This is a genomic window from Brucella thiophenivorans (genome assembly GCF_002252445.1).
GTDB lineage: Bacteria > Pseudomonadota > Alphaproteobacteria > Rhizobiales > Rhizobiaceae > Brucella > Brucella thiophenivorans.
Genome location: NZ_NNRJ01000051.1, coordinates 518,869 through 576,335, shown reverse-complemented (window position 1 = coordinate 576,335; position 57,467 = coordinate 518,869). Strand labels below are relative to the sequence as shown.

The following is a 57,467-nucleotide window of genomic DNA, read 5'->3' as shown; positions in this document are numbered from 1 at the left end:
ATGTCTGAACAAGTCGATGAAACTCGAATTTGACAACCAAGACGCCCGCCGGATTAGCCTCGTCACCAATACGCTGCGCGAGAAACAGCCCGAACCGCCCGCTCAGATCTCCTATGGCGTAATATTCTGCTGCACCTGCAGCCATTGCACCCTGAAAATAGGGGCGGAAACCATAATTACGACCAACGAAACTTTCAGGCGTATTGGCGTTGGATGAAGCGATCACCGTGCCATCGCGCTTGATCACGTAAATGATCGGCGAGCCGATTTCGTCTGCAAGGAATTCCAGCTTTTTATTTAATCTTAAGGTCGCGTCCGGCAAACCGCCGGACAGCAAATCATGAAGGTCACTATATTCCTTCAGTACGACCGGAAGCAGGCGAAATTTGGCAAGCTCACTATCGATAAGCCGGGTCTGTTGTCGTGCAACAAGCCTTGCATCCTGGCCAAGGCGATCAAGCGCGCTGGCCTCTGTCCATGAACGTGCAGCCGCCCAAATGCCTGCTGTAAGCATGAAAACGAGCGCAACAAGTAGGACTTTGCCGGATTTCGGAGACACTGTCATTTGTGCAGGATTATGCATTAATTTAAAAAATGTCACGCAGATTTTTGCACGAATAGCTGGTGGGGGCTGTGGCAAAATTGTGAATAATATAACCAATTCAAGAGATTAAAATTTTTAGTCTCCTGTGCTGGCGATTAAAAATCCCGTCCGGCATCTTAAGCTCACTTCGAAATGGGAGTTTCGACGGGAGGAGCTAATCCATGCAACCACAAGAATATGATCTTTTTCCTGCTCGGCTTTCAAAAACAACAGCCGGGTTTTGCGTGCAACCGCGCATGACCGAAAATAATCAAAACACCCGGAAGCCTGTGTCCGCCCTGACGCGCTTATAATGGGTGAAACCTCAAAGACTGAGAGATTTGAAGGAGTGACCACATGGTCTCTATAACATCTGAACGGAGTGATGCGCCAAGCACCAATAGCCGTCTTAAATCCATTATCGGTGGATCGACGGGAAATCTGGTCGAGTGGTTCGACTGGTATGTCTATGCGGCTTTCACGCTCTATTTTGCACCGCACTTCTTTCCATCGGAAAGCCAGACTGCGCAGCTTCTAAGCGCTGCTGCGGTTTTTGCTGTTGGCTTCATCATGCGTCCGATCGGTGCATGGATCATGGGGATCTATGCAGATCGCAAGGGTCGCAAGGCTGGTCTTGCATTGTCCGTGACCTTAATGTGCGCGGGTTCACTGATCATTGCGCTGACACCCGGTTATGAAACCATTGGTATTGTCGCGCCCGCGCTATTGGTGCTTGCGCGTCTGATGCAAGGCCTGTCCGTTGGTGGTGAATATGGTGCGAGCGCGACTTATCTTTCGGAAATGGCCGGTAAGAGCCGTCGCGGCTTCTTTTCGTCCTTTCAGTATGTGACGCTTATTTCGGGCCAATTGCTGGCAATTCTGCTGCTGATTGTGCTGCAAAGAACCATGGAAACTTCGGCGCTTGAATCATGGGGCTGGCGTATTCCGTTCTTCATCGGCGCATTGCTTGCAGTCGTGGTTTTCTGGCTGCGTCGCGGTTTGGCTGAAACCGAAAGCTTCAAGAATGCGAAGGCGACGGACGCACCGAAGTCGGGCTTCTGGACGCTTATCAAGTATCATCCGAAAGAAACCGCGCTGGTCATGCTTCTGACCGCCGGTGGTACGCTCGCTTTTTATGCATATTCGATTTATATGCAGAAATTCCTCGTCAATACATCGGGTTTCAGCCGTGAAGTCGCAAGCCAGATCAATGCGATCACGCTGTTCATCTTCATGTGCCTTCAGCCTGTTGCTGGTGCTTTGTCCGACAAGATCGGCCGTAAGCCGCTGATGATCGCGTTTGGCGCGGCAGGCGTGCTGTTCACTTATCCGATCTTCTCCACACTTGAGCAAACGCGTGACCCTTGGGTTGCAGGTCTTCTCGTCATGGGCGCGCTGATTATCGTGACGGGTTACACCTCGATCAACGCAGTGGTTAAGGCCGAGCTTTTCCCTGCACATATCCGTGCGCTTGGCGTGGCTTTGCCCTATGCGCTTGCAAATACACTGTTCGGCGGCACGGCTGAATATGTGGCGCTGAGCTTCAAGAATGGTGGCTGGGAACGAGGCTTCTACTGGTATGTGACGTTTATGATCGGCATCTCGCTGATTGTGTATCTGCGGATGCGTGACACCAGCAAAGACAGCTTGATTACGGAAGACTAAAGCATTGTCTCCCAAAAGTGGGAACCGCCTTCGCGGGGAAATCAGTCCACTGGACTGATTTCTGATCCCGCTACGATGGGATAAAGACATGCGCAAAAAAACCAAAAATGCCGGGCTAAAAGTCCGGCATTTTTATAGGGTTGTCGCAAGCGTTTAAGATGTCGCTTTACGCTTATGTGTCAGCATCGGGGCATATTCTACAACATAGAGCCCGAATGCCAGCATCCATAAGAGCGCCGAACCTGCGAGAAATGTATGAAAGAAATTCGGCATCATTTCTGCAAAAGGACGCACCAGTGCAGAAAGAATAATGCAGAGATAAGCGATCTGTGTTGTAGGCGTTGCAGTTAGTGGTCTTCCTGTATGGCCGCGTGTTGCGCGGGTCATCACAGCAAGCATCATGCTGCCAATAACACCAACTGTCATGACATGAAGCGCTGAAAATGGATTTAGATGCCCAAGTGCTGCACATGCAATGGCGATGTAGCCTGCGGGCACGAAGGCATAGGCAAGATGCAGCACGAGCAGTATCTTTTCATGTGCGACAGACCAGCCACACCAGCGATAGAGCCTTATTGTGTGAAGCACTGCCGTTACGATCGCAAGAACTGCGGTGATCGTTGATTCAGGTGCGATAACCCAGGCAAGGCTTGCGAAGACCGCAACCACAATGCTCAGCCCATCATAGCGGTTGAAGGGAACTGGAAACTGGGTCGATCCCGTTTTGTTAAGCCAGTTGCGTGTGAAGCTTGGGATAATACGTCCGCCGATCAGCATAATCAGCAGCACATAGGCGCTCACGCCGATGCGGTTTGCCATGGCCACGTCGCCGCCCGACAGCGCAAGATAATGAAATGTCAGATTGGCGATTGTGACGATGCCGACCGCAATCAGAACCTTGAGGTTTTTCCACTGACGACCGGCAATGATTTCGCGCGCGCAAATGAAAAGCAGCATAGGCAGAAACAGGCTCTCAATCGCGACAGCCAGATAAAGATTGGTCATATCCGGATTGAGAAAAACGATGCGTCCGATAAGCCACGTGCCGAACAGGATCGCAAGGGGAGTGCCCGAAACCGGCAGTCTGCCGGTCCAGTTGGGCACAGCTGTCAGCAGAAAGCCTGCCAGAATAGCCGAAGAAAAGCCGAAGACCATTTCATGCGCGTGCCAGTTCAGCGCACCATAGGCTCCGCCGACTGATAGACCTAAAGTCAGCGACAAAATCCAGAGCAGCATGGCCAGAACGGCCCAGATGGCTCCGCCCAGAAAAAATGGGCGGAAACCATAACTAAAAATTGCCGGACCGGTCTTTTTGAAACCGCGGGCAATTGCGCCGCGGCGTTCGGAGGGCATCGCTGTGGGGGTGGCCAGCAGGCCTTCCTGTATTTTCATGACATCCTCTTATCTGACCGGTTGCAAGCAACTTTCAGGGATTTTTTACTTCGCGCTGGCAATTGCCTTTTCAAGACGTGCCTGAACGGGCTTTGGCTTTTTGGCCGCAACAATATCATCAAGGTTTGCCGGATTTTCGCCAACGACCAGCAGCGCAACCATGCCCATTGCATAATGCGGGGTGCATTTTACGAAATAAGCACCTTGTTCAGTGACGGTGAGCACGTAGTTTTCGTTGACCTTGCTTTTGAAGGCTTCAACGCCTTCCGGGATCATACCCTTGATCGACTCGACATTATGACCCTTGTCGGTGGGGATGAAAGTGATTGTGTCGCCGGGATTAGCTTTGATATAGCTTGGTTCGAAAACCATAGCGCCTTCAGCGCCCTTGTTGAGCATATGAACTTCAATGTTCTCAGCAAGTACAGGTGCTGCCATCATAAGGCTAAGGCCAGCGGCAGCGAACGAAATTGCAAATTTACGCATTTTTTTGATCTCCATAGCTGGCCCGGGCGGCCTCGCTAACGTGCCCAAGCGCCAGTCATAGAGAGTTTTAGAACGGCTCGAAGCGCATATCTTTGATTGAGATCAAACAGATCGGAATAGTGGAGGATAAAACTCAGTTATCTCGTTCAGCAATGTTCTTGAGGCGTTTCAAATCCCTTACCAGCAGTGATTTTCGCCCACCTTCAACCCAGCCTTTGCCCTGCCATTGGCTGATGATGCGTGAAACAGTATGAAGAGTCGTGCCGGTCAGTTCGGCAATATCCTGTCGGGAAACCGGAAAGTCGATGCGAATGCCGGTCTCTTCTTTGATGCCAGCTTCACGCGCAAGCCGGATGATTGCATGCGCGACGCGCTGCTCGACTTCTTGTGTGGAGATTTCACGGATACGGGAGTGCGCCGCATCCAGACGACTACCGATCATCTGCATGGTTTTAACGGCAAGGGTGGGATGGCGCGCCATGAAATCTGTCATGAGTTCCATTGGCCAGGCAAGCACGCTGCTGTCGACCAGAGCCAATGGGGTGCCGGGGTAATCTTTGCGGCCCAGTGCTAATGCAAAGCCAAAAAGATCGCCGGGATTGACCACGCGCACAATGAGCTGCTGCCCATCGGTTGTGACTTGAGTAACTTTCAGGCGACCATGTACCAGAATATAAAAAAGTTTTGCTTCTTCGCCTTGTTGGAAAACCGAGCGCCCCTGTGGGACCACTCTATGGGTTGATTGATCAAGAAGCTTGTCGAAAGCCTGTGCTTCCATGCCTGCAAAAACCGGCAGGTCACGCACCAGCGCCTTCAAGGATATGTCGGTGGTCATTGCTTACTCCAGTCACCTACGCTGGCACTCTAAGCGAGGCAACAGGGTTGGGGGAACTTGAGAAAGCGCTACCAGACACGACACATGAAAGAAACAGGATTATGCACCCTCTCGCATATTGAAAGCTGCAAAAGGGTGCATTTTACGATTTAATACTTGGCTTTCAGGCCAACAAAGAAGCCGCGTCCATCGCCTGGCAGAAATGCAGCCTGATCGGCGCGCGCCTGATCGACGATAAGCGTCGAGCTTGCATATTTCTCGTTGAACACATTTGTGACTTCTCCAAAGAACTGCAGATTATCACTAATCTTGACCTCGGTGCGCAGATCAACCACTGCATATGGATCTGAATAAAGCGTGTTCATGTTATCGACAGGTGTTTTTGTTGGCACCCATTGCACCGAGCCTTGCAGTGTCCAGCGATCCGTCACCTCGTAGTTCAGCAAGGTATTGATGATTTGTTGTGGCGCACCGGCAAGGCGGTTATCACCACGAAGCTGATCATCATGGAAGCGGAAGTCCTGATAAGTATAGGCAACGCGCCCTGAAATGCGGTCGGTAATCTGCGTTGAGACGCCAAGTTCAATGCCGAAATGCCGCGTATCATCGGCATTGATGGCACCAAGCGAAGCGCCTGTCACGTCGCGCAGGCTCAACAGTTCATTGTTGACCCATGAATAATAACTCGTCAGATCCCATGCAAATTGTCCCATTTCCGATCTCCAGCCAGCCTCGATTGTGGTCGCGGTCTGGGCATCCAGATCAGGTGTGCGGAATGCATCAGAACGGGCGAAAGGTGCGCCGGGATTTGGCCGTCCGGCACTGCTGTTTGGTGTGCCATTGATAGTGGCCAGAAGATCATCATGTGTCGGCGGTTCAAAACTGCGGCTGACGGCTGCAAAGAATGTATTGCTGTCATCGGGCTTATAGGTCAGGCCAAGACTTGGGCTCCAGCCCTGATAGGTGCGGTCATAGCTGGTGCCGCCGGTTGGCACTGCGCCATTGGGTAGTCGCATGGTTGGGATTGCCGGATTATAGGCAATGGTTGGCCGTGTCGAAAGACCATAAAGGTCGTCGTTCTTGCGACTTGCATAGGCATAGGAAATTGCCGGCGAAACGGTGATTGTATCGTTGAGCGGTACATTGAAACCCGCATGCAGCGAAAGTGTGCTGGCATCAAGCTTGTTTTCACCAAATTGTGCGCCCTGCGTGCCTGACTGGTTAAGGTAATAATTGCGGTCTGCCGAGCCAATGGAATATTGTGCGGTGGTTTCAAACAACGGCAGAGGGGCTGCATCGTCAGGGGTATAGGCATAGCGCACTACCCCAGTGAAGTCGCCGCCCTTGGTTTCGCGGATACCTGCGGAAATCGGAAAGCGGAATGTGTCGTCCGTATAGGTGTAGCCCAGCGCAACGTCGATGAGATGCGCGTCGAATTCGGCTGTCGTGCGTGAGCCAATCAGAAGCTGTTTGGCATCTCGCCGCGGTCGGTCACGCAGCACGTTCGGACCGGGATTGATCGCACCATTAGGAGTGACTGTCGGACCCGTGTGAACCTGACGCGGATCGGCTTCAAGCTGGCTTTTGGTCAGCGGCCCGGACACATCAAAACCGAGGTCGGTATAGCCCCAGAACAACCGAGTTTTGATATTATCGGTGACTTCGAAGCCGACATTGCCGCCGACGCTCACGCGTTGGGATTCGTTATATTCACGGAAGCCGTCCCGGCGGGTGTAGTCTGCCTGAAACAACCCATCCATTGTGCCATTTTGAAAACCAGCCTTGGCAGAAACGCCAGCCTGTCCAAACGATCCGCCGCTGACCGTGCCTTCAACACCCTGATATTGCGCGCCAGTTGGTGAGACGAAATTAAGCGCACCGCCCAAGACCGTGGCACCAAGCCGGTTGGCCATATATCCGCGATAAACTTCTATCGTTTCCGCAAGGCTTGGATTGGCAAAACCAACTGCATAAGAGCCGTCTGCACGATTGAGCGGCAGACCGTCTTGCAGCATGAGTATGCCGCGTTCAACCGGGTTTTGCTGCAAGCCTGATCCGCGGATTTGAATGCGTGGCTGGTCGTTGCCGCCGAAGAAATTCTGTACGACGACACCGGGTACAGAGCTTAACGCGCGTGATACCGTCTCGTTTGCAGTGACCAGCCTGTCTTTTTGTTCGACGAGCGCCACGCCGCCCGGCATGGCATCGAAGCGCTTTTTCAGCGCTGCGTTGTCATCTGCGCCAATGATGATTGGATCGAGTACAATTGATGCTCCGGGAGAAGCAGATTGCGCAAGAGCAAAGGAACAGGCGCCGATCAGTACCATTCCGGTCGATGTCAGAAGTTGAAGTACTCGCCCCTTGTGAAAACCACACCGCGATGCTGTGCCCGCTCTGCTTTGCTCAATACGCATGAATATCCCCTGCAATTGCGAGCGTCTTCACTCGCTTGTCCCGTCTGAATAATTGCTGACCAATAAACTTGATTAAAATAATCCTCTTTGATCCAAATCAAAGATCAGCACTAACCACAGTTCTAATGATGGGGCAGTTCTGAGGCCATTGGAGTGCAAAATGACTGAACTGCTGAGTGCTATCCTTGCTGCACCCATGAAGCGCCGCACATTGCTTGCGGGTCTTGCTGCTATTCCGACTGGCTTGCTGGCATCCCGTTTCATGGGTGACATTGCGCAGGCTGCAGCATTGGAAGAACTGGTGCTTTACGGGCCACCCGCTGGGCCTTCGATCATTTTGGCCGAGGCTTTGGCGTCGGGAGATATTGCCGGGCTCGCAGGCAAAACGAGTTTCAAGGTCTGGCGTAGTCCCGATGAGATGCGTGCGGGCCTGACATCCGGCACCATGTCGGCGGTGGTTCTGCCGGTTCAGGTCGCAGCCAATCTCTATAATCGCGGGATGAAGCTCAAGCTGCTCAACACAATGACAGATGGTCTTATTTACATTGTTTCAGGCGATGCAAGTCTCACGACAATCCCGGCGCTTAAAGGTAAGCGGCTGGCCGTGCCATTTCGTAATGATATGCCAGATCTCGTATTAAAGCGGCTGCTTCTGGAATACGGGCTGTCGCCGGAAACCGATATCGCGCTTGAACATACATCTTCGCCGGTCGAGGCAATGCAGATGCTGCTGACAGGCAAGGTTGATGCGGTGCTAGCCCCAGAGCCGGCAATTTCTGCGGCAATCATGCTCGGCAAAGCCGCAGGCAAAAACATCAGCCGCACCATTGATGTGCAAAAAGTCTGGGGTGAAGTGACGGGCAAAGCGCCAATCCTGCCGCAAGCGGGACTGGTGCTGACGCAAAAGCTGATGACCGAAAATCCTGAATTGCCAGACAGTTTGCAGGCTGTTCTTGAAGCGGCATCGCAACGCGTGAATGCGGACCCTGCAAAGGCTGCAAGCATCGCTGCGCAATCGCTGGACTTTCCGGAGCCGGTTCTTGCGGCTTCCATTGCAACATCGCGTCTTGTCGTAACACGCGCAACCAAGGCACGGCCTGCGATTGAAACGATGTTGGAAACCTTAGCTGCAAATGATGCAGCAATTATTGGTGGGAAATTGCCGGATAACGGCTTTTATCTTTAAATGTTGACGATGTGGACTGACAGGATCGGACGCACCGGACGCTTTTTATGGTCCGCGTGGTCTGGTCTTGCCGCACTTATGCTGCTGGCCGCAGTCTGGCAAGTTGGGCACAAAGCCTATGGCGATTTTATCCTGCCATCGCCATTGGCAACGCTCAATGCAGCAATTGTCATATTAGGCGATCATCAGGCGTGGGAACTGACATTTCTCACCAGTCGCCGCGCTTTGAAAGGTTTTGCAGTTGCGGCTCTCGCAGGCGCAAGTCTTGGGCTTGCGGCTGGTTATTTTCCGGCTGTGCTACGGCTTGCACGACCACTCGTAACTGTTCTGCTCGGTGTGCCGCCGATTGCTTGGATCGTGCTTGCAATGATCTGGTTTGGTTCGACGGATGGGACCGTCGCCATGACCATTCTCGTATCCTCGTCGCCGCTTATTTTCGTTTCCGTTGCCGAAGGCATCATGACGCGTGATCGCAAGCTTGACGATATGGCGCGCGCGTTTGGTGCTAGCGCATGGAAACGGCTGACGACACTCAGCCTGCGCCATGTTTCAGCGCATCTTTTTCCAGCACTCGCAGTGTCGCTCGGATCAGCCTTCAAGGTGGCGGTCATGGCAGAACTGCTTGCCAATGTCGGCGGTATTGGTGGTGAGCTCGCACGCAGCCGCGCCAATCTCGATATTGCCGGTTCGCTCGCTTGGGTTTTGATCGCTGTCACAGCACTTATCGTCATCGAATATGGCTTGGTGCATCCGGTTCGTGCCGAATTTGAGCGCTGGCGTGCAGCCGCACAGCCATGGGGCGTAAAACGATGACAGCGCTTGAACTCAAACGCATCGGGCATGCCTATTTCGGGCGCACCGTGCTTGACCATATCGATCTTGATATAAATTCTGCTGAAATTGTTGCGCTGGTCGGGCCGTCCGGTTGTGGCAAAAGTACATTGATCCATATTGCGGCAGGCATTGTTGCTTCCCGTTATGGACGGGTAAACCGCAATTATCATCGTCATGGTATGATTTTTCAGGAGCCACGTTTGCTGCCCTGGGCAACGGCCAATGACAATATCGGCTATCCTTTGCGCATTGCAGGGCAGGGGCGCAAAGCGCGCGATGAGGCTGTAAAACGTGCAGCCATGCGCGTTGCGTTTGATCCTGCTGATCTCGACAAATATCCGTCTGAGCTTTCAGGCGGTATGCAGCAGCGTGTCGCCATTGCCCGCGCACTCGTCATCGAACCTGATTTTCTGTTTTGTGACGAGCCGTTTACAGCCCTCGATGTCGCACTCAAGCGCCGGATGCAGGACATTATAATCGATGCAGGCCGGACGACGCGCTTTGCGGCAATTTTCGTGACCCATGATCTTATGGAAGCGGCACGCATTGCGCATCGTATTGTCGTTCTCAATAGTGATGGCAATGGCATTGCAGGCGAACGGATACTCCCTCAATCGCCGGGCGAGCGCTCGGATGAAGAAGTGTTTGCAATCGTTCAGGCCTTTCTCAAACATGATCCGATTTTCCGTCATATTGACGATGTCGATGAACGGAGGCGGCCATGACGGCTATCGTTAAGCGGCCCGCAGCGGGTGAGCCTTTGTTGCGTGTTTTGACCGATGAAGGCTTTCGGCTATTTTTTCCGCTGGCAGCACTTTATGCGGCGCTCTGGCCGTTGCAATGGGTGCTGGTTTTTGGCCTCGATCTGCCGCTGGTGCGCTCTACGCCGCCAGCCCTCTGGCACGCGCATGAAATGATCTTTGGCGTGTTCGGCGCAGCCTTGATCGGCTTTATCACGACGGCTGTGCCTGAATGGACTGACACCAAACGCTTGCAGGGCAGTCCGCTTCTGATCCTCGCAGCACTGTGGCTGACAGGGCGGCTGGTTGGGTTTTTGGGTGCTGACAGCATCGGGCTTATCGGTGCGATATGCGATCTTGCATGGCTTGGTTTTCTCGTCCTCTATATGGTTCGCATTACGATTGCGCAGCGAACTGATCGTCTCTTTCCCTTTATTGGCTGGGTATTGGCATTGACGCTATGCGAAGCGGTCGTGCGCTATGGATTTCTGGTTGAGAATATCGAGCTTGCCAGCCATATGCTGCGCATAGCAGGGTTGGTCTTTTTGGGGCTTCTCGGTATTGCGCTGGCGCGTATTACGGTTCCGATCACCAATCTGGTTCTCGATCCGACGCGCTCGACAGCGCCATTTCGCCCGCATCCCGGCAGGCTCAATCTGGCATCGGGGCTGGTGGTTGTCGCAATCCTTGTCGATCTGCTGGCCTTCTCGCCCGAAACATGTGGCTATGTGCTGATTGCAGCGGGCGCCGCGTTTATGGATCGCGTTGGCGAAGCCTTCATTGGCAAAGCCGCTTTGCGGGCCGAAATAGTCGCACTTGCTGGCTCATCCGCTCTCGCGGGACTTGGCTTGTTATTGAGTGGTTTGGCAAAGCTTGGTGCACCAATACCGGAACTTGCAGGCGTCCATGTGGCGCTGATGGGCGGGCTGGGGCTTGGCGTATTGGCCATCTTCTGTATTGCAGGTCTGTTGCATACGCATCAGTCGCTTGGCCTGCCGCGCGCGGCAAAGCTTGCGATCTTGCTTCTGGTTCTGGCGGTTGCCTTCAGGGTTTTACCGGATATGGATGTGATCCCAGAATTGCCGGGACCACCTTATGCAATAACAGCCATCTTATGGGCGACTGCGTTTTTGCTGTGGCTGAGATCCTATTGGCCTGCAATTCGCGTGTTGCAGCGCGGCGATAACCAACTGGGTTAGCCGAACACTTCGCGCTGTTCGGATTTGGCTGCGAGCAGGGCTTCGATCATCAATTTTTCTGATAGGATATGACGGCGCAGGCTCTCCAGAAAGCCGCGGATCATATAGCCGACTGTCTCCGGTGCATGCGTGCTTCTGTTTTCTGCAATGGCCGTCAATCTCTGCGCCAGTTTATCCGCAGCCAGCCGATCACAGCGATGCTCGGCTTTCAGACGCTCAATGATGACGCTCGCAAAATGCGAATTGGCCTGCTGGTCAAAATCGGGAAAAAGTACTTTCTCTTCAAGCTCATGCGTTTCGTTGATAAGTTTTGGGATGAGCGCCGCAAGCTTAAGATAATCTTGCGGCGAGCGGCTGATTTCCAGCTCGTCGGCAGTTTCTTCCAGTTGCAGGCATAAATTGAGCAATTCGCCATGATGCGCTTCAAGATGGCTGACATCGGCTGCGTGCATGAGTGAGGGTGCTTGCATGGATTATTGCCCCAAAAAGAGAATAGCTGCGATCACAATTGATACGGCAACCGCTGAAAGCGTTCCTGCGCCTTGCAACGCGCCCATTCGATAAAGAACCAGCGAAAAGACGATGATTGCGGGGGTTGCAATCATAAGTCCGACCTGTGCGTCCGTCATTGAAACATTCCTTGTCATGAAAATTCACCATGCATCTGCATGCGCGATTTTTCTTTGCCAAAACGCAAAGAAGCCAAGCACCGTGAGGTCTAGGCAAGGCTATGTTTGGAACAGAAGATACGGCCTTTGCGGCAATGATTTCAGATGAGGAGCCGGAAGATAATCTTCTGCTTTGGATTCTCGTCTGGAGTGAGCTCGTCACTTTTGCAATTCTGTTGATTGCCTTCATGGTGATGTCGATCATCAATACGGAGGGCGTCGCGCAATTGCGCATGCATCTTAGCCCCGGTCTTGCCGCTGCCAATACTGTTGTGCTGTTGATGAGTGGCTGGCAGGCGGCGATCGCCGTTCGCAGACGCTATGAGGGGACGAAGGTTCGACGCCCGCTTTTATGTGCGGCTTTCTTCGGGCTTGTCTTCGTGGCGGTCAAAATCGTCGAATATTCGCATGAAATACGCTTTGCGGGCGATGAAACGGTCGGCTTGTTCTTTGAGCTTTATTTCCTCATCACAGGCTTTCACCTCATGCATGTCCTGTTCGGATCAATCATTCTGGTGCTGGTTGCATGGCGACCATCTCCTTCAAATGTATTGCTCATCACAACACTCTGGCATGCCATCGATCTTGTCTGGCTGGTGATGTTCCCGGTCCTTTATCTTGCGTGAGGTTATAAAGTGACAAGTCATCATCACAGCTCTCTCAACCGTACCATCATTATTCTGCTCGCTCTCGCATTGAGCGGCGCGCTGATCGCAAGCTTTAGCCGCGGTATGTTTGCGGCAATCGCCGTCGTTCTGATTCTTGCTTTTGCAAAAGGCTGGCTCGTTATTCTTGATTTCATGGAAATGCGCGGCACCAGAGGCGCTTTAAAGCCTGCGCTTCTGGCCTGGCCTGCTGTTCTTCTCACGCTTGCGCTTGCGCGTTCTGTCGCAGTGCGCCTCCTTCTTTAGCCAACTGTTTTAATCTTTGCCAAAACGCAAAGACGTCTTTTCATCGCCCGATAGAACAGTGCTGACCCGTGATGCTGGCGAGGGGATTTGACCAGCCACACAATCGACGGGGGACTTGATGCCGGGGCTCTGCCTTCGGCCAATGAAAGGACGAAGGGATGGCAGAACGCCTAACCAAGACCGGCGCTCGAAACGTCTTCTACGGCGGTTCTATTTTCTTTTTCGCGATCTTCGTGGGACTGACGGCGCACAGCCATTACTACATGAAAACTGTGTCGACAGACGAGTCGACGCTCACGGAAGGGGTTATTCGCGGCAAGCATGTCTGGGAGAAAAACTCCTGCATCAACTGCCATACGCTACTTGGTGAAGGTGCCTACTTCGCGCCTGAACTCGGCAATGTCTGGAAGCGTTATGGCGGTGTGGAAGATCCCGAAGGTGCGCGCGACACGATGAAAGCGTGGATGCAGGCTCAGCCCACAGGGATCGAAGGCCGCCGCCAGATGCCGCAATTCAACCTAAGCGAACAGGAACTCAACGATCTGGCTGATTTCCTGGAATGGACAAGCCGCATCAAGACGCAGAACTGGCCACCCAATGAGGCAGGCTGAGGCGCGGGATGAACGGAGTTTTAAGATATGAAATATGAAAGCCAAAAGGTTGCGATGCTCTATTTCTATGGAGCTCTTACCTTGTTTGTCGCGCAGGTCGCGTTCGGCGTACTTGCTGGCGTCGTCTATGTTCTTCCCAACACGCTCTCCGAGCTTCTGCCGTTCAACATCATCCGCATGATCCACACCAATGCATTGATTGTGTGGTTGCTGATGGGCTTCATGGGATCGACCTATTATTTGTTGCCTGAAGAAACCGAAACCGAACTTTACAGCACCAAGCTTGCTGTCATCCAGTTCTGGATGTTCTTTGTCGCAGCCGGCGTCGCCGTGGTGGGGTATCTGTTCAAGATCCATGAAGGCCGCGAGTTTCTCGAACAGCCATTCATCATCAAAGTCGGCATTCTCGTCGTCTGTCTGATATTTATGTTCAATATTACGATGACTGCATTGAAAGGTCGTAAAACCACAGTCACCAACATTCTTCTATTTGGTCTGTGGGGCCTGTCGCTGTTCTTCCTCTTTGCCTTCTACAATCCGGTCAATCTCGCCATCGACAAACTCTACTGGTGGTATGTGATCCATCTTTGGGTTGAAGGTGTTTGGGAATTGATCATGGCATCGATCCTCGCCTTCCTGATGATCAAGCTCAATGGTATCGACCGCGAAGTGGTTGAAAAGTGGCTCTATGTCATCGTTGGTCTGGCGCTGTTTTCCGGCATTCTCGGTACAGGTCACCACTATTACTGGATTGGTGCGCCGGGTTACTGGCAGTGGATCGGTTCGCTGTTCTCAACGCTGGAAGTGGCTCCGTTCTTCACCATGGTTATCTTTACCTTTGTAATGACATGGAAAGCCGGTCGCAAACATCCAAACAGAGCCGCTTTGCTGTGGTCTATTGGTTGTTCGGTGATGGCATTCTTCGGTGCAGGCGTGTGGGGTTTCATGCATACGCTGTCGTCGGTCAACTATTATACCCACGGCACACAGCTCACCGCAGCGCACGGCCATCTCGCCTTCTTCGGTGCTTATGTCATGCTCAATCTTGCAGTTATGGCCTATGCGATCCCCGAAATTCGCGGACGTGCGCCCTATAATCAGATGCTGTCCATGGTGAGCTTCTGGGCGATGTGTACGGCTATGTCTGTGATGACCTTTGCGCTTACATTTGCAGGCGTGGTGCAGACCCATATGCAACGCGTGCTGGGTGAAAACTTCATGGTCGTGCAGGATCAGTTGTCCCTGTTCTACTGGATGCGTCTTGGCTCTGGCATCGTCGTTGTGATCTCGGCTTTCATGTTCATCTGGGCGGTGCTGGTACCGGGCAAGGAACGCCGTGCAAACGCGAGTGGCTTCGTTCAGCCTGCCGAATAATCAATGCGAAAGCCCTGCCGCAAGGCGGGGCTTTTTTACGCAATTCCGAACGCAAAACCGGTTCCCACTTTTGCTGGAAATGCTCTGACTTTAAAGGAAGACGGCGATGAATAGCATTCTTAAAAATGTCGAATTACTCGATACATCTATCCCCGCTTACAGCCCGTCGGGCAATGAATGCACGCTGTTTGAAATGGCGTGGAAGCGCAAGCTGCCGCTGCTGCTCAAAGGTCCGACCGGCTGCGGCAAAACCCGTTTTGTCAGCCACATGGCGGCAAGGCTTGGCCTGCCACTCTCGACTGTTTCTTGCCATGACGATCTGGCAGCCGCTGATCTGACCGGACGCTATCTGCTCAAAGGCGGCGACACCCATTGGGTAGACGGACCGTTGACCCGCGCCGTGCGCGAAGGTGGCATTTGCTATCTCGACGAGATCGTCGAAGCGCGCAAAGATGTGGCCGTGGTTCTGCATCCGCTGACCGATGATCGTCGCGTCCTGCCGCTTGAACGCACCGGCGAATTGCTTGAAGCGCCTGACCGCTTCATGCTCGTTGTGTCTTACAATCCCGGCTATCAAAATCTGCTCAAATCATTGAAGCCCAGCACCCGTCAGCGCTTTGTGGCCATCGAATTCGACTTCTTGCCGAAAGAACAGGAAATCGCAGTAGTCAGTGCCGAAAGTAGCCTTGATGCGCATAAGGTTGCGCCGCTGGTAGCACTTGCTCATCGCCTGCGGGGTCTTAAAGGCCATGATCTCGAAGAGGGCGTTTCAACACGTCTGCTCGTTTATTGCGCCTCGCTGATCGATGCAGGCATGTCGCAGCGTGAAGCTGCGCGTGCGGCCATGATCGAACCTCTGACTGACGAGCCGGATGTGAAGGCAGCACTTCTTGAAGTTGCCGACGCAATGCTGAAATAGGCGGTCATATCATGCTGGATTTTCTGGAACTTGAGGAAACCGTTGGTCGCGCCTGGCATCGCCTTATCGGCAAGACCGGGTCATGGCCGCAATATCCTGATCAGGCCGTCAATCTCACGGATATTCGTCAGAGATTGGCAATCTGCTTTCGGGGATTTGGCGGCGATGTCGCGGTCCAGATTGCGCCAGCGCGTGCACGAACGTCTGGCCACCGTCTAGGATTGCGTCAGCGCATGGCTTTGGGCGAGGAAAAGCTCGCCCATCCGCTGCGCGATGTAGCAACCTTGATGCTGCCGCCGGAAATTGCACTTTTTCCAGATCGTGCACTCAATTATGATCTTTACGTCTGGCTCACCGGCTACATGGCGGTGATGCCAATCGATCTGGACGGACTGCCGGATGATCCGTTGCGCCGTGATCTCGCATCGCTTGATGTAGCGGCGGAGACTGCGAAAAAGGCCTGCGAATTGTTTCCGGGCTTACTGGATCGCTATGCGCGTCTTTGCGATGCAGTAATTGCTGCGCGGCCAAAGCGTCCGCTCAATCGTCTGGAGCAGCTTGTCGAGGAGCGGATTCTCTCGCTTCTGAGACAAGGCGCACGCCTGCCAGATTTCAGCATTGCTGCAATCTTTCCGCACCGCGCACCGGCGGGTTATCTGCCTGTGTTGCCTGTGCCGCTCTGGCCAAGCCTCATAAAGCGTGAAGAGACCAGTCCACGTGCAGCAGAGGATGAGCCAGTTTGCAACAGCAAGGCGGAAGGTGTGGAAGCAGGCCGTCAGATTGCGCAGCGCGAAAAGCAGGATCAGCGACAGACGGACCGCAGTCCGTTCATTCTCAATCGCTTTGAAAAAATCCTCGCCATGGCCGAAATGGTCAATGTCGATCGGCCGTCGGATGACAGCGATGAACAGAGTGCGAAGTCGGCAGATGAGCTTGACGATCTGACGCTGGGTGAGCGCAAGGGCAGGCCTGCGGCGCGCTTCCGTTTTGACCTTGATCTGCCGCCGGAAGCGGTAGACCAGAGCCTGCTCACGGCCAAGCTTACTTATCCGGAATGGGATTATCGCAAAGCGAGCTACTTGCAGGATCATTGCAGCGTTCTGGTGGCCCCTGTACAGGATCGTGATGAGGCGCTGGAACTTGATGACGAGGCGCGAAGTCTTGTGCGCAAGGTGCGACGTCAGTTTGAAATTCTTCGGCCCGGTCGCGAGATGATGCGTGCGCAGCTTGATGGCAATGATCTCGATCTTGATGCCGTGGTGCGTTCGCGTTGTGATTTTGCAGCGGGCGGGCAGGGCAGTGAGCGGGTGCATCTGATGAGCCGCCCGCAGGCCAATGATCTGGCTGTAACCATTCTGGTGGATGTCTCGCTTTCAACGGACGCATGGGTCGATAACCGCCGCGTACTTGATGTCGAGAAAGAAGCGCTGCTGGTTCTTGCCAATGGTATTGCTGCCTGTGGTGATCGCTGTTCGATCCTGACGTTCACGTCGCGCCGCCGCGCTTGGGTGCGGGTGGAAACGGTGAAGGATTTCGATGAACCTTTCAGCGCAACCGTTGAACACCGGATCGCAGCTCTCAAGCCCGGCTTTTATACCCGCATGGGTGCTGCGATGCGTCATGCCACCGCAGAGCTAAACGAACAGCATAATCGCAAAAAACTGTTGCTGTTGTTGACCGATGGCAAACCGAATGATGTCGATCATTATGAGGGGCGCTTTGCTTTGGAGGATACGCGTCGGGCGGTGAGCGAAGCGCGCGCCAAGGGCGTCAACGTCTTTGCTGTGACGGTTGATCGTGAAGCAAATGCCTATTTACCCGCACTGTTCGGTCATGGCGGCTATTCGCTCATTGGCAAGCTCGCTAAGCTTCCAAGCGCACTTCCAGCGATTTATCGAATTCTTGCTGGCTAGAGCGCATCTCGATCTGATTGGATCAGATATGCGCTCTAACTTCTTGTTTTGACGCGCATCTTTTTCCGAAAACCGTTTCACACTTTTCGGGATGCGCTCTAATCTAAAGGCATTCTGATTTTTCATCTTATTTGAGATGAAACAAATCGGCCCCGCATCATCCAGTTTAGAATTGGTTTATGATGATGCGGGGCTGTCATCATCATCTTTCGATAGCCGACGGCCATGGATTAATCTGATGACAAGCGAACCTGTTTCAACGATCAACATTATCGATGTACGCACCATTCCGCCCGTCTCCCGCCATGCGACGATTTTCGCCATGATCTATGATCTGGAGCCGGGCGAGACTTTGCAAATCGTCAACGATCATGATCCGGTTCCGCTGCGCTATCAGCTTGAAGGCCGCGCTCCGGGTGTTTTTTCCTGGGAATACAAGGAAAATGGCCCTATCTGGCGCGTGGAAATTGGTCGCCCCGCAGCCCATGCCAAAGATCACGAATGCACCTGCGGTAATCACTAACTCTTCTCTGGAGCGGTTCCTGTTTAAATGGAATTGTGAGAACCGCTCTATCTATTTGTTTTAACGCATTATCCTACGCAAAAGCTCACGCACTTTTGTTGGAAATGCTCTACGATGAAGGCCTGCCATGTTCGGTGCCGCGCTTTCCCGATGGACACTCTCCTATTTCGCCGCATCGCTGTTCTTTCTTATTGTGGGAACAGTGTTGATGGCTGGAGGTTTTGGTTACCCGTTCCACGATTTGCGGGCGCCAGAAACGCTCATCGTTGTGCATATCATCGCTATTGGTTGGCTTTCATTATTAATGTGCGGCGCACTGCTGCAATTTGTGCCGGTGCTTGTCGCAAAACCATTGCAATGGGGCGGTCTCGGTCTGCCTGCATTGCTCGTTTTATTGACAGGACTTTGCGGGTTGATCAGCGGTTTTGCGGGAATGGCCGGGATTGTTGATCTACCGCTTTGGTTGTTGCCGCTATCGGCGTTGTTTCTGATGTGTGGATTTACGCTCATCATTGGAATACTTGGCAAGACAATCTGGAACGCCAGACCGATAACACTTCCAGCGCGTTTTGTGGGTGTCGGCCTTATCTGTCTGCTTTTTGTTACAGCACTTGGAAGCCTGTTCACTCTGATGCTTTCGGGAATGCTCGAACAAGTTTTCTTATTGGAAATCGCCTCTTCCGGGTTATCAGCACATGCAATTTTGGGGCTTGGTGGCTGGATGACGTTTACTGCGATGGGTGTTAGCTACCGACTGCTCACTATGTTCATGCTTGCGCCAGAAGCCAAGAAGCAGACTACGCAACTTGTCTGGCTTACCGGCGCTTTTGCACTTGCTCTGGTGACGTTCGCTGCAATTCTCGTGACATCAGAATATGACCGGATTGATATTGCCTTGCTGATTGGTCTTGTTCTCGGTGTTACAAGTATCGGCCTCTATGCTCATGATGTGCATTCTATTTACGGCCAGAGAAAACGCAAAACCATCGAACTCAACAGTGCGGCTTCTATTCCGGCTTTTGCCGCTATGCTGATTTCTTTGCCTGTTGCGATTGCTCTGCCTTGGATTGGTCGAACGGACGGTGTGATTGCCGCACTGGTTTATCTCTTTACATTTGGCTGGTTGACGGGCCTCAGTTTGGCACAGCTCTATAAAATTGTGCCATTTCTGACATGGCTTGAATGCTATGGCCCGTTGATGGGCAAAATTCTGACGCCGCGCGTGCAGGATATTGTCATGGAAGGCCGTGCGAAGCGCTGGTTTTGCGTTTATTATGCAGGCGTTGCCATCGCCATTGTGGCACTGATTACCAGCCAGACATTGGCATTCAGATTGGGTTGCGGATTAAATCTTATTGCAATTCTTGCCTTATCCTCACATTTCATTCGTGCGCGGAGATTAAGCGATGTACCGGAAGCTATGAAGCTTCCAAATGTCGTCACTTTACCGCATCTGATTTATGCTGGCAGACCAGTACCGGGGAGAACAAAATGACATTATCTGTTCACGAATTGATTCCGCACGAGCTTGATGTTCGCCCACTTCTGAAAGCTGGTGTCGAGCCATTTCAAGCAATTATGGGCGCTGTTGAAGGCCTTGCTCCGGGGCAAAGCCTGATTTTGATTGCGCCCTTCAAGCCCGTCCCGCTTTTTGCAGTGATGGAGCGAAAAGGCTTTGCTGCAAAGTCTGAACCTCTGGGAGATGGTGACTGGCAGGTTTTGTTTGCGCCGATCGGCGAAGAAGCACCCGTGGTGCAGATTTCAGACAATGCAGGATCACCCGATGACTGGCCCGAGCCTTCGCAATATCTCGATTGTTCGGACATGGACCCACCACAACCTATGGTCAGCATTCTTGCCGAAGTTGAGAATATGGCAACCGGCGAAGTGCTGTTTGCACTCTTGCATCGCGAACCGCTGTTTCTGTTTCCTGAACTGGAAAAACGCGGACACCAGTGGGTCGGTAATTTCGATGAGACCGGTGATGCTTACCGGATCATGATCCGGGTTGGAACAGCGTGAGGAATGATGATGCAAGCGGAAGAGTTGGACCGTCTGGAAGATGAGGTTCGCGATGCGCTGCGCATGGTGATGGACCCTGAGCTTGGCATCAATCTCGTTGACCTTGGCATGATTTACATGATCGTTGCACATAGCAATGGCGACGTCAGTGTTAAAATGACGACCACCACGCCGGGGTGCCCGGCAGCAGGTTTCCTAACGATTGCAGTCCAATCCTGTGTTGAAAACGTAGTAGGTGTAAGCCATGCAGATGTTGAACTGACCTATGAGCCGGCATGGACACCTGATATGGCAATTCCCGAAGCTCGCGCACGGTTTGCTGTGCCAGATTTCTAAATTTTTATGATAGCCTAGCCATAACGAAGCGGTCCCGAAAGGGGCCGTTTTTTGTTTTCGATTTAAAAACCCGCCAGTAAAGAACAGTTCTAAACTACAAATAATGCCCGATATGCGGTGGTTTTACTGAAAGGGTAAGTGCAGTCCTGCTTATTACTTGTTCTGGCACAAAGAGCCTGTTAAGGAATGGAATTTTTTCTGTAAGTTATTGATTTATAATTATATTTTTTCTGATTTTATATTGGGTCTTTTGTTTGTACGCAATGAACATATCCGGTGTGTCGCCTATAAATAGAGTGACAGAGCGGAAGAACGCTCGGTCCTATCGGAAGGAGAGAATCGATGGTCGACCAGATGCAAATTAGTCGTCGTACAATATTGGCAGGAGCAGCCCTTGCAGGGGCGCTGGCACCTGTTTTGGCGACAGGCTCGGCTTGGGGCAAGGAAACAATTAAAAAGGCTAGTGAAGCGGAAATTGCCGCATTGCCACGCGAGAAGGTGGAACTCGTAAACCCTCCTTTCGTCCATGCTCACAGCCAGGTCGCCGAAGGCGGTCCCAAGGTGATTGAGTTCACCATGGTGATTGAAGAGAAGAAGATGATTCTCGACGATGCGGGTACAGAAGTACACGCGATGACCTTCAATGGAACTGTGCCAGGACCGCTGATGGTCGTACATCAGGATGACTATGTCGAGCTGACGCTCATTAATCCTGACACAAACACAATGGCGCATAATATTGATTTTCACTCGGCCACAGGCGGCTTGGGCGGTGGTGCGCTGACCGTTATTAACCCTGGTGAAAAGACGATCCTGCGCTTCAAGGCGAACAAGCCCGGTGTGTTTGTTTACCACTGCGCACCTCCCGGAATGGTTCCATGGCATGTGGTGTCTGGCATGAATGGCGCGATTATGGTGCTGCCACGGGATGGCTTGCATGATGGCAAGGGTAATCCGCTGCCCTACGATACGGTCTATTATGTCGGCGAGCAGGATTTCTATGTGCCGCGTGACGAAGAGGGCAATTTCAAGAAGTATGACGCTCCCGGCGACTCCTATGAAGATGTCATCAAGGTTATGCGGACGCTTACCCCAAGCCATGTGGTCTTTAACGGCGGTGTTGGTGCGCTGACAGGCGATAAGGCCATGACTGCGAAGGTTGGTGACAGAGTTCTGATTATCCACTCACAGGCCAATCGTGACACACGTCCGCATCTCATCGGTGGACATGGAGATTATGTCTGGGCAACCGGTAAGTTCAACAATCCGCCGGATGTGCAGCAGGAGACATGGTTCATTCCCGGTGGAACAGCAGGCGCTGCTTATTACACATTCGAACAGCCCGGCATTTATGCCTATGTGAACCACAACCTCATCGAAGCTTTTGAGCTGGGTGCTGCTGCTCACTTTAAGGTGACGGGCGAATGGAACGACGATCTGATGAAGTCGGTACTGGCTCCGTCCGGCATGTAAGGCCGTAAGAACGCCCATTGGTTCGGGGGGATCAGACGAGCATTGGAGGCTCGTCCCCCGAACCGCTGATCTTGATTGGCTTGGTGCAAACATCATGAAACAAAGTGCGAAGAAAAAACTGCGCGATCTTGGCGTTGCAATTCCAGCTGTCCTTCTTGCCGTCGCCGCAGGGCTATTTGTGGTCAATGCGGCGGGCCAGATTGGCGTAAAAAACGCAGATTACGAGATTGCTCGCCCACAGATGATCAAGGTCACGCCGCGAAGCATGACCTATCGTGCCGATGGCGACTTTCAGAAAAATAATTACCCAACCGATGCACCCATGACGACGCGCCGCCTCAATCGGTCGTTTGAAATCATGAAATATCAGGTAACCATTGCTGATTATGCCTTGTGTGTGAATGAAGGTGCTTGCCTTTCTGCGGATAGGCAATCTCCGGCAACTGATAGTTCACAATATAGGCATCCTGTGGTTGGTATCAGCTATGATGATGCAAAAGCCTATGCGAAGTGGTTTTCGCAAAAAACCGGCGAGGTCTGGCAATTGCCCACAGATGAACAATGGGCTTTTGCCGCTGGTTCTCGCTTTGCCGACGATGCATTGGGCGGTGACGAGAGTGCTAACCCGGCATTGCGCTGGTTGCGTGATTATGAAAAGCAAAGTGAGCGTAAGCAGGATCGCAACCCCGCTGTTCGTCCGGTCGGCAGCTTTGGTGAAAACGAGTTTGGTGTCGCGGATATTGGTGGCAATATCTGGGAATGGACAACCACCTGCCATCGGCGTGTCAATCTCGACGCCTATGGAAAAATAGCCAGCGAGAATGAAGTCTGCGGCGTGTATGTGGTCAATGGCAAGCACCGTGCAGCAATGAGCTCGTTTATTCGCAATCCGAAATCCGGCGGATGTAGTGTGGGTCTGCCACCCGATAATTTGGGATTTCGCCTTGTCCGGGACGGGCGTTGGTTTGCACCTGCGCTTAAGCGGATAAAAGACTTTTCGGTGTAATCTTATTTGATGAAATGCCTCAACTTTATGCCCCTAAAAACATGCTATTCCTGTTGTAATATGCTAAACAGAGAATGGGGATTCAGAGTAGGGGTGTCGTAATGGCCACGATTGATCGCGGTCTTGTCAGGAAGTTGTCATTATTCGCCAAGATGGGGGATAATGAGCTGGATAAGCTTGTCTCCTATGCAACGTCGCGTCGTATCGCGCAGGGCGAATCCATTTTCGAACAAGGCGATGATGCAGTAACTTTTTATCTGCTTCTCTATGGCCGCCTGAAGGTCAATCAGGTGACATCTGACGGCCAGCAGATAATTGTCCGCATGGTGCATCCGGGTGATTTGTTTGGCTTTGCCAAGGCTTTGCAGCGTAATGATTATCCTGGCACGGCGGTTGCTGTTACAGAAAGCATTGTGCTCGGATGGCCAACCGAATTGTGGGACTATTTTGTCGAGCAAAACCCTGGCCTTGCCATGAATGCTATTCAGACAATCGGCAAGCGGCTTGAAGAAGCGCATACGCGCATTCGTGAAATGTCGACGGAAGAGGTTGAGCGCCGTGTCGCGCACGTTGTCCTGCGACTGGCGCAGAAGGCTGGCAAGAAAGAAGAAAACGGCATTCGTATCGACTTCCCTATTACCCGGCAGGATATTGCTGAAATGACCGGCACGACGCTCCATACGGTGTCACGTATTCTTAGCGGATGGGAAACCAAGGGCTTTGTTTTAGGCGGCCGTCAGAAGCTGACTGTGACCGATAAGCAAGGCATTCGACGGCTTGCGGAAGGTAGTGTTTAAAACACCCCTAGAATTGTCTTTATGAGAGCATAATCCGACCGGAGTGAAACGAGGATTGATAAGATTATGCTTAAAGTAAAAGGATTTAGAGTGCCGCAGCTTCACTAGAAGCTGCGGCGTTTTCATTTCAGCATATCTTTTTATCAACCATGCATGACCGCAGCGGTTTTCTGGCGACTGACCCAGGCTGCACCAATGCCGCCATGCAAAAATCCATTGGACAGCGGAACCGATGGATAGGTGCGCTGCAACTGCATGACAGCCTCTTCCGGCTCGATACGTCCATGTAGCACGTCGTCGTGAATGCGTGCGATTGCAACCATATCGCAATCCTGTGGTGACAGCCTGAAACGGGCTACACCTGCCTGAACCAGTTCTGGAATATCTTCGATCAGTGACTGGCATGTGTGCGAAAGCGTCTGCACGCCGTTCAATGCTAAAAACGGCTGGCTGTCGAGCGTCTTGACCGACAGGCCGTCCGGCTCTTCGCCACAGACAAACTGGCAATTATCCTTGATATGCCCTTTGGAACGCGCATGAGCGCAACGTGCCGAGATCGCCAGCGGAATGCGTCCGAAAGCAAATACCTCAAATGCAATATCCGGTGCACCTTTGATAATTTCGCGAATAGATTCCATTGGAAGTTCGGGAGGCAGACAAATCGATTGCGCACCGCGTGCTGCAAGAACTTTGGCAGTTGCCGAATTATAGACATTGACCAATGGCCCGATAAGATGCGGCTTGCCTTCTAACAGACCCAGTGCCGAAAGATCGTTGGCCTCGACCGGATAGGGCGAGTCTGCTGCTGTTTCGCGCACATGTTTTGCTTCGCGTTCTAGCATGACCAATGCGAGCGAGCCTAGGCTGATCTTTTTGCCAGCATTTTGCAGCCGTTCAACAACTTCTTCCATATAGGGATCAATGAAATGAAAGCGCTTGGAACAGACGATTTCACCGACAGTTACATGTTCAATTGGGGCTTCGTCGGCAATACGGAAATAGAAATCGCGCCATTTTGGTCCGTCCCACAAAAACAGAACTGGCCCCATGCTGAGGTCGGGAATGATACTAGGGGTGGGGCGTAAATCTGACATGATTATCTCCAGCGCTTTTCGTAAGCGCCTGATGTGGTCTGTTGACCTTCGCTTAAAGTTCGAAGCCGCGACAGCAGCGCAGCACGACGCTGCGGCTCTGCTGTCAAAGTCTGACGCAATGTCGAAACAACTTCTGCGACATAGGCCTTGCCGCGCTGGCGACCCTCGATTTTAAGTGCCGAAACGCCTGCGGCGCGCAGTTCATCAATGTGGTTCATCACATCAAGTGACACCGGATCTTCGAAAGCATAGCCTTCTTCGTCGCCAATATTGAAGCGCCCCTTGCAAAGCGTCGGGTAGCCTGCGGCTTCGCCTGCCGGAAAGCGGTTGATCGTGTAGTCGCCAAGTTCCGACACAAGCTCCGAGCCGTCATTGCGATAGCGGACATGGCTCGCAGGCGAACAGACGCCATTCATATTCGGCGATTTTCCGGTGGCATAGGATGAGAGTGAACAGCGGCCCTCGGCCATGACACAAAGACCGCCAAATACGAAAACTTCCATTTCGCAAGCGATCTTTTTGCCAAGTTTCGCAATGTCAGGAATAGTCAGAACACGCGGTAGCACCACGCGTTTTGCTTTGAACGCATCAATGAGAAAACGTACTGCATCGGCATTGGATGCGGATGCCTGCACAGACACATGAAGCCGCTGCTCGGGGTGACGTTCGGCAGTATAGGCCATCAAGCCGAAATCAGCGAGAATGACCGCGTCGGCACCAAGTGCTGCTGCATCATCGACCGCCGAATACCAAATATGTTCGTCGCCAGCGCGCATGAAGGTGTTGATGGCGACGAAAACCTGCGTGCGACGCGCATGGGCGAAGCTTATCGCCTCTTTTAATTCTGCGCGGCTGAAATTAAGGCCGGGAAAATTGCGTGCATTGGTTTCATCGCGAAAGCCGCAATAAACTGCATCGGCACCCGCCTGAACTGCTTCACGCAATGCCGCAGGCGTGCCCGCCGGGCATATCAGTTCCATTTGCGTTCTCCCTCGGCCGGGGTTTCGGCACTCAATGCCTTTTCACGGATATAGCTTGCGATGCTCCGCACGATCGGTGCGAATGGGCCTGCACCCTTGCCAAGATCGGAGGGCAAATCGACATCGCAATCATCAAGCGCATTGCGTAGCGCAAGCATGGCTTCCATATCGCCGGTGACCGTGATGTCACGCGAGAAGAACAGTGCGTCGCCATCAAGCTTGCCCTCAAGCAAAGCGAGCAGCATTACCAGCGGACCATCAATCGCAGCATCTGTTACGACTTGCGCACCCTTGCGAAAGACAGAAATTGCAGGGCGGGAAGGCTCCACAACAAACATGAATGGTAGGTCTGAAGGGCTGAAACCAAAACGCTTATCGACATATTCGCCGAGCCGCTCAAACAGACCGGGATGCTCCCGTATAACCTGAAGAAACACACGTGAAAAAAGCGGGGTCAGCAGAAATGGCGGAACGAGCCGGGCAGGAGCAGCCACAGCTGACGGTATTTTCATCATTACTCAGCTCCCGTTTAAAGCGCTTCCTGTTCTGATTAAATCAGTAGAAGCGCCCTAAATATTTGTTTTACTGCGCATCTTGTTCCCAAAACAGCTTCACCGTTTTCGGGATGCGCTCAAAGATGAAAGATGATTAGTCGATTCAGCGCGTCGGCAGTTTGATTAAGATCAAAGACGGCGAAACAATTCGGTACTCAAACAGGAGGGATGAAAAAGTCTCCTGTTTTGCCGCCTAATTACGCCTGTTTGCAGAGTTTCATGCGTGAGCTTGAAAAGCGCGGCGATCTTGTTCGCATCACGCGCCCGATTTCCCTTGTTCACGAAGTGACGGAAATTCATAAGCGCGTACTTCATACGGATGGTCCGGCGTTGCTTTTCGAAAAGCCGGTTGATGCGGATGGCAATGTGCAGTCTGTGCCGTTGCTTGCTAATCTTTTTGGCGCAGAGCGGCGCATTGCCTGGGGTTTGGGGCGTGAGGTTGAGGAGCTGCCTGCTTTGGCCGATATGCTTGCAGAATTGCGGGCGCCAAAGCCACCGCGTTCCGCCAAGGAAATCTGGAGCAAGCTGCCGATTGCAAGGGCAGCACTTGCAATGCGTCCGCGCAAAGTTAGCCGCGCGCCCGTCCATGAAACAGTGATGACGGGCGACGAAATTGATCTTGGAAAACTGCCGATCCAGTGGTGCTGGCCCGGAGAGCCTGCGCCGCTTGTGACATGGCCGCTGGTTATTACCTGTGCGCCCGATGATCCGTCTGATGTCAATGTCGGCATCTATCGGATGCAGAAACTGGGGCATGACCGCCTGATCATGCGCTGGCTTGCGCATCGCGGCGGCGCGCGTCACCATCGTATGTGGCAAAAGCGCGGATTGGATATGCCTGTGGCGGTGGCCATTGGTGTCGATCCGGCCACAATTCTAGCGGCTGTTATGCCTTTGCCCGAAGGCATGAGCGAACTTGCATTTTCCGGCCTTTTGTCGCGTCAGCGGCCTGTAATTACGGATGCGCGCACGGTGCCGTTGAGTGTTCCTGCCAATGCTGAAATCGTGCTGGAAGGCCATGTTTCCGCATCACAGACGGCACCGGAAGGCCCTTATGGCGATCATACCGGCTATTATAACAGCGTCGAAGAATTCCCGATCATGCAGTTAAGCGCGATCACCATGCGCAAAAAGCCGGTCTATCTGTCCACCTATACCGGGCGTCCCCCGGATGAGCCGTCGAAACTTGGCGAGGTGATGAATCAGCTTTTTGTGCCGGTCGTGCGCAAGCAATTTCCGGAAATTGTGGATCTCTGGTTGCCTGCGGCTGCCTGTTCCTATCGTGCCATGGTTGTTTCAATCGACAAGCGTTATCCGGGGCAGGCGCGCCGCGTGATGATGGGTCTTTGGTCGATGCTGCCACAATTCAGCTACACGAAACTCATTATCGCGGTCGATCCTGACATCAATGTGCGCAATTGGGATGATGTGCTTTGGGCGTTGTCGACGCGGTTCGATGCAAGCCGTGACCTCATTACGCTCGATCATACGCCGGTTGATTATCTTGATTTTGCCTCGCCACGCTCTGGTCTTGGCGGCAAGCTGGGACTGGACGCAACCAACAAGATCGGGCCGGAAACTGACCGCGAATGGGGCGAGGTTCTCACAATGAATGATGAGACAATCGCGCATGTTGACGCAATGTGGGACGAACTGGGGCTGGATAGGAGCGCGCGCAAATGAAGCGGATTGTTATCGGTGTATCGGGTGCGTCGGGTTCGATCATTCCGCTGAAAATTCTCGAACGCTTGGAAAAGTTGGAAAATGTCGAGACGCATCTCGTGGTCTCGGAAGCCGCCGAACGCACTTTGCGTTATGAACTTGGCCCCAACGGCTATTCGCTGCTGCACAGGCTGGCGGACAAGACCTATTCGGTTGGTGATGTGGGGGCCACGATTGCGAGCGGTTCGGTACCAACGGCTGGCATGATTGTGGCGCCTTGTTCTATGCGAACCCTTGCAGCCATCGCGCACGGCTTTAGCGATAGTCTTCTGACCCGCGCTGCTGATGTGCATCTCAAAGAACGGCGCAGGCTGGTGTTGTTAACCCGCGAAACGCCGCTGCATCTGGTTCATTTGCGCAATATGTGCACGGTGACTGAAATGGGGGCAATTGTCATGCCGCCAGTTCCTGCTTTTTATCTTCATCCGCAAAGTGTAGAAGAGATTGCAGAACAGATTGCGGCGCGCGCTATCGATCTGGTTGGCGCAGGTGTTGCTTTGGCGCAAAGCTGGAATCCTGAATCAGCATAGTTGCTGATCAGGCAGACTTACGAAGAGCGCAGACCACGTTGACGGCATCAAACCATTCGATGACGCTTGAGCTATCAGGTGAAAGTAAAACACCGCAATCGCCTGCGAAGTCTATCCAGTCGCCGGTGTATGTCTCGCGCACAACGGTCAGCACCGGAATTTGCCTTGCATAGGCGGATTCGATGACGGCGCGGAAACCTTGGCCTTCGGCTTCACCCTTGCCGAAGCGATTGAGGATGAGCATATCCGCTCCCGCGTCAAGCTCGGTAAGTAGAGAACCGGCCACATCTGCCAGCGCTCTCGGGTCAAGCCTGCAGCCGCGCGAACCTGAACCGAGCGGCTGCGAAATAATTTGGGTGATGCCTGTTCCGATCCGTTCGATGATAATCTCCCGACAGCATTCGTCTGTGTCAGGCCCGCGCCGTTGAAGAAAGCCTGCAACGTGCAGGCCCTGTTCTTCAGCGCGCTTTGCAACTTCCGCCAGAAGCGGATCAACCGGCACGTCTTTTTGTGCAAGAATTGCTGCGAGGATCGGTTGAGGCATCATGCATTCTCCTCGTCGCTCGACAGAAGATCGATGCCGGTAATATCGGCGTCGGCGGCAAGAATTGCAATATATTGCGAGACTGCCTTTGACCATGTCGACGCTTCGAGCCAGCCAGCAATGCGTTCTGATACGAAATCAAAAGGCAGCACTTCTCCGTCTACACGGTGATCAAGGCGGATGATGTGGAAGCCGAAGCGGCTTTCGATAGGTGAGCCGGTGATTTCACCCGGTGCAAGCCTCTCAAGTGCGCGCTCGAATTCCGGGACCGTGCTGCCGCGTGTAAGCTGACCGAGATTGCCGCCCTGCGCGCCCGATGGACATGCGGAATATTCGCGTGCCATAGAGCTGAAACTTGCAGGATCGGTGATCACCGATGTTGCCAGAAACGAGGCCGTTCCCCGTGCTTTTTCACGCGCTTTCTGATCGGCAGGGTCTGCCGCAATCAGGATATGGCTTGCTTGCAGCAAAGGTGAGCTGGTGAAGCGCTGCGGATTATTCTCATAAAAGCGCAAGCACTCGTCATTTGATGCAAAAGGCACGTCGACCTCCTGTTCAATTACCATACGAACCAATGCATCATCGTCGGTTTCAGCACGCCCATCGGCGTTTTTTTCCGGCTCTGGCACAATGTTGAGTTCTTTTGCACGTTGCAAAAGAAGCTCTCTTATTGCCAATGCCCGGGCACCGGCCAGCAACGCTGCGCCCGGATTTTCTGCCGGGTGGTTCTGCGCTTCATTGAGAATGTCGCTTTCGGCAATGGCAATGCCATTGACGGTAATGGCATCGAAAATCGGGCGCGGCTTTGGTGGAACGCGCGTGTCCGGTTCCTGGTAGGTGGAGTAGCTGCCCTTTGCGCCAGAATGTCCCGACGGTTGTTTGCTTTCAAAAAGTGTTGCCATTAGCTCCGCTCCGCCTGAACTCGCTTATGAGAAGGCGCTACACTGTGATTACGCTTGCGAACAACCTGATAACCGGGCCGCCAGATATAACGTACCGGCGCGCTGAGCATATGCACCAGACGCGTGAACGGGAACAGAAGCAGGATCGTCAGGCCAAGGAAAATGTGCAGCTTGAAGATCAGCGACGCATCCAGAATATAGCTCGAGGCCTGAAGATTAAAAGTAAATATGCCCTGCGCCCAGCTCATGAATTTCACCATTTCATGGCCATCAAGATGCTGGAGTGATACCGGAATAGTTGCAAGTCCGAGCAGCAACTGAATCCACAGCAGAATGATAATCAGTGTATCGGTTGGTCGCGACGAGGCACGAATACGCGGATCAAACAACCGGCGATGAACCAGAAGCGTTGCGCCAATAATCGCCATCACGCCGGCAATGCCGCCCGCAACGATTGCGAGGATTTGCTTGGCTTCATGGCTGATGCCGAGCGTGTCGAAAATCCAGATCGGTGTCAGCAGACCGACAAAATGGCCAGCAAAAATCACCAGCACGCCCAAGTGAAACAGCACCGAGCCCCACATGAGCTGCTTGCGGCGCAAAAGCTGGCTTGAGCCTGCGCGCCATGTGTAAGGTTCGCGGTCGTAACGGACAATCGACCCGAGAGTCAGAACGCTCAGCGCGATATAGGGATAAATCCCGAACAGAAATGTATTGATATAATTGGCCATCTCCATCTCCTAGATTTGGCTCGGGTTTGACGGCGCTGCCGGATTGCGGCGTGAGGCACGCACCTGCATGCGTAGCCGATCAGGACCACAGGCATTTTCACCGGCATTCTGGCTTCCGAAAGTCACGGCCTCCTCTTCCCAGATACGGTCGAGTGCTTCGAGATCATTCGGATCGTCTTCTTCCTGACGCAGCAATTCACCAACCAGCTTTTCATCTGGCTTTGCATTGCTCACGGTCGCGAGCACCGCAAAAGCATTGGAATAGATCGACCGGCGTTTGCGCAGGCGTTCACCGATTGCTGTGGTGATATGTGCTGTCTGCGTCAGCAGATCATGAATTTCTTCCGGCGAACGGGTCGAAAGGAATTCAAGGAACAACGGCAGATAATCGGGTAGTTCTTTGGCATCGATTTCGAAGCCATTGTCCTCATACATTTTCAGCAGATCAACCATCGCCTGACCACGATCGCGGCTTTCGCCATGCACATGCTCAAACAAATGCAGGGAAAGCGAACGCGTGCGGTCAAACAGGTGCACATATCGCTCCTGGGCCTCGTAAAGATCGCCTTTGCAGATGTCATCAATCAGATTGTCGAGAAGCTTGCGCATACCCGGCGACAACAGGCTGGTTTCTTCTGCAACGGCTGCTTTGAGTTCATCCTGTCCGGCGCGCACTTCCTGCGACGGATAGGAGAGCAGAAGAGATAGTATTTTCAGGACCTTGTTCATTACACTTGCTCCCTGAAAATATCGGTCGGTGTCTGGACAACCTTCTGACGTTTGGCACCAAAGAGGTCTTCCGTGGAAGAACCGCCCGAACAGCCATTGCCGAAGGTGAAGCCACACGAACCATGCAGATCATAGGCATCTTCCGTGACTTCTCGGTGCGAAGTCGGGATGACGAAACGATCTTCATAATTGGCGATTGCCATCAACTGATACATGTCTTCGATCATTCCGTTGCTCATGCCAACGCGCTCGGCAATTGCATCGTCGATAACGCCGTCGATGGTTTTGCTTCGCATATAAGCACGCATGGCCAGCATACGTTCGAGCGCAGAAATAACCGGCTCTTCCTTGCCTGCGGTCAGAAGATTGGCGAGATAGCGTACCGGAATACGCATGGAGCGAACATCCGGCAGCGGGCCATCCATGCCAAGCTTACCAGCGGCTGCGGCTGACTGGAGTGGCGAAAGTGGCGGCACGTACCAGACCATTGGCAGCGTGCGATATTCAGGATGCAGCGGGAAGGCGATCTTCCATTCCATTGCCATTTTGTAGACCGGCGAATGCTTTGCCGCTTCCAGCCATGCATCCGGCACGCCATCCTTACGCGCTTGTTCGATTACTTTCGGATCGTTTGGATCAAGGAAGATGCTCAACTGCTCTTCATAAAGATCCTGCTCATTGGCGGTCGATGCAGCTTCCGAAATCCGGTCTGCATCATAAAGAATGACGCCGAGATAGCGGATACGTCCGACGCATGTTTCCGAGCACACAGTTGGCTGGCCAACTTCGATGCGCGGATAGCAGAAAATGCACTTTTCCGACTTGCCCGAACTCCAGTTGTAATAAATCTTCTTGTATGGGCAACCAGACACGCACATGCGCCAGCCGCGGCATTTTTCCTGATCGATCAGAACAATGCCGTCATCTTCACGCTTGTAGATCGCACCTGATGGGCAGGCCGCAACGCAGGTTGGGTTGAGGCAATGCTCGCAAAGACGCGGCAGATACATCATGAAGGTGTTTTCGAACTGGCCGTAGATTTCCTTTTCCACACCTTCGAAATTGTAGTCCTTCGAGCGCCCTGCAAATTCACCACCGAGAATTTCCTCCCAGTTTGGACCCCATTCGATTTTTTCCATCCGCTGGCCGGAAATCAGCGAGCGCGGACGGGCGGTCGGCATGGTCTTGCTTTCAGGTGCGCTTTGCAAATGCGCGTAATCGAAGTCGAAAGGCTCGTAATAATCGTCGATTTCCGGCAGATCAGGATTGGCGAAAATCTTTGCAAGAATACGCCATTTCGCACCCATTTTGGGTTCGATCTTGCCGTTCTTCTTGCGGACCCAGCCGCCATTCCACTTTTTCTGGTTTTCCCATTCTTTTGGAAAGCCGATGCCGGGCTTGGTTTCAACATTGTTGAACCATGCATATTCAACACCTTCACGGCTCGTCCAGACGTTTTTACATGTCACGGAGCAGGTGTGGCAGCCGATGCACTTGTCCAGATTAAGGACCATGCCGATTTGCGCGCGGATTTTCATTCTGCTGCCTCCTTGCTGTGCGGTGTCTGCGGGTTGCTTTCTTCGAGCGGACCTTCCATCCAGTCGACGTTTTCCAGCTTGCGCACCACGACGAATTCATCGCGGTTTGCTCCAACAGTTCCGTAATAATTGAAGCCATAAGACTGATGAGCGTAGCCGCCGATCATGTGGGTTGGCTTGGTGATGATACGCGTGACCGAGTTATGAATGCCGCCGCGCTGCCCCGTCAGAGGCGATCCCGGCACGTTAATGATCTTCTCCTGTGCGTGATACATGAAGATCGTGCCGTCTTTGATGCGCTGCGAAACAACGGCACGCGCGATGATCGCACCATTGGCGTTATAGACTTCGACCCAGTCATTATCGATCAGGCCAGCCCGCTTGGCGTCGGGTTCGGAAATCCACACAACAGGACCACCACGGTTGAGCGTGAGCATCAACAGATTGTCCGAATAGGTCGAGTGGATGCCCCATTTCTGGTGCGGCGTAATGAAGTTGAGCACCAGATGCGGCTTGCCGTCTGCCTTTTCACGAATGGCCGGATTGACGGTCTTGGTGTCGATTGGAGGACGATAGACGCAGAAGCCTTCACCGAAAGCGCGCATCCACAGATGATCCTGATAAAGCTGCTGACGGCCTGTCAGCGTGCGCCATGGGATCAGTTCATGCACATTGGTGTAACCGGCATTGTAGCAGACACTTTCCGATTCAAGACCCGACCATGTCGGCGAAGAGATGATCTTGCGCGGCTGCGCAACCACATCGCGGAAGCGGATTTTCTCGTCTTCCTTAGGGATTGCCAGATGGCTGTGATCGCGGCCGGTAAATTTCGACAGCGCTTCCCATGCTTTTACGGCCACTTCACCATTGGTTTCAGGTGCGAGCGACAGAATGACTTCTGTTGCATCAATGTCCGTCATGATGCGCGGACGTCCTTCAGATGCACCTGGTTCCGTCACCCTGCCGTTCAGTTTGCCGAGCAGTTCGACTTCATGATCGGTGTTCCAGCCGATACCCTTGCCGCCATTGCCGAGCTTTTCCAGAAGAGGCCCAACAGAGGTATAGCGCTTGTAAAGGTTCGGATAATCGCGCTCAACCACAACCACTGTCGGCATGGTCTTGCCGGGGATTGGTTCGACCTCACCCTTTTTCCAGTCCTTCACATCGAAAGGCTGCGAAAGTTCGCCTGCGGTATCATGCAGAGTTGGAACGAGAACGATGTCTTTCTCAACGCCCAGCACTTCCGGTGCAACATCCGAGAATTTCTTGGCAATGCCCTTGAAAATGTCCCAGTCGCTGCGTGCTTCCCATGCAGGATCAGCCGCACTTGAGAGCGGGTGAATGAATGGATGCATGTCAGACGTGTTGAGATCGTTTTTCTCATACCAGGTGGCAGTTGGCAGAACGATGTCGGAATAAACGCAGGTCGTGGACATGCGGAAATCGAGCGTCACCAACAGGTCAAGCTTTCCTTCCGGCGCTTCATCGTGCCAGACGGCTTCCTGCGATTCCTGTGCGCCTTCCTGACCAAGATCCTTGCCCAAAAGACCGTTCGAGGTTCCAAGCAGGTGTTTTAGGAAGTATTCATGTCCCTTGCCGGAAGAGCCAAGCAGATTGGAGCGCCAGACAAACATGTTGCGCGGCCAGTTTGCTTCATTGTCCGGGTCTTCACAGGACATGCTAAGCGTGCCGGATTTTAGTGCTTCGGCAACGAAATCCTTGGCATCTTTGCCCGATGCAGCAGCCTGCTTTGCAACGTCTAGCGGATTGGTCTGCAATTGTGGTGCAGATGGCAGCCAACCCATGCGTTCGGCACGGATATTATAATCGTGCAGTGTTCCGCCCCATGCACCTTCCGGTGCTGTGGGCGAGAGAATGTCATCGACTTTCACCGTCTCATAGCGCCACTGGTCTGTGTGCGCATAGAAGAACGACGTCGAGTTCATGTGGCGCGGCGGGCGGCTCCAGTCGAGCGCGAATGCAAGCGCTGTCCAGCCCGTCTGTGGACGCAGCTTTTCCTGTCCGACATAGTGGCTCCAGCCGCCGCCCGACTGGCCGATACAACCGCACATCACCAGCATATTGATGATACCGCGATAGCTCATATCCATGTGATACCAGTGATTGAGACCGGCACCGAGAATGACCATGGAACGGCCATTGGTCTTTTCCGCGTTATACGCAAATTCGCGGGCAACCGCGATGATCTGATCACGTGGAACGCCGGTGATCTTTTCTGCCCATGCGGGTGTGTAAGGCAGCCCTTCTTCGAAAGATTTGGCTGAATTCTTGTCGTCCAGGCCACGATCAAGACCGTAATTGGCGGCGAAAAGATCAAAGACAGTAGCGATCATCGCATCGCCATCCGCAAGCTTTACCTTGCGGGCCGGGACCTTGCGTACCAGCACGCTTTCGTGGTCGGTGCCTTCGAAATAATCGTGTTCGCGATTGCCGAAATATGGGAAGCCCACATCGGCGATGGCATCATGTTCGCCCTTGTCGATAAAGCTCTTGGCTAGATCGACTGCGTCGCCTTTGCCGTCCTTTTCTTCAAGGTTCCATTTGCCGTCTTCGCCCCAGCGATAGCCGATCGAGCCGCTTGGTGCGACATAGGCACCGGACTTCTTGTCGAATGCGACTGTCTTCCAATCCGGGTTGTTGCTTTCGCCAAGGGTGTCGACAAAATCGGATGCGCGGATGAAGCGGTCAGGTACATAATGACCGTCTTTTTTGCTCAGACGCACCAGCATCGGGAAGTCGGTATATTTGCGGCAATAATCCTCGAAATATTCGACCTGACGATCAAGATGGAACTCGCGCAGAATGACGTGGCCAATAGCCATAGCAAGGGCCGCGTCTGTACCCTGTTTAGGATGCAGCCAAAGGTCGGAGAATTTTGCGGCTTCCGAATAATCAGGCGAAACCACGACTGATTTTGCGCCCTTATAGCGGGCTTCGGTGTAAAAATGCGCATCCGGTGTGCGGGTCTGCGGGACGTTCGAGCCCCAGAGCATCAGGAAGCCCGCATTATACCAATCAGCTGATTCTGGAACGTCTGTCTGCTCGCCCCAAGTCATGGGCGAAGCGGGTGGCAGATCGCAATACCAGTCATAAAATGACATGCACACGCCGCCAAGCAGCGACAGATAGCGCGAGCCTGCTGCATAAGACACCATGGACATTGCAGGAATTGGCGAGAAGCCAACCACGCGGTCCGGGCCATAGGTCTTGGCGGTGTAAGCATTGGCGGCTGCAATGATTTCGGTGACCTCGTCCCAGGTCGCACGAACAAAGCCGCCGAGGCCGCGAACCTTCATATAATCGGAACGCTTGGCCGGGTCTTGTTGGATCGCTGCCCATGCGGCGACCGGCGTTTTAAGCGCGCGTTCCTTGCGCCAGTGCTTCATGAGGCGCGAGCGTATCAGCGGATACTTTACGCGGTTGGCCGAATAAACATACCAGCTATAGCTTGCACCGCGCGGGCAACCGCGTGGCTCATGATTTGGCAGATCAGGCCGCGTGCGCGGATAATCGGTCTGCTGGGTTTCCCATGTGATGATGCCACCCTTCACATAGACTTTCCACGAGCAGGAGCCGGTACAGTTTACACCATGTGTCGAGCGGACGACTTTGTCATGCTGCCAGCGCTTGCGATAGGCATCTTCCCAGTCACGGTTTTCAACCGTGGTAACACCGTGCCCTTCGGAGAAGGTGCCGACATTCTTTCTGGCAAGAAAGTTCAATCGGTCGAGGAGTAGACTCATAATTTTGTCCTCTCAATACTTTTATTAATTAGGCGGCAGCAGGCGCTGATTTGCGATTGCGCTCGACGTCGTAAAGCACGCCGCCTTTTCGGGTATAAATTGCCCAGGTGATAATCAGGCAGGTGACGTAGAAGATCAGGAAGGCCCAGAGAGCGGCTTCCGGCCCGCCGGTCATGCTGATCGAGGTGCCGTAGCCCTTCGGAATGAAGAAGGCACCGAAAGCTGCGATTGCGGAGGTGAAGCCGGTGATGGCAGCAGATTCCTTGCCTGCTTCCAGACGACGCTGTTCGACCGTTGCCTTCGGCATCAGGCGGTCCATCTCTTTCGACATGATCGCAGGGATCATCTGGAAGGTGGACGCATTGCCAATGCCGGTTGCAAAGAACAGCAGAACGAAGGATGCGAAGAAGCCGGTAAATGCATGCGGCTGGTCTTTGATGCCGACGAACCAGAGCACACCGCTCACACCGATCATCATGAGAACAAAGGCCCAGATCGTCACACGTCCGCCACCATATTTATCGGCCAGCCAGCCGGAGCCGGAGCGGGATAATGCGCCGACAAGTGGTCCTAAGAAGGCGTAATGCAGCGCATTGACTTCCGGAAACAGAATGTTGGTGAGCAGTGGGAATCCAGCCGAATAGCCGATGAAGGAGCCGAATGTACCGGTATAGAGCCAGCACATAATCCAGTTATGCTTGCGGCGGAAAATGATTGCCTGATCGGCAAAGGATGCTTTCGCCGATGCAATATCATTCATGCCGAACCAGTTGGCAAAGGCAGTGATGATAATAAAGGGCACGAAGAAGAAGCCAGCATTCTGCAACCACATCGGCGCATTGCCAGCCTCGGTGGCTACAATTGCGGGGTCGCCGCCAAGCTTGCCGAAGATGCCAGCTGTGATGACCAGCGGCACAACGAACTGCACGACGCTGACGCCAAGATTGCCAAGACCTGCATTGAGTGCGGCTGCATTGCCCTTTTCTGCCTTCGGGAAGAAGAAGGAAATATTGGACATGGACGAGGCGAAGTTGCCGCCACCAAAGCCGCAGAACAGAGCCAGCAGAAGGAACACGAAGTAAGGCGTATCAGGGTGCTGAACGGCATAGCCGATACCGATTGCTGGAATGACCAGCGACCATGTGGTCAGTGTTGTCCAGAGGCGACCGCCGAAGATCGGCACCATGAATGAATAGAAGATACGCAGTGTCGCACCCGAAATGCCGGGGAGGGCCGCCAGCCAGAAAAGCTGATCTGTGGTGAACTGGAAGCCAACCAAAGGCAGCTTTGCTACGACGACTGACCATACCTGCCAGATTGCGAAGGACAACAGCAGGGCAGGGATGGAAAGCCAGAGATTGCGCTTGGCAATGCGTCTGCCTTTCTGGTCCCAGAAGGTCTTGTCTTCCGGTTCCCATTCGGTCAGCACAGCGTCGCTTTCGCGAGCTGGCTTGAGTTCGAGCTTTTTCAGCCCCTGTAGTTCAGCGAAGGCTGGAAGCTCTTCCGTTTCCTTGCCCTGAGCAGCACGTTCCATCTGACGGATCGAAACATGCATCCATGCAAAGGATACAGCAACGATTACGAACAACAGCATGAAGCAGCTTGTCCAGAGGCCGGTGAGGTCGAGCAAGACCCCGAACAGGATTGGCAGGATGAAGCCGCCAAGACCGCCGATCATACCGACGAGACCGCCGACTGCGCCGACATTGCCAGGGTAATAGACCGGAATATGCTTGAAGACGGCAGCCTTGCCCAAAGCCATGAAGAAGCCAAGGATGAACACCGTTATAGTAAAGCCGACCACACCCATTTCAGCGGTAAAACGCAGCGGGCCATTATCGCTCTGAATAATATATTCGGTCGGCGGATAAGACAGAATGAAGGTTGCAACCAATCCGACAAGGAAGGTCCAGTACATGACTTTGCGTGCGCCATAGACATCGGACAAATGTCCGCCATAGGCACGAAACAAGCTGGCTGGGATTGAGAAACAAGCAGCGATCATACCGGCATAGCGAATATCAACGCCATAAACATGGATCAGATATTGCGGCAGCCACAGCGCAAGTGCCACGAAGGCACCGAAAACGAAGAAATAATAAAGAGAGAAACGCCAGACCTGAATGTTTTTAAGCGGTTCAAGTTCCAGAAGGGTACTTGCTGGCTTTTCGCCCTTGCGTTTGCGTTCAAGCTGGACAGGATCGTCGCTGGTTGTGAAGTAAAAAGCCAGCGCCATGATGACCATTGCGGCAGCCCAGATTTCGGCAACCGCATGCCAGCCGAAAGCAACCATGACCATTGGAGCGAAGAATTTCGTAACTGCTGAGCCAACATTGCCAGCGCCGAAAATGCCCAGTACTGTGCCCTGCTTTTCTGGTGGATACCAGCGTGAGACGTAGGCGACACCAACGGAGAACGAGCCGCCTGCAACACCAACACCTAAAGCTGCAATCAGCATTTGCGGATAAGTTGTTGCGTATGTCAGGAAGTAGGTTGCCACCGCTGACACGAGCATGGTCAGCGTAAAAATTGCTCGCCCACCGTAACGATCCGCCCATATTCCCAAAATAACGCGGATCAGTGAGCCGGTCAGAATGGGCGTGCCGACCAACAAGCCAAACTGGGTTTCACTCAAGCCCAGTTCCGTCCGGATCTGTATGCCGATGATTGCAAATATGGTCCAGACGGCAAAGCAGGTCGTGAAAGCGACGGTGCTCATCGTTAGTGCTGTCGTCTGTTTCCGGTGGGTGTCTCCCGCGGCGTGTGGCATAGCGTACTCCGACTTGAATACCGTGAAAGGTTTCGCTTGCACTTATGCGACGTCAGTCAGGTGAATACATTGATCGAGATCAATGGCATTCGATTCTTAAAGAATATTCCCATGTATTATCATTGTAATGTGACAAATAGATTTAGTTAATGTCAAGTATTGACTGAATACGCTTGTGCAATTGATATTTATCAAGTATAATAAACTAGAAAATAAAACTTGATATTATGGGTATGGTTTAATGCGGAAAGAAGATATTGATGCGCTGCGCAACCTTCCCCTGTTTGCCGGTGTGGACGAAAAGACGTTTGAGCGCATCATAAGTCCCAGCTTCATGCAGTCATTCCCCCCGAAAACCATTCTGTTGAAGGAAAATGAACGCGCAGATTTTCTCTATGTGATCCTCGACGGCTTGGTATTGATGTCGGCCAAATCAAACGAGGGCGAGACTGCGCTAGAAATTCTGGGTGCCGTTGATGTTTTCATTCTGGCGGCGGTGTTGAATGATGATGTTTGTCTGCAAACGGCGCAAACACTTGTTGCGACGCGTGTTTTGATGGTTCCTGCAGCGCTGGTGCGTGATCTGATGAGTGAAGACAGCGGATTTATGCGTGCTATTGTTTTTGAAACGGCACGTGCCTATCGACGTCTGGTCAAGGAGTTGAAGACGCAAAAACTCAGAAGCAGCGTTCAGCGTCTGGCCAACTGGATATTAAAAGAATCCCTTACCAGCACTGATCCTGAAGTCGTGATTATCCCGTTTGAAAAGCGGATTTTGGCCGCCTATCTCGGAATGACACCGGAAAATCTCTCAAGGAGCTTTGCAAATCTGGTATCGCACGGTGTGAGCGTTGAGGCATCATCCGTGAGAATTATCAATCATGAAAAGCTGCTTCGGTTCGCATCACCCTCGCATTTGATTGATAGCGAAGAGCCGACGGGACAAACGGCCCGATAAGGAAAGCCATTCGTCAAAAACAGCGCATGCTTCAAAAAATCTTAGAATATAAACTTATGACACTTCAGCCGCATAAGCACTCAGCTTTTTCCTTCCGGAAACTTGAAGATCGTTACTTTTCGTTCCGTTCTAACCAGGCAGAATATGCGATTAGAACAAGCCATGCCGTTGATATTGTAGTGATGAACATACCCATCATTTATCCTCTTCGTCGGATAAACTATGTGATCGGCAAAAGGTTCACGCTCTTTAAAAAAAAGCCCCGGCAGCACAAGCTAATCCGGGGTTGGGCTGGTTTGGTTGACGCCTCACCTTACTCCAAACAATCTTTGCTCAGTATTTTGAAAACAAAGCGAATTACGTTCCGAAAAAATAGCCTAGTAGTAAGCTATTCACTCATGATTAGCGGACTTCAAGAACATCTCCCGTGCGACCGTCTACAACGACCCTCATATCATCGTCCTGACGGCTGATCCCGCGAATGACATATACACCTCGGCGGCGCTGTACGCTTTCGACTTCATCCATACCTTCATCGCGCGCAATCCTGACAGCCCGACGTTCACTTATTCCTCCGCGATCTTGTCTTCTGTCACGCTCAACCTGGCGGTTTCCGTCTGGATTTACCTGAATTCCGTTCGGGCCGATCTCAATGCTTTGTGCGTGGCTTGGGGCGGTAAAAGCCAAAGCTGACAAGACTACTGCGGCAACTGCCGAAAACTTGTACATGGCGCTATCCATTCTCGATTGTATTCACAACTGCTAAAATAAACGTATCTAAACCAGCCAGGTTCCGGCTTTGATAGTCAACTCTCTTAACAGTATGAATATCATGTGAGCGCCATGGATATTCTGGGGAGATAATGGCGCTGAAGCAGGGCCATTAAAGGTGCGCAAAGCGAACAAACTGCTACTAGCACCCTGAGCGTGGCAAAACACCGTTATAAATAATAAAAGCGTTTTCAATTATTTATAAAAAAAATATGGGAAGATTGGAGGCCTCACCCGGAATCGAACCGGGGTGCAAGGATTTGCAGTCCTCTGCGTAACCACTCCGCCATGAGGCCATCCGTAGAGTTCTGTCAAATCAGTCAGCGCTCTCTTGAGGTGTTCCAATATTGATAGAGACGCACTTCGTCAAGCGCTTAGCGGTGATTGATTTGTTTTTCTCCAAAGCTGTTTTTATCGAACTGTCGCAATTCGCATTAGTCGTTGGGATCGCGATCTGATGGTGTTTGCGGTCGAGCGAGATTGCCTTTGGAAAAAGTATAGCCGGTTTCCACAGCACTATTGCCAAACTTGTTGCGCAAGCGGTCAATCGCGCCTTCCGCAACCGCACGTTTGGTGGCTTGCGTATCAACGAGATCAGGTGGATCGGCGCGGTCGTCCGCCGAAAGTTCGCCAACGCCTATTCCAAGCAGTCTGAATTTCGTTCCGTCCAGCTCTTTTTCGAGAAGCTGAACACCGGTGCGAAAAATACGGTCGGCAAGTTGTGTCGGGTCAGCCAATTGCCGATTTCGCGTTCGCAGTTTGAAGTCCTGTGTCTTCAGTTTGAGAACGACTGTGCGCCCGGCAATCTCGCCTGCCTTCAGGCGTCGTGACACCTTTTCCGAAAGTGCGCGCAGCACAGGCACCAGATCGCTAGCTTGCGATAAGTCTTGGTTGAAAGTGGTTTCTGCCGAAACGCTTTTCATATCGTGTTCAGGTTCAACCTTGCGGCTATCCTGTCCGCGTGAAAGCCTGAAAAGCCGCTGGCCCATGGTGCCATAGGCTTTCATGAGTGCGCTTTCGTCCATGGTCTGGAGCTGGCCGATGGTGCGAATGCCGTCGCTTTCCAGCTTGGCATTGAAGGATTTTCCAACGCCCCAGATCATACTGGTCGGCTTGTCGCGTAGAAAATCTAGTGCTTCGGCTTCACCGATGACGGAAAAGCCACGCGGCTTTTCAAGGTCGGATGCAACTTTCGCCAAATATTTGCAATAGGAAAGCCCGACCGAGATGCTGATGCCGATCTCTTCTTCAACACGCTTGGCAAAGCGCGCCAGTACGATTGCTGCGGGCGCACGGTGCAGTCTTTCCGTACCAGCGAGATCAAGAAAAGCTTCATCGATGGATATGGGTTCGACGAGCGGGGTCAGCTCATGCATCAATTGGCGGACTTCGCGCCCAACGCGGGCATATTTTTCCATATTGGGTTTGACGACAACCGCTTGAGGGCAGGCTTCCAGCGCTTTGAACATCGGCATGGCAGAACGCACGCCATGAATGCGCGCGATATAGCAGGCGGTGGCAACAACACCGCGTGTGCCACCGCCAATGATGACCGGCTTGTCCCGAATATCGGGATTATCGCGCTTTTCCACAGAAGCATAAAACGCATCGCAATCCACATGGGCGAGCGAGAGTTTGTAAAGCTCGCTATGCCTCACCAGACGCGGACTACCACAGCTACGGCAACGCCGCGCAGACTCAAGCTTTTGCTGCGATAAGCAATCGCGGCAGAAGCCTTGTTCTGGACTGTTGGCTGCAATTGGTTCGGTCATGGCCGTGTGCGATTTGATGAACATAAAAGGAACATCGTTTTATAGCATTAAATCGAGATAATGCCATCGCCTCTCGATGCCCTGTCAGCTCTGCACTTGACATTGGCAAGGATATCACCAAGTTTAGTGTTATGAACAACCGTTTTGCTTCCATACTCCATCGGTTTCAACCGATCATGGGATAGCTACCCTCGAGTCCTGCTTAGCGCAGAGGATTCCGGGGGACGGTTTGCCGCTTGCCTTCAAGCGGAATTGCTAAAAGCGCTCTCTTTAAAAATTCAATCAGTTGCTCCGGGCCAGTTTAGTGACGGAGGACAATTATCATTAGACAGCAGTGAGCTATCGTCATGAGTGCAAAGAATCGCAAGAAGCCAAAGATCGTCGTCAGCGACATCGATCACGAACGGCTGACAATTCTGGCCGGTAACGTCTCCGAAAAACTGGAGGAAGTCGCCGAGGAATTGTTGCAGGAACTAGACCGCGCCAAGGTGGTGCCGCAAAAAAAAATGCCGGCAGACGTCGTTCACATGGGTTCGACGGTGGAGTTTCGCTCCAACGATGGCCACGAGCGCAAAGTGACGCTGGTTTATCCAGGTGAGGCAGATATTGCACAGGGTAAAATCTCGATCCTGACGCCAATTGGCACGGCACTGATTGGCCTTACGCCGGGGCAGTCCATGTCGTGGGTTGCGCGAGATGGCAAGACCCATGAGCTGAATGTTCTGAGCGTGTCACAGGCTGAATCCGCAAGCGTCTGATTGTTTTAGCATGCGGTAAAAACGATAAAGCCCTGCATCTGCAGGGCTTTTTTATTACAAATGATGGTTTGGCCCGCCGGGAAGAAGTGCCGCTGCTTTTTCAATAGTAGCAGGATCGCGTCCGGTTTCCTGACAGAATCGCATCAATGTCGGTTCGTGGCCAAGATAAAATTGCAGGACGCCAGCCAAAAAGCCCGGTTCCTGTGCTGCTGAGCGGATTGAGGAAGCCTCAATGCCGGTCAAAGCGAGAAAACGTGGCATCAGTTCCGCGTCTTGTGCAAGCCATACCAGTGCTTCAACTGCAATGTTTTCTGCATCCGTTTGGCTCATGAGCGTCTTCATGGGCTTCTCCGTTCTTCGAATATGCCTGCTTTTAGCCCCCGGACTGAGCGGGTTCAATGTAAGATGGAAGGAATATTTGCCTTTCGTCAATGAAATGCGCTTAAACTGATGAAATCCATAGGGGTGTAATGGGCAGATCAACCTGTCTTGCAACGGATAAGAATTAGGCCAGGAAATATTCGATGACGAAAACTGTGATGATCGTCGAGGACAACGAACTCAATATGAAGTTGTTTCGCGATCTTATCGAATCCAGCGGATATGAAACCATCAGGACCAGAAATGGTCTTGAGGCGCTTGATCTTGCTCGCGAACACCGCCCCGATCTCATTTTGATGGATATTCAGCTTCCCGAAGTTTCGGGTCTGGAAGTCACCAAATGGCTCAAGGATGATGAGGAACTCAAGCATATTCCAGTGATTGCGGTCACGGCATTTGCGATGAAGGGTGATGAGGAACGCATCCGGCAGGGCGGTTGCGAAGCCTATATATCAAAGCCAATTTCGGTTCCGCGTTTTATCGAAACCATCAAATCTTATCTGGGAGACGCTTAGAGCGCATCCCGAAAAGTGTGAAGCGGTTTTCGGGTAAGATGCGCGTAAAAAATGTTTGAGATGCACCCTTCATTATCGGGGCACGTACGGGGCGAGAACTGGGGGCAGGGCATTATGACAGCAAGAATTCTCGTCGTTGACGCTGAGGAAGCGCACGTAAAGCTGCTCGAAGCTTTGCTATTGAGCGAATATTATGAGGTTGTGACGGCCAACAACGGTGCGGAAGCTGTTGAAATCTGCCTTGGCGGACAGATTGATGTGGTCATCCTCGATGTTTTGATACCCACCATCGATGGTTTTGAAGTGTGTCGTCGTTTGAAGGACGACCCACGAACAACCAATATTCCTGTCATAATCCTGACCGCGCTGGATAGCGCAGAAGACCGGATCAAGGGGCTTGAGGCAGGAGCGGACGACTTCATGTCCAAGCCGGTCAAGGATTTGCAGCTTCTTTCGCGTGTGAAGAGCCTCGCCCGGCTTAAAATGGTATCCGACGAGTTGTTTCAGCGTACCGGCACTGTGGCCGATACAGAAGTGGAAGCTCTGCTGGCAACGAAGCTTTCCGGTCGGTTCGGAGGCGGCGATGATGCCGCTCGTATTCTGGTGGTCGATGAGAATGAACTGGCCGCGGCACGGCTGCGCCTGATTCTTGGCGAAGAGTATTTTGTCGATGTTGCGCATGATGCTAATGACGCTCTCATCAAGGCCATTGAGAACGACTATGACAGCATCGTCATTTCGGCAGATTTTACTCATTACGACCCATTGCGGCTTTGCTCCCAAATGCGCACGATTGAGCGTACGCGGCTGGTTCCGATCATCTTGATTGTCAATGAAGATGAAGGTTCGCTGGTGGTGCGTGCGCTTGAGTTAGGCGTGAATGATTATGTAATGCGACCGCTGGAGAAGCTTGAGCTTTATGCGCGGCTTCGCACGCAGATCAAACGCAAGTGTTATAACGATTTGCTGCGCCAGAGCCTGAGCCGCACAATCACCATGGCGGTGACAGACAGCCTCACTGGGCTGCATAACCGCCGCTATCTCGATACGCATATGCCGGTGCTTATATCGCGCGCTAAGGGGCGCGAGCGCCCGTTATCGGTCATCATGGTCGACTTCGATCATTTCAAGCGCGTCAATGACAAATACGGACATGATGGCGGCGACGATGTGCTGCGCGAATTTTCGGCGCGGCTGCGCACACAGATTCGCGGTATGGATGTTATGTGCCGTTATGGCGGCGAAGAGTTCGCCATCGTGCTTCCGGATACTGATCTTGCGGCGGCTTCGGCTGTCGCAGAGCGTATTCGTGATGCAGTTTCTGCACAGCCATTCCTGATCGCCCGTGGCGCTCAAAAGATCGATATGACGATCAGCATCGGTATTGCAGCCTTGCGGCTGATGGGGGGCGATAGTGTTGAAGCACTTTTTGCGCGCACCGATGCAGCTCTTTATGAAGCCAAGAAAAAAGGTCGCAACCGGATTGTGCTTTCCGCGGCCTGAATGCCTTGCACAGCACCAACAAAAAAGCCGTCTCATAAGAGACGGCTTTTTGATTCCTGCCAGTTAGTCTGGCGGTGGAAACGAATTACTTAATCTTCGTTTCCTTGAAGTCGACGTGCTTGCGCGCGATCGGGTCGTACTTAGTCTTTGTCATTTTATCCGTCATCGTGCGGCTGTTCTTCTTCGTTACGTAGAAGAAACCGGTGTCAGCGGTCGACAAAAGCTTGATCTTGATGGTCGTAGCCTTGGCCATATCGAAATACCTGCTCTTTCATGATTAAACCGCTACGAGTCTCACCTATTGGTAAGAAGCGGAAATTCGGCGCGACACTACGGTTTAGCCGCGAAAAGTCAACCCCGCTTCTTCTTTTGAACGAGCCTAATCGCAGCAAAGAGTGCAAAAGCCGCAAAAAAGATACCAAGGGTGAGCGGGAATCCCTTTGGTCCCATTGCATCCATACCGACTCCAACCGCTTGCGGGCCTGCCAGCATGCCAATCGCATAGCAGAAGATGAATGCAGCATTGGCGGATGCAAGTTCGCGTCCGGTGAGCTCAGAACCGAGATGGGCAAGGCCCACGGTATATAGGCCCGCGACCACACCGCCCCACAGAAACAGCACAGCAGCCATGAGATACCAGCTATGCATCAGGTAGGGCAGGGCGATCATTCCGATAAGGCCGGTGACAGCGCAGAACAGCAGCAATTTGCGGCGGTCCGAAATCTTGTCGCTGATGATTCCCAATGGAATCTGCATCAACACATTGCCGAGGCCGATCATGGTCAACAGCAATGCAGCGTCCCCTTCGCTAAAGCCGACGCGAGCGCCAAAGACCGGGAACAGTGCGAAGCCACCAGTTTCAACCGCACCGAATACAAACACCGCCATTGTAGCCGTTGGAACAGCAAAGATGAACGGCAAGAAGGGGACGTGCTCGCCCTCTTCGAAATCTGGACTATCGCGCCATGCGATTAATACCGGAATGATGGCAATTAAAATGATTGCGAAACCGACATAGAAAGGTATGCCGCCAGCACTGCCAATTTTTGAGAACAGCCACGGCCCGAGTGCAAAACCGAGTGACAGCGACGTCGCATAGATGCCAAGCACCAAACCCCGTTTTTCAGGCGGTGCGGAAGCGTTGATCCAATATTCCGAGAGAACGAAAAGCACGGTCAGTGCGAAATGCAGGACAATTCGCAGTGCGAACCACGCCCAAAGTGGTTGGAAAAAGTGAAAACCAAGAAATGCGAAACTACCGATAAAAAGCATCAGAACGATTGCTTTGGCCACGCCAAGGCGCGCCGCAATCGGTGCGGCGAGTGGTGCTGCAACTATGGATGCGAGGCCAGCGACAGCGGTGTTGGCACCAATCAGGCTGGCTGAATAGCCTCGGCTTTCCAGTAAAACGCTCAAAAGCGGAATGCCTAGACCGATAGCGGCACCCATAGCGCTGATCGTTGCAATGGCTGCAGCAAGCGACCGCCAATGCAACTCGCCTTGTGGGTTCCCACCGTTAGGCTCCGGAGAGATAATGTCGGCAGGATGAATTTCTTTATTCATGAGGTCAGATCACTTCACGCACAAAGCGGCCATGCCGCTTGCTGTATTGCGCCACAGGTAGCGTGGCGGGCAGGTCAAACAGGTTTTCCGAGAGCAGCACTCGCGCTTCCTTCAAAATGGCTTGCGTAATACGGGCAACGTCGAGCCTGTCAACATCATCAAAGGCGACCCAATCCAAATCCTGTAATTCTCCACTCGGGACAAGTGTCGAGCTTTCAAGTCCCGGTAAGCTGTCCCGAAACGCGATGAAAAACCGCGTATCAAATCGGCGAACATTTCCTGGCGGTGTCACAGCCCGGGCGAAATAGCGCAGATCGCCAAGTGCAGGCAATACGCCACGTTCGAGGAATGCACACCAATCTCTATTATCAGGCATTATTATGTTGCCTGATGACAGTTGTTTACCAGAAAGAATTTTATCAGATGAGGGACGGGCAACCCGCAATCCCGTTTCCTCAAAGGTTTCGCGGATGGCGCAAAGCCCAAGCGCACGTGCGCGGCGTAGCGATGCGCGTGCGCCCATGCCCGAAAGCAGTTTCTGCGTGTCATCCACGCTCAATTCGCTTGCAGCAGTGATTGCGCCATCGCCTGCGTCGGCTCTGCCGCCGGGGAAAACGAATTTTCCCGGCATAAAAACCAGACTGGGGTGACGTCGGCCCATAAGAATGCGCGGCGTGGGGCCAGTGCGGTCAATTAGCAGCAAAGATGCGGCATCGCGTGGCCGCAACACTGGCTTTACTAATGCTGGTTCGGAAGGGGTGGGAGATGTCACGCCAGAACCGCTTGTTATGTGACGTCGCTATATTCGCCTTCGCCCTGACCACCAAACCCATGCATGAACAAGGCCCATTGCAACCCGATGGTAGCACCTTTGACCGGCTGCAACAGGAGCAGAGACATCACAACGATCATCGGACCCCATATTGCCATATGAGCCAGCAGCGAAAGGTTGGTGGTGGATTCCACACCCATGAAAGCGGCAACGACAATATGGCCGACTATCAGGATTGTCAGATAGGCAGGCAGATCATCGGCGCGCTGTTCGGTATAATCCTCACCGCAAACGGAGCAATGATCGACTGGCTTCACAAAAGCGCGAAACAGCTTGCCTTCGCCGCAATGGGGGCAGCGGCACTTGAAGCCTCGCCATAGCGCCTGCTTCAAATCACGGCTTGGACGTGCGGCTTTCGGGTTTTCGCCACCGAAAACCTGTACGTGATTATCTGTTGAACTGGCCTCTAACGTACTCATTTGCGACCTTTTCTTTTTGAGCGTGAAACGCCTGCTGGCTTTCCTGCGCGCCCGCGCATTCCCTTGGTTGCCTTATGATGCGAACGCGTCGACATCGGCAGGGAGTGCGGTTCCGAAACCATCTCAAAACGAAGTGCACCCGCGACAGGGAGCGCTTCCACCAGCTTCACCGTAACGCTATCGCCGAGGCGGAAGCCTTTTCCGCTTCTTTCACCAGCGAGTGCGTGGTTTGCTTCATCATACAGATAGTATTCATTGCCCAAAGTTGAAATGGGGACAAGTCCGTCTGCGCCATATGTCGCAAGAGACACGAAAAGTCCGGCTCTCGTAACGCCCGTAACACGGCCCTCATACTCGTCGCCGAGATGAGCTGCGAGGAAATGTGCAATCAGGCGGTCAACTGTTTCGCGTTCAGCCAGCATTGCGCGGCGTTCGGTTGAGGAAATAAGTGCTGCTGTTTCTACAAGCTGCGCTTCTTCGTCGGTGGTCAGGCCATCCTTGCCAAGTCCGAGCGCCTTCACCAATGCGCGATGCACGATCAGATCGGCATAACGACGGATTGGCGAGGTGAAATGGGCATACTTGTGCAAATGCAGGCCAAAATGGCCAATATTATCAGGGCTATAAATAGCTTGACTCTGCGTGCGTAACACAACCTGATTGACCAGATCCTGATGATCTGTTCCGTCAACGGCTTCAAGAATACGGTTGAACTGGCTGGGCTTGAGAGCAACGCCTTTGGCAAGATTAATTTCAAGCGTGCGCAAAAATTCACGCAAGGATTCTTGCTTGGCGAGTGCCGGTTCATCGTGAATGCGGAAAATCAGCGGTTGGCGATGCGCTTCAAGCACTTCGGCCGCTGCCACGTTGGCCTGTATCATACACTCTTCGATAAGCTTATGCGCGTCCAGACGTTCCGGCACGATAACCTTGTCGACCTTGCCATCAGCAGCCAGAATAATTTTCTTTTCCGGCAGATCAAGTTCAAGCGGTTCGCGTGCATCACGTCCGCGTTTGAGCGCTGCATAGGCAGCCCAAAGCGGCTTCAGGATGGTGTCGAGGATCGGCGCAGTCTTCTCGTCGGTTGCGCCGTCAATCGCCGCCTGTGCCTGCTGATAGGAAAGCTTAGCGTGTGAGCGCATCAGTATGCGATGGAACTTGTGCGACTTCTTATGACCGTTTGCGTCAAACACCATACGAACAGCAAGCGCTGGGCGGTCTTCCAGTTCACGCAATGAACACAGATCGTTTGAGATGCGTTCCGGCAGCATAGGCACTACGCGATCAGGGAAATAGACCGAATTGCCGCGCTTTAAGGCTTCGCGATCAAGGGCAGAGTTGGGGCGAATATATGCAGCAACATCGGCAATCGCTACGACAACGACAAAGCCGCCGAGATTTTTGGGATCGGTATCCGGTTCTGCATAAACCGCATCATCGTGGTCTTTTGCATCTGCTGGGTCGATGGTGAGCAGAGGCATTTCGCGCCAGTCTTCTCGCCCGTCAAGTGTAGCGGGCCTTGCATCCGCTGCTTCACGCAGGACTTCCTCAGGGAAGATGTGGGGAATTTCATGCTCATGAATAGCGATCATCGACAGCGCTTTTTCACTGTCTACGGAACCAACGACCTGACGTACTTTGCCAGATGGCAGACCATAGCGGCGCGACGACAGAAGTTCCACTTCGACAAGATCGCCACTTTTCGCATCTAACAGCGATTGTGGGTCAAGCTGTACTTCTGGCTGCTTGCGATTGACCGGCTCAAGCCGCCAGTCCCCATTGCTCAGTTTGCGCAAAACGCCCAGCACTGCATTGTTGTTTTGCTCAAGAACCTTGATGACACGCGCTGAGTATTCTGGGCCGTCATGCTCTTTGCTGCGGAAAATTTTCGCCAATACGCGATCGCCGACGCCCACAACTGGACCATCGGATGTTTTGTTCAAGCGTGTGCGATGAATCAGAACAACAGGCGGTTTGCCATATTCCGCCTCGTCCCAATCGACTGGGCTGGAAACGAGGCCGCCTTCTTTATCGCGACCTGTTATGATCAAACTGGCAATTGGCGGCAATGAGCCAGGACGTGACAGGCGACGGTCGCGCTTTTCCAGCAATCCCTCGTCTGCCAATTCACGCAGCAGGTCTTTAAGATAGACGCGCGCATCGCCCTTGATGTTGAAGGCTTTGGCAAGCTCACGCTTGCCTGCACGGTCCGGATTTTCCTCAATGAATTTGAGAACTTCCTGACGCGTCGGCAAATAGGCAATCGGATCAGCGGTCTTTGCCTCGTTGAGTTTTGCAGTAGCTGCACGCCGTTCGGTCCGTGCGGATCGTCCGGTATCGGGTTTGGGGAAACGGCGTGCCAATTCTTACTCCTCTGCCGGCTTCGCTTTTGCTTTGGAAGCGGCTGTTTTCTTTGCTGCTGGCTTCTTAGCGGCAGCCTTTTTCGGCGCGGCTTTCTTCTCGCCGTCTGCGGACTTAGCGGCGGACTTGCGAGCAGGGGCCTTCTTGGTTTTGGTGCTGCCAGCTTTGGCGGCAATTAAGGCGAGCGCTTCTTCCATCGTCACACTGGCTGGTTCTTTGCCCTTTGGAAGCGTGGCGTTGACCTTGCCCCAATTCACATATGGACCATAACGACCATCGCGCACGGTGATCGACCCGCCCTCGGGGTGGTCGCCAAGTGTTGCAAGTGCGGCAGGGGTTGCGCGGCCACGACCGGGGCCTTTGGATTGCTTGTCTGCAAGAACAGCAACGGCGCGATTAAGACCAACCGAAAATACCTCTTCGGCATTTTCGAGATTGGCGAAGGTGCCGTCATGGCTGACATAAGGCCCATAGCGCCCAATGCCTGCCGAAATCATCTTGCCGGTTTCAGGATGCTGTCCAACATCACGTGGCAGTGACAGAAGCGCAACTGCCTTTTCATGATCAACCGTATCAAGTGACCAACCCTTTGGCAGGCTGGCGCGCTTGGCCTCCTTGCCTTCGCCACGCTGAATATAGGGGCCAAAGCGACCGGTGCGAGCGGTGATCTCTTCCGCCGTGAACGGATCTTTGCCAAGCGACTTCGGCTCATCGGAAGCTGCCGCCTCGCCATTGCCTTCACCGCCAAGCTGACGGGTGAATTTGCATTCAGGATAGTTGGAGCAACCAACAAATGCACCATATTTGCCGAGCTTCAGCGAAAGCTGGCCGGTGCCGCAAGTCGGGCACGAGCGTGGATCGCTCCCATCGCCACGATCAGGAAACGCGAGCGGTGCAAGCTCTTCATTCAGTGCATCAAGAACATTGGTAACGCGCAACTCCTTGACGTCATCAATGGAGCCGGAGAAATCGCGCCAGAAATCGCGCAAAACGTCTTTCCACAGCAGTTTGCCATCGGAAATAAGATCAAGCTTTTCTTCCAGATCAGCGGTGAAATCGTATTCCACATAGCGTTTGAAGAAGCTTTCAAGGAACGACGTTACCAAACGACCTTTCGGGTCTGGCGTCAACTTGCGCTTGTCGATGGTGATGTATTCGCGATCGCGGAGCGTTGCGAGTGTCGCGGCATAAGTCGATGGACGGCCAATGCCTAACTCTTCCATCTTCTTGATGAGAGAAGCTTCAGAATAACGTGGCGGCGGCTCTGTCGAATGCTGTGTGGCATCGATTTTTTCGCGGCCAATTGTTTCGCCAGAACGAATTTCCGGCAGCTTTGCGCTGTCTTCGTCCTCATCTTCTTCTTCGCGATGATCGACATATGCAGCGAGGAAGCCGTCAAATTTCGTTACCGAGCCATTGGCACGCAGCATTGCCAAACGCGAACCATTCGTTGCTTCGATATCAGCTGTCGTACGCTCAATATCAGCAGCTTGCATCTGACTGGCGATGGTGCGCTTCCAGATCAGTTCGTAAAGACGCGCCTGATCTTCATCAAGATAGCGACGCACTTCTTTTGGATGACGCGAGAAATCCGTCGGGCGGATTGCTTCGTGCGCTTCCTGTGCATTCTTCGCCTTGCTGGAATAATAGCGCGGCTTTTCCGGCACATATTTCGCACCGAACGTGCCGCCAATTGCTTCACGCGCAGCTTGAATGGCTTCAGGCGCAATCTGCACACCATCGGTACGCATATAGGTGATCAGACCGGCAGTTTCGCCGCCGATATCAACGCCTTCATACAGACGCTGCGCAACCTGCATGGTGCGCGAAGCCGAAAAACCGAGCTGTCCGGATGCAGCCTGCTGCAGCGTTGAGGTGGTGAATGGAGGGCCAGGATTGCGCTTGGTTGGCTTGGCCTCAACGGCAACAGCCTTGAAACTTGCGCCTTCCAACATGGTGCGGATGGCCGTGGCCTGCTCTTCATTCTTGATGTCGAGCTTACCAAGCTTTTTTCCATCAACCGCAGTCAGACGAGCCGTAAAAGCATCGTTGCGCGGTGTTTTTAAAAGTGCAGCAACATTCCAGTATTCTTCTCGAATGAAGCGTTCGATCTCAGACTCGCGATCACAGACGAGGCGCAGCGCCACAGATTGTACACGTCCCGCAGAACGCGCACCCGGCAGCTTGCGCCAAAGCACTGGCGAAAGATTGAAGCCGACCAGATAATCGAGTGCACGCCGGGCCAGATAAGCATCGACCAACGGTTCATCGATATCGCGCGGGTTGGCGATGGCATCCAGAACGGCTTTCTTGGTGATTGCGTTGAATGCGACGCGCTTGACGGTTTTACCCTTGAGCACCTTCTTTTGGTTCAGAACTTCCAGCACATGCCACGAAATGGCTTCGCCTTCGCGATCAGGGTCGGTTGCGAGAAACAATGCATCGCTGTCTTTCAGAGCTTTGACAATATCTGCCAGACGCTTGGAAGAATTGCTGTCAACTTCCCATGACATGGCAAAATCTTCATCAGGACGAACGGAGCCATCCTTAGCTGGCAGATCTCGCACATGACCAAACGAGGCCAGAACTGTATAGTTCGAGCCAAGATATTTATTGATGGTTTTAGCCTTTGCAGGCGATTCGACAACGACCACGTTCATTATAACTGCCCAGATTCGCAATGATTACGGGAAAGATGTCCCTCTATCGCGTTCAAATATTTGCCTTTCACATGAACAGCGGTTTGCGTTTGGTCAAGAGCACGGAGCGAAAAATCGACAAATACAACTAAAGATTGCTGTTGTTAATTATAAACCACATGGTAGTATTTGGCTGAGTTATATCCAATGGGCTTGGGGCATCGACGCTAAAAAATTATAGTTAGTTTTTGTAAAGCACGATCTATCGATTCAAAAAATTGAGCGCCCTTTGTGCGTTCGAAAGAGTGCACGGCGTCTCATGGCCAGAAGGGTGACTTTCAGACGCAGGCAATCGAACGATCTTGGGGGCAAGAATGGTTCAACGGGTAGCAACCCACCGGGAGATACTGATGTATATTGAGCAGATGCTTGAAGAACTCATTCTTATGGCAAAAAAGACTGACCAGCAGATGCTCGTCTATATGATGGATATGGCCTTGCAGGAAGCGCGGGACGGTCGCCGTATTCGCGAAAATGTAAAATAATAATTTAGGGTCTGTTGGTTTTGGAGCGTAGAAAGGATGAAAATTGCACAGGTTTAGGAGCAAAGCCGAGGGTGGAGGCGTTCTCTATCAAGATTTTGCGACGCAAAGCTGGGGTATTTTCATCATATCCCTTCAGGCTGTGGCGGGTTTTCCCCTGAATGCGTCGAACTGCCATTGTTGAGATACACAACACGCCGACCTGCTCTCCTGTTCAGGAACGAAATCCGTGGCACGTCGCGCCCTGAAACAAAATCCCCACAGAGCCTAGAGCGTTTTATCGCATTATCCCGCGCAAAAAAGCTCACGCAGTTTTGCTGCAAATGCTTGAATTAGTTTATTGCGGCATAAGAGCCACCTGATTGCCCGGATAGCGTAGGAGCCTCCCTGCAAGATCAAGTTCGAGAAGTATCAACTGCGCATTGCTTGGTTCTAGACCCGTGTGTCTGACAAGCGAGTCCACATCGATAGGAACCGGACCAAGCGCATCAATCAAAATATCACGCTGTTCATCGGTAGATATGGCGTGACGTGACTCTGGCGGCTCCTCAAACTGGCTGAGAAGATCAGACTGATCGGTATTGGTTCGAATTGTATCTCCGCCAATCAACGGCGTGAGGGATTCAACCACGTCATCCGCATTCGTCACCAGCGTTGCGCCTTGTTTTAAAAGAGCATTGGTGCCGCGCGCACGAGGGTCCAGTGGCGAACCGGGGACGGCAAACACTGTGCGGCCTATTTCACCCGCCATACGCGCACTGATCAGCGAGCCAGAACGCTCTGCCGCTTCAACGACGATGAGACCGAGTGACAGCCCAGCAATGATGCGGTTGCGGCGTGGAAAGTCTTTGGAGCGTGGTTCCGCACCCATAGGCATTTCGGTAATAAGCGCACCGCCATTCTCGGGAATAGCGCGGTAAATCGGAAGGTTTTCAGGCGGATAGGGCCGGTCGAGACCGCCTGCAAGAACTGCAATTGTTCCGCTTGCCATGCTGGCCTTATGGGCTGCCGCATCAATGCCGCGTGCGAGGCCGGAAACAATCGCAAAACCGGCATCACCCAGATCACGTGCTAATTTTTCGGTAAAACGTGCGCCAATAACCGATGCATTGCGTGAACCGACGATGGCTACAGGAGGTTTACGGAATACATTGACATCGCCCTTGATGATGACAAGTGGTGGCGGCGCTTCGCAGTTTTTCAGTTGCTGCGGATAATCTGGCTCGCCCATGCCGACAAGACGCGCGCCAATCCGTTCGATGGCTTCGAGTTCGCGCTCGGCATCCTCAAGGGATGGGATGCGTACCGCGCGTGAACCGCCGCCACGGATATTGAGGCTTGGCAGTCGTTCAATGGCATTGGCGGCTGATCCGCAAAACAAAATTAAATCGCGAAAGGTAACCGATCCGATATTGTCAGTGCGGATGAGACGCAGCCAGTTGAGCCGCTGCCGATCTGAGAGGCGAATTCCATGTTTTGAATTCGCGCGCTCTGTCATCCTTTTTTGCCGATCTTGCTTTCGGTGCCGCTTAAAAGCCGGGAAATATTGGCGTGATGTTTGATGAAGACAATCACTGTCATAATGGCAAACAAGGCTGCAATCGCCAGATCACCACGAATATAAAGCACAATCGGCACAATGAGGCTGGCAACAAGTGCTGAAAGCGATGAGTAACGGGTAAGGAGTGCCGTGATGATCCATGCGGCAATGAAAATCAGTGCACTCGGCCATGCAAGGCCGATCAGAATGCCAAGATAGGTTGCAACGCCTTTGCCACCCTTAAAGCCGATCCAGACCGGGAAAAGATGGCCTATGAACGCGCCAAAACCCGCAGCAATTGCTGCATACTCGCCAAATCGCCATGCAATCAGCACTGCAACCGTGCCTTTGAGCGCATCGAGAAGAAGGGTTGCTGCGGCGAGTTTCTTGTTGCCGGTGCGCAGAACATTGGTAGCGCCGATATTGCCGGAACCGATTGATCGGACATCACCCAAACCCGCAAGGCGTGTCAGAACAAGCCCGAACGGAATTGAACCCAGAATATAACCGAAAATCAGCGCCCCCAGCGACACCAGACTGAAAAGACCTGCTTCGGCCATGAAACTCCCCATATCTTCTTTATTAATCAATTGAGAAGAAAAGCCGTCTAAAAGCAAGACGGCTTTTCCAAATTTTTGAGAACACCCAAAAAAACCTAAGGCATTATTCTAGATGCTAATTTACGCAACTGCTAAGCTGAATAAACGGTCTTACCGCCGACGATAGTGCGGTTGACGCGACCCTGAAAGCGGGCGCCTTCAAAGCAACTGTTCTTTGAGCGGGAATGTAAGTCATCCTCGCGAACCACCCATGGCTCGTCCAGATCGACAATCGCCAGATCAGCCTTCGCACCGGGCTTCAGCGTGCCTGCGTCCAGTCCGAAGATACGCGCAGGCGCGGTCGAGAGCACTTCCACCAGACGCAGCAACGGGATGCTGTCGTTGTGGTGCAGGCGAAGGGCCGCTGCAAGGAGCGTTTCGAGACCAATCGCGCCAGCTTCAGCATCCGCAAAAGGCAGACGCTTGGTGTCAACATCCTGTGGATCATGAGCGGAGACGACAATATCAATCGTGCCATTCTTGACGGCTTCAACCATCGCCAGACGATCTTCTTCGCTGCGCAAAGGTGGCGACAGGCGGAAGAAGGTACGGAATTCGCCGATGTCGTT

Annotated in this window: 54 protein-coding genes and 1 tRNA gene (2 of these 55 only partly in view); 25 read left to right on the top strand and 30 right to left on the bottom strand. The window is 52.9% G+C overall.

Features of this window, described 5'->3' with window-relative positions; genetic code table 11:
* A protein-coding gene (locus tag CEV31_RS16670; protein ID WP_094508500.1) for a sensor histidine kinase crosses the window boundary here: on the bottom strand, positions 1–565 show its 5' portion. The gene continues 1,196 nt to the left of window position 1, outside the view; 565 of the gene's 1,761 nt are visible here — the first part of the coding sequence; it begins with the start codon at positions 563–565; the stop codon falls past the left edge of the window.
* Between the two features lie 375 nt (positions 566–940).
* Here CEV31_RS16670 and CEV31_RS16665 point away from each other — a divergent pair, with 375 nt between their 5' ends.
* The gene (locus CEV31_RS16665; protein ID WP_094508498.1) at positions 941–2,248 is read left to right on the top strand and encodes an MFS transporter; all 1,308 of its coding nucleotides are present in this window, start codon (positions 941–943) and stop codon (positions 2,246–2,248) included.
* Between the two features lie 153 nt (positions 2,249–2,401).
* On the opposite strand, the gene CEV31_RS16660 is transcribed toward CEV31_RS16665, so the two are convergent.
* The 4 genes from CEV31_RS16660 to CEV31_RS16645 form a co-directional block, all read right to left on the bottom strand.
* Complete coding sequence (locus tag CEV31_RS16660) at positions 2,402–3,640, bottom strand: NnrS family protein (protein ID WP_094508496.1); 1,239 nt, start codon at positions 3,638–3,640, stop codon at positions 2,402–2,404.
* 45 nt (positions 3,641–3,685) lie between these two features.
* A complete protein-coding gene (locus tag CEV31_RS16655; RefSeq protein WP_094508656.1) occupies positions 3,686–4,126 on the bottom strand; it encodes a pseudoazurin in 441 nt (146 codons plus the stop codon).
* 133 nt (positions 4,127–4,259) lie between these two features.
* Positions 4,260–4,961, bottom strand: coding sequence for a Crp/Fnr family transcriptional regulator (locus CEV31_RS16650; protein WP_094508494.1), 702 nt, complete (start codon positions 4,959–4,961; stop codon positions 4,260–4,262).
* 149 nt (positions 4,962–5,110) lie between these two features.
* Positions 5,111–7,375 carry a TonB-dependent receptor family protein gene (locus CEV31_RS16645; protein WP_094508492.1) on the bottom strand — a complete coding sequence of 755 codons (2,265 nt, stop codon included), beginning with the start codon at positions 7,373–7,375 and terminating at the stop codon, positions 5,111–5,113.
* Positions 7,376–7,535: 160 nt separating this feature from the next.
* On the opposite strand from CEV31_RS16645, the gene CEV31_RS16640 reads away from it, so the two are divergent.
* The 4 genes from CEV31_RS16640 to CEV31_RS16625 are packed head-to-tail and all read left to right on the top strand — an operon-like array spanning position 7,536 to position 11,334.
* Positions 7,536–8,561 carry an ABC transporter substrate-binding protein gene (locus CEV31_RS16640; RefSeq protein WP_210190936.1) on the top strand — a complete coding sequence of 342 codons (1,026 nt, stop codon included), beginning with the start codon at positions 7,536–7,538 and terminating at the stop codon, positions 8,559–8,561.
* Positions 8,562–9,374 carry an ABC transporter permease gene (locus CEV31_RS16635; protein ID WP_094508490.1) on the top strand — a complete coding sequence of 271 codons (813 nt, stop codon included), beginning with the start codon at positions 8,562–8,564 and terminating at the stop codon, positions 9,372–9,374.
* A complete protein-coding gene (locus tag CEV31_RS16630; protein WP_094508652.1) occupies positions 9,371–10,120 on the top strand; it encodes an ABC transporter ATP-binding protein in 750 nt (249 codons plus the stop codon). Before CEV31_RS16635 ends, CEV31_RS16630 begins: the two co-directional genes overlap by 4 nt.
* Entirely contained in the window at positions 10,117–11,334 is a 1,218-nt protein-coding gene (locus CEV31_RS16625; RefSeq protein ID WP_094508488.1) for an NnrS family protein, read from the top strand. Before CEV31_RS16630 ends, CEV31_RS16625 begins: the two co-directional genes overlap by 4 nt.
* Here the strand turns inward: CEV31_RS16625 and CEV31_RS16620 are convergent.
* Positions 11,331–11,804 (bottom strand): hemerythrin domain-containing protein, encoded by a 474-nt coding sequence (locus CEV31_RS16620; RefSeq protein WP_094508486.1) that lies wholly within the window; start codon positions 11,802–11,804, stop codon positions 11,331–11,333. The two genes, CEV31_RS16625 and CEV31_RS16620, sit on opposite strands and share 4 nt — an antisense overlap.
* 3 nt (positions 11,805–11,807) lie before the next feature.
* On the bottom strand, positions 11,808–11,963 hold the full coding sequence (locus CEV31_RS21150) for a hypothetical protein (RefSeq protein WP_094508484.1): 156 nt from the start codon (positions 11,961–11,963) through the stop codon (positions 11,808–11,810).
* A gap of 101 nt (positions 11,964–12,064) precedes the next feature.
* Here CEV31_RS21150 and CEV31_RS16610 point away from each other — a divergent pair, with 101 nt between their 5' ends.
* The 13 genes from CEV31_RS16610 (at position 12,065) to CEV31_RS16545 (ending at position 23,887) form a co-directional block, all read left to right on the top strand.
* A complete protein-coding gene (locus CEV31_RS16610; protein ID WP_094508482.1) occupies positions 12,065–12,628 on the top strand; it encodes a cytochrome c oxidase subunit 3 in 564 nt (187 codons plus the stop codon).
* Between the two features lie 9 nt (positions 12,629–12,637).
* The gene (locus tag CEV31_RS16605; protein WP_094508479.1) at positions 12,638–12,913 is read left to right on the top strand and encodes a cytochrome C oxidase subunit IV family protein; all 276 of its coding nucleotides are present in this window, start codon (positions 12,638–12,640) and stop codon (positions 12,911–12,913) included.
* Positions 12,914–13,071: 158 nt separating this feature from the next.
* Positions 13,072–13,524 (top strand): c-type cytochrome, encoded by a 453-nt coding sequence (locus CEV31_RS16600; RefSeq protein WP_094508477.1) that lies wholly within the window; start codon positions 13,072–13,074, stop codon positions 13,522–13,524.
* A gap of 27 nt (positions 13,525–13,551) precedes the next feature.
* On the top strand, positions 13,552–14,898 hold the full coding sequence (locus CEV31_RS16595; RefSeq protein WP_094508475.1) for a nitric-oxide reductase large subunit: 1,347 nt from the start codon (positions 13,552–13,554) through the stop codon (positions 14,896–14,898).
* Positions 14,899–15,004: 106 nt separating this feature from the next.
* The gene (locus CEV31_RS16590; protein WP_094508473.1) at positions 15,005–15,817 is read left to right on the top strand and encodes a CbbQ/NirQ/NorQ/GpvN family protein; all 813 of its coding nucleotides are present in this window, start codon (positions 15,005–15,007) and stop codon (positions 15,815–15,817) included.
* A gap of 11 nt (positions 15,818–15,828) precedes the next feature.
* Positions 15,829–17,730 (top strand): nitric oxide reductase activation protein NorD, encoded by a 1,902-nt coding sequence (locus CEV31_RS16585; protein WP_094508471.1) that lies wholly within the window; start codon positions 15,829–15,831, stop codon positions 17,728–17,730.
* A gap of 238 nt (positions 17,731–17,968) precedes the next feature.
* Positions 17,969–18,253 (top strand): DUF2249 domain-containing protein, encoded by a 285-nt coding sequence (locus CEV31_RS16575; protein ID WP_094508650.1) that lies wholly within the window; start codon positions 17,969–17,971, stop codon positions 18,251–18,253.
* A 127-nt stretch (positions 18,254–18,380) separates the two neighbouring features.
* Positions 18,381–19,748, top strand: coding sequence for a hypothetical protein (locus tag CEV31_RS16570; protein ID WP_094508467.1), 1,368 nt, complete (start codon positions 18,381–18,383; stop codon positions 19,746–19,748).
* Complete coding sequence (locus CEV31_RS16565) at positions 19,745–20,275, top strand: DUF2249 domain-containing protein (RefSeq protein ID WP_094508465.1); 531 nt, start codon at positions 19,745–19,747, stop codon at positions 20,273–20,275. The genes CEV31_RS16570 and CEV31_RS16565 overlap by 4 nt, the downstream gene beginning before the upstream one ends.
* Before the next feature lie 9 nt (positions 20,276–20,284).
* Positions 20,285–20,611 (top strand): metal-sulfur cluster assembly factor, encoded by a 327-nt coding sequence (locus CEV31_RS16560; protein WP_094508648.1) that lies wholly within the window; start codon positions 20,285–20,287, stop codon positions 20,609–20,611.
* Positions 20,612–20,953: 342 nt separating this feature from the next.
* Complete coding sequence (gene nirK / locus CEV31_RS16555; RefSeq protein WP_094508463.1) at positions 20,954–22,084, top strand: copper-containing nitrite reductase; 1,131 nt, start codon at positions 20,954–20,956, stop codon at positions 22,082–22,084.
* A gap of 91 nt (positions 22,085–22,175) precedes the next feature.
* A complete protein-coding gene (locus CEV31_RS16550) occupies positions 22,176–23,090 on the top strand; it encodes an SUMF1/EgtB/PvdO family nonheme iron enzyme (RefSeq protein ID WP_235818137.1) in 915 nt (304 codons plus the stop codon).
* Positions 23,091–23,191: 101 nt separating this feature from the next.
* Positions 23,192–23,887: a Crp/Fnr family transcriptional regulator gene (locus CEV31_RS16545; protein WP_094508459.1), complete on the top strand. Its 696-nt coding sequence runs from the start codon at positions 23,192–23,194 to the stop codon at positions 23,885–23,887.
* 143 nt (positions 23,888–24,030) lie between these two features.
* Here the strand turns inward: CEV31_RS16545 and ubiV are convergent, their stop codons facing one another.
* Genes ubiV through ubiT form a run of 3 tightly spaced genes read right to left on the bottom strand, consistent with a single transcriptional unit; the run spans position 24,031 to position 26,476 of the window.
* Positions 24,031–24,981 carry a ubiquinone anaerobic biosynthesis protein UbiV gene (gene ubiV / locus CEV31_RS16540; protein ID WP_094508457.1) on the bottom strand — a complete coding sequence of 317 codons (951 nt, stop codon included), beginning with the start codon at positions 24,979–24,981 and terminating at the stop codon, positions 24,031–24,033.
* A 2-nt stretch (positions 24,982–24,983) separates the two neighbouring features.
* Positions 24,984–25,961, bottom strand: a complete 978-nt coding sequence (ubiU, locus tag CEV31_RS16535) for a ubiquinone anaerobic biosynthesis protein UbiU (protein WP_094508455.1) — start codon at positions 25,959–25,961, stop codon at positions 24,984–24,986.
* Entirely contained in the window at positions 25,952–26,476 is a 525-nt protein-coding gene (gene ubiT / locus CEV31_RS16530; protein ID WP_094508453.1) for a ubiquinone anaerobic biosynthesis accessory factor UbiT, read from the bottom strand. The genes ubiU and ubiT overlap by 10 nt, the downstream gene beginning before the upstream one ends.
* A gap of 207 nt (positions 26,477–26,683) precedes the next feature.
* On the opposite strand from ubiT, the gene CEV31_RS16525 reads away from it, so the two are divergent.
* Both CEV31_RS16525 and CEV31_RS16520 read left to right on the top strand, forming a co-directional pair.
* Complete coding sequence (locus tag CEV31_RS16525) at positions 26,684–28,198, top strand: UbiD family decarboxylase (RefSeq protein ID WP_094508451.1); 1,515 nt, start codon at positions 26,684–26,686, stop codon at positions 28,196–28,198.
* Positions 28,195–28,767: a UbiX family flavin prenyltransferase gene (locus CEV31_RS16520; RefSeq protein WP_094508449.1), complete on the top strand. Its 573-nt coding sequence runs from the start codon at positions 28,195–28,197 to the stop codon at positions 28,765–28,767. Before CEV31_RS16525 ends, CEV31_RS16520 begins: the two co-directional genes overlap by 4 nt.
* 7 nt (positions 28,768–28,774) lie before the next feature.
* Here CEV31_RS16520 and CEV31_RS16515 read toward each other — a convergent pair whose 3' ends face one another.
* The 7 genes from CEV31_RS16515 to CEV31_RS16485 are packed head-to-tail and all read right to left on the bottom strand — an operon-like array spanning position 28,775 to position 39,745.
* On the bottom strand, positions 28,775–29,314 hold the full coding sequence (locus CEV31_RS16515; RefSeq protein WP_094508446.1) for a DUF2478 domain-containing protein: 540 nt from the start codon (positions 29,312–29,314) through the stop codon (positions 28,775–28,777).
* Complete coding sequence (locus CEV31_RS16510; RefSeq protein WP_094508444.1) at positions 29,311–30,213, bottom strand: peptidylprolyl isomerase; 903 nt, start codon at positions 30,211–30,213, stop codon at positions 29,311–29,313. The genes CEV31_RS16515 and CEV31_RS16510 overlap by 4 nt, the downstream gene beginning before the upstream one ends.
* Complete coding sequence (gene narI / locus CEV31_RS16505) at positions 30,213–30,944, bottom strand: respiratory nitrate reductase subunit gamma (protein WP_094508646.1); 732 nt, start codon at positions 30,942–30,944, stop codon at positions 30,213–30,215. The genes CEV31_RS16510 and narI overlap by 1 nt, the downstream gene beginning before the upstream one ends.
* A gap of 9 nt (positions 30,945–30,953) precedes the next feature.
* Positions 30,954–31,673, bottom strand: coding sequence for a nitrate reductase molybdenum cofactor assembly chaperone (gene narJ, locus CEV31_RS16500; protein ID WP_094508441.1), 720 nt, complete (start codon positions 31,671–31,673; stop codon positions 30,954–30,956).
* Complete coding sequence (gene narH / locus CEV31_RS16495; protein ID WP_094508439.1) at positions 31,673–33,211, bottom strand: nitrate reductase subunit beta; 1,539 nt, start codon at positions 33,209–33,211, stop codon at positions 31,673–31,675. Before narH ends, narJ begins: the two co-directional genes overlap by 1 nt.
* Positions 33,208–36,975, bottom strand: coding sequence for a nitrate reductase subunit alpha (locus CEV31_RS16490; protein ID WP_094508437.1), 3,768 nt, complete (start codon positions 36,973–36,975; stop codon positions 33,208–33,210). Before CEV31_RS16490 ends, narH begins: the two co-directional genes overlap by 4 nt.
* 28 nt (positions 36,976–37,003) lie before the next feature.
* Positions 37,004–39,745 (bottom strand): nitrate/nitrite transporter, encoded by a 2,742-nt coding sequence (locus CEV31_RS16485; protein WP_094508435.1) that lies wholly within the window; start codon positions 39,743–39,745, stop codon positions 37,004–37,006.
* Positions 39,746–39,986: 241 nt separating this feature from the next.
* Between CEV31_RS16485 and CEV31_RS16480 the strand changes: the two genes are divergently transcribed.
* Positions 39,987–40,703, top strand: a complete 717-nt coding sequence (locus CEV31_RS16480; protein WP_094508433.1) for a cyclic nucleotide-binding domain-containing protein — start codon at positions 39,987–39,989, stop codon at positions 40,701–40,703.
* A gap of 402 nt (positions 40,704–41,105) precedes the next feature.
* Here the strand turns inward: CEV31_RS16480 and CEV31_RS16475 are convergent, their stop codons facing one another.
* The 3 genes from CEV31_RS16475 to CEV31_RS16465 form a co-directional block, all read right to left on the bottom strand.
* Complete coding sequence (locus CEV31_RS16475) at positions 41,106–41,432, bottom strand: PepSY domain-containing protein (protein ID WP_094508644.1); 327 nt, start codon at positions 41,430–41,432, stop codon at positions 41,106–41,108.
* Positions 41,433–41,696: 264 nt separating this feature from the next.
* Positions 41,697–41,770 (bottom strand) — tRNA-Cys (locus CEV31_RS16470).
* Between the two features lie 138 nt (positions 41,771–41,908).
* On the bottom strand, positions 41,909–43,246 hold the full coding sequence (locus CEV31_RS16465) for a DNA polymerase IV (RefSeq protein ID WP_094508642.1): 1,338 nt from the start codon (positions 43,244–43,246) through the stop codon (positions 41,909–41,911).
* Between the two features lie 347 nt (positions 43,247–43,593).
* On the opposite strand from CEV31_RS16465, the gene rnk reads away from it, so the two are divergent.
* On the top strand, positions 43,594–44,004 hold the full coding sequence (gene rnk / locus CEV31_RS16460) for a nucleoside diphosphate kinase regulator (protein ID WP_094508431.1): 411 nt from the start codon (positions 43,594–43,596) through the stop codon (positions 44,002–44,004).
* Between the two features lie 54 nt (positions 44,005–44,058).
* Here the strand turns inward: rnk and CEV31_RS16455 are convergent, their stop codons facing one another.
* Complete coding sequence (locus CEV31_RS16455; RefSeq protein WP_094508428.1) at positions 44,059–44,346, bottom strand: DUF3572 domain-containing protein; 288 nt, start codon at positions 44,344–44,346, stop codon at positions 44,059–44,061.
* Positions 44,347–44,528: 182 nt separating this feature from the next.
* Here CEV31_RS16455 and CEV31_RS16450 point away from each other — a divergent pair, with 182 nt between their 5' ends.
* A complete protein-coding gene (locus tag CEV31_RS16450) occupies positions 44,529–44,900 on the top strand; it encodes a response regulator (RefSeq protein ID WP_094508426.1) in 372 nt (123 codons plus the stop codon).
* A gap of 114 nt (positions 44,901–45,014) precedes the next feature.
* On the top strand, positions 45,015–46,403 hold the full coding sequence (locus CEV31_RS16445; protein WP_094508424.1) for a PleD family two-component system response regulator: 1,389 nt from the start codon (positions 45,015–45,017) through the stop codon (positions 46,401–46,403).
* Between the two features lie 85 nt (positions 46,404–46,488).
* Here CEV31_RS16445 and rpmG read toward each other — a convergent pair whose 3' ends face one another.
* The 6 genes from rpmG to topA form a co-directional block, all read right to left on the bottom strand.
* A complete protein-coding gene (gene rpmG / locus CEV31_RS16440) occupies positions 46,489–46,656 on the bottom strand; it encodes a 50S ribosomal protein L33 (RefSeq protein ID WP_094508422.1) in 168 nt (55 codons plus the stop codon).
* 98 nt (positions 46,657–46,754) lie between these two features.
* The gene (locus CEV31_RS16435) at positions 46,755–47,897 is read right to left on the bottom strand and encodes an MFS transporter (RefSeq protein WP_094508640.1); all 1,143 of its coding nucleotides are present in this window, start codon (positions 47,895–47,897) and stop codon (positions 46,755–46,757) included.
* Between the two features lie 73 nt (positions 47,898–47,970).
* A complete protein-coding gene (locus CEV31_RS16430) occupies positions 47,971–48,738 on the bottom strand; it encodes an NUDIX hydrolase (RefSeq protein ID WP_094508420.1) in 768 nt (255 codons plus the stop codon).
* A 14-nt stretch (positions 48,739–48,752) separates the two neighbouring features.
* Positions 48,753–49,217 (bottom strand): DUF983 domain-containing protein, encoded by a 465-nt coding sequence (locus CEV31_RS16425; RefSeq protein WP_094508418.1) that lies wholly within the window; start codon positions 49,215–49,217, stop codon positions 48,753–48,755.
* On the bottom strand, positions 49,214–51,580 hold the full coding sequence (gene rnr / locus CEV31_RS16420; RefSeq protein ID WP_094508416.1) for a ribonuclease R: 2,367 nt from the start codon (positions 51,578–51,580) through the stop codon (positions 49,214–49,216). The genes CEV31_RS16425 and rnr overlap by 4 nt, the downstream gene beginning before the upstream one ends.
* Before the next feature lie 3 nt (positions 51,581–51,583).
* Entirely contained in the window at positions 51,584–54,238 is a 2,655-nt protein-coding gene (gene topA / locus CEV31_RS16415; RefSeq protein ID WP_094508414.1) for a type I DNA topoisomerase, read from the bottom strand.
* Between the two features lie 389 nt (positions 54,239–54,627).
* Here topA and CEV31_RS21425 point away from each other — a divergent pair, with 389 nt between their 5' ends.
* The gene (locus CEV31_RS21425; protein WP_268876355.1) at positions 54,628–54,762 is read left to right on the top strand and encodes a hypothetical protein; all 135 of its coding nucleotides are present in this window, start codon (positions 54,628–54,630) and stop codon (positions 54,760–54,762) included.
* A 334-nt stretch (positions 54,763–55,096) separates the two neighbouring features.
* Here the strand turns inward: CEV31_RS21425 and dprA are convergent, their stop codons facing one another.
* From dprA to CEV31_RS16400, 3 genes are all read right to left on the bottom strand, one after another.
* A complete protein-coding gene (dprA, locus tag CEV31_RS16410) occupies positions 55,097–56,257 on the bottom strand; it encodes a DNA-processing protein DprA (protein ID WP_094508412.1) in 1,161 nt (386 codons plus the stop codon).
* A complete protein-coding gene (gene plsY / locus CEV31_RS16405; RefSeq protein WP_094508410.1) occupies positions 56,254–56,859 on the bottom strand; it encodes a glycerol-3-phosphate 1-O-acyltransferase PlsY in 606 nt (201 codons plus the stop codon). Before plsY ends, dprA begins: the two co-directional genes overlap by 4 nt.
* 131 nt (positions 56,860–56,990) lie before the next feature.
* Positions 56,991–57,467, bottom strand: the final stretch of a protein-coding gene (locus tag CEV31_RS16400; RefSeq protein ID WP_094508408.1) for a dihydroorotase. 810 nt of this gene lie beyond the right edge of the window; only the last 477 of its 1,287 coding nucleotides appear in the window; its start codon lies off the right edge, out of view — the gene reads right to left on this strand; it ends in the stop codon at positions 56,991–56,993.

What these genes read in the sequence shown, in the direction of transcription:
- CEV31_RS16665 (WP_094508498.1), top strand. Translation starts at nt 941, where the DNA reads ATGGTCTCTATAACATCTGAACGGAGTGATGCGCCAAGCACCAATAGC.
- CEV31_RS16660 (WP_094508496.1), bottom strand. Translation starts at nt 3,640, where the DNA reads ATGAAAATACAGGAAGGCCTGCTGGCCACCCCCACAGCGATGCCCTCC.
- CEV31_RS16655 (WP_094508656.1), bottom strand. Translation starts at nt 4,126, where the DNA reads ATGCGTAAATTTGCAATTTCGTTCGCTGCCGCTGGCCTTAGCCTTATG.
- CEV31_RS16650 (WP_094508494.1), bottom strand. Translation starts at nt 4,961, where the DNA reads ATGACCACCGACATATCCTTGAAGGCGCTGGTGCGTGACCTGCCGGTT.
- CEV31_RS16645 (WP_094508492.1), bottom strand. Translation starts at nt 7,375, where the DNA reads ATGCGTATTGAGCAAAGCAGAGCGGGCACAGCATCGCGGTGTGGTTTT.
- CEV31_RS16640 (WP_210190936.1), top strand. Translation starts at nt 7,536, where the DNA reads ATGACTGAACTGCTGAGTGCTATCCTTGCTGCACCCATGAAGCGCCGC.
- CEV31_RS16635 (WP_094508490.1), top strand. Translation starts at nt 8,562, where the DNA reads ATGTTGACGATGTGGACTGACAGGATCGGACGCACCGGACGCTTTTTA.
- CEV31_RS16630 (WP_094508652.1), top strand. Translation starts at nt 9,371, where the DNA reads ATGACAGCGCTTGAACTCAAACGCATCGGGCATGCCTATTTCGGGCGC.
- CEV31_RS16625 (WP_094508488.1), top strand. Translation starts at nt 10,117, where the DNA reads ATGACGGCTATCGTTAAGCGGCCCGCAGCGGGTGAGCCTTTGTTGCGT.
- CEV31_RS16620 (WP_094508486.1), bottom strand. Translation starts at nt 11,804, where the DNA reads ATGCAAGCACCCTCACTCATGCACGCAGCCGATGTCAGCCATCTTGAA.
- CEV31_RS21150 (WP_094508484.1), bottom strand. Translation starts at nt 11,963, where the DNA reads ATGACGGACGCACAGGTCGGACTTATGATTGCAACCCCCGCAATCATC.
- CEV31_RS16610 (WP_094508482.1), top strand. Translation starts at nt 12,065, where the DNA reads ATGTTTGGAACAGAAGATACGGCCTTTGCGGCAATGATTTCAGATGAG.
- CEV31_RS16600 (WP_094508477.1), top strand. Translation starts at nt 13,072, where the DNA reads ATGGCAGAACGCCTAACCAAGACCGGCGCTCGAAACGTCTTCTACGGC.
- CEV31_RS16595 (WP_094508475.1), top strand. Translation starts at nt 13,552, where the DNA reads ATGAAATATGAAAGCCAAAAGGTTGCGATGCTCTATTTCTATGGAGCT.
- CEV31_RS16590 (WP_094508473.1), top strand. Translation starts at nt 15,005, where the DNA reads ATGAATAGCATTCTTAAAAATGTCGAATTACTCGATACATCTATCCCC.
- CEV31_RS16585 (WP_094508471.1), top strand. Translation starts at nt 15,829, where the DNA reads ATGCTGGATTTTCTGGAACTTGAGGAAACCGTTGGTCGCGCCTGGCAT.
- CEV31_RS16575 (WP_094508650.1), top strand. Translation starts at nt 17,969, where the DNA reads ATGACAAGCGAACCTGTTTCAACGATCAACATTATCGATGTACGCACC.
- CEV31_RS16570 (WP_094508467.1), top strand. Translation starts at nt 18,381, where the DNA reads ATGTTCGGTGCCGCGCTTTCCCGATGGACACTCTCCTATTTCGCCGCA.
- CEV31_RS16565 (WP_094508465.1), top strand. Translation starts at nt 19,745, where the DNA reads ATGACATTATCTGTTCACGAATTGATTCCGCACGAGCTTGATGTTCGC.
- CEV31_RS16560 (WP_094508648.1), top strand. Translation starts at nt 20,285, where the DNA reads ATGCAAGCGGAAGAGTTGGACCGTCTGGAAGATGAGGTTCGCGATGCG.
- nirK (WP_094508463.1), top strand. Translation starts at nt 20,954, where the DNA reads ATGGTCGACCAGATGCAAATTAGTCGTCGTACAATATTGGCAGGAGCA.
- CEV31_RS16545 (WP_094508459.1), top strand. Translation starts at nt 23,192, where the DNA reads ATGGCCACGATTGATCGCGGTCTTGTCAGGAAGTTGTCATTATTCGCC.
- ubiV (WP_094508457.1), bottom strand. Translation starts at nt 24,981, where the DNA reads ATGTCAGATTTACGCCCCACCCCTAGTATCATTCCCGACCTCAGCATG.
- ubiU (WP_094508455.1), bottom strand. Translation starts at nt 25,961, where the DNA reads ATGGAACTGATATGCCCGGCGGGCACGCCTGCGGCATTGCGTGAAGCA.
- ubiT (WP_094508453.1), bottom strand. Translation starts at nt 26,476, where the DNA reads ATGATGAAAATACCGTCAGCTGTGGCTGCTCCTGCCCGGCTCGTTCCG.
- CEV31_RS16525 (WP_094508451.1), top strand. Translation starts at nt 26,684, where the DNA reads ATGAAAAAGTCTCCTGTTTTGCCGCCTAATTACGCCTGTTTGCAGAGT.
- CEV31_RS16520 (WP_094508449.1), top strand. Translation starts at nt 28,195, where the DNA reads ATGAAGCGGATTGTTATCGGTGTATCGGGTGCGTCGGGTTCGATCATT.
- CEV31_RS16515 (WP_094508446.1), bottom strand. Translation starts at nt 29,314, where the DNA reads ATGATGCCTCAACCGATCCTCGCAGCAATTCTTGCACAAAAAGACGTG.
- CEV31_RS16510 (WP_094508444.1), bottom strand. Translation starts at nt 30,213, where the DNA reads ATGGCAACACTTTTTGAAAGCAAACAACCGTCGGGACATTCTGGCGCA.
- narI (WP_094508646.1), bottom strand. Translation starts at nt 30,944, where the DNA reads ATGGCCAATTATATCAATACATTTCTGTTCGGGATTTATCCCTATATC.
- narJ (WP_094508441.1), bottom strand. Translation starts at nt 31,673, where the DNA reads ATGAACAAGGTCCTGAAAATACTATCTCTTCTGCTCTCCTATCCGTCG.
- narH (WP_094508439.1), bottom strand. Translation starts at nt 33,211, where the DNA reads ATGAAAATCCGCGCGCAAATCGGCATGGTCCTTAATCTGGACAAGTGC.
- CEV31_RS16490 (WP_094508437.1), bottom strand. Translation starts at nt 36,975, where the DNA reads ATGAGTCTACTCCTCGACCGATTGAACTTTCTTGCCAGAAAGAATGTC.
- CEV31_RS16485 (WP_094508435.1), bottom strand. Translation starts at nt 39,745, where the DNA reads ATGCCACACGCCGCGGGAGACACCCACCGGAAACAGACGACAGCACTA.
- CEV31_RS16480 (WP_094508433.1), top strand. Translation starts at nt 39,987, where the DNA reads ATGCGGAAAGAAGATATTGATGCGCTGCGCAACCTTCCCCTGTTTGCC.
- CEV31_RS16475 (WP_094508644.1), bottom strand. Translation starts at nt 41,432, where the DNA reads ATGTACAAGTTTTCGGCAGTTGCCGCAGTAGTCTTGTCAGCTTTGGCT.
- CEV31_RS16465 (WP_094508642.1), bottom strand. Translation starts at nt 43,246, where the DNA reads ATGACCGAACCAATTGCAGCCAACAGTCCAGAACAAGGCTTCTGCCGC.
- rnk (WP_094508431.1), top strand. Translation starts at nt 43,594, where the DNA reads ATGAGTGCAAAGAATCGCAAGAAGCCAAAGATCGTCGTCAGCGACATC.
- CEV31_RS16455 (WP_094508428.1), bottom strand. Translation starts at nt 44,346, where the DNA reads ATGAAGACGCTCATGAGCCAAACGGATGCAGAAAACATTGCAGTTGAA.
- CEV31_RS16450 (WP_094508426.1), top strand. Translation starts at nt 44,529, where the DNA reads ATGACGAAAACTGTGATGATCGTCGAGGACAACGAACTCAATATGAAG.
- CEV31_RS16445 (WP_094508424.1), top strand. Translation starts at nt 45,015, where the DNA reads ATGACAGCAAGAATTCTCGTCGTTGACGCTGAGGAAGCGCACGTAAAG.
- rpmG (WP_094508422.1), bottom strand. Translation starts at nt 46,656, where the DNA reads ATGGCCAAGGCTACGACCATCAAGATCAAGCTTTTGTCGACCGCTGAC.
- CEV31_RS16425 (WP_094508418.1), bottom strand. Translation starts at nt 49,217, where the DNA reads ATGAGTACGTTAGAGGCCAGTTCAACAGATAATCACGTACAGGTTTTC.
- topA (WP_094508414.1), bottom strand. Translation starts at nt 54,238, where the DNA reads ATGAACGTGGTCGTTGTCGAATCGCCTGCAAAGGCTAAAACCATCAAT.
- CEV31_RS21425 (WP_268876355.1), top strand. Translation starts at nt 54,628, where the DNA reads ATGTATATTGAGCAGATGCTTGAAGAACTCATTCTTATGGCAAAAAAG.
- dprA (WP_094508412.1), bottom strand. Translation starts at nt 56,257, where the DNA reads ATGACAGAGCGCGCGAATTCAAAACATGGAATTCGCCTCTCAGATCGG.
- plsY (WP_094508410.1), bottom strand. Translation starts at nt 56,859, where the DNA reads ATGGCCGAAGCAGGTCTTTTCAGTCTGGTGTCGCTGGGGGCGCTGATT.